The following is a 57,671-nucleotide window of genomic DNA, read 5'->3' as shown; positions in this document are numbered from 1 at the left end:
ACGATAAAACAAACGGATAAATAAATCCGCCCCCCTTACCAGCCCCCTTTACCACCTGACTTAAATTGCCAATGTGGTGACGACTAGATGACGGTGAAGCAGGAAATAAAACCGCAAGAAGATACACAGGACGGATTCAGCTAAAAATGAACCGCCCCGTTTTCTCTATTGCCGCGCACGCAACTTTTAATGTTTTTTATCCTGCAGGCTAAAGTAATTTTTAATGCTCGCCGCGTCTTTATAAGCACAGACCACTTTATTTCCCGTAACCAGATCTGCCCCCTCCATACAATTATCTAAAGCTGGGTCAGGCAAATCGCCAATAAAATAAAGCAAGGATACACCTCCACCATCTCTCCTTATTGGGAACTCCATTACCGAATAAGCAAAACCGTCAAATGCCGAGTTCGACAATTTTCTTTTTGTCAATACAAACATAGACTTTCCGGCTCTCGCAGGGGACTTCCACTCGTAGAAAAATACAGAAGCGATCTGATCCCCCTCAACCTTCCAAACATAGTTTAGAGAGGGTTTACCGGAGCTCAATGATGAGTAATATATCTCAGCATCGGCAACATGCTCTTCTTTAGCTATCGCCTTCAGACTATTTTTCAAAAAAAATACAGCGATCTTTTCTTCGCCCAAAGAGGCTACCACCGTAGGATGGAATTCACCTATTGTGGGTGCGGCGTCCCCAAACACATCGGACGCTACGAAACCAAAAAATACATACGGAATAAAATGTCGCTTAAATAGAGTTAAATATTTTTTCACCTTTATATATCCTTTTGAGGAAAAAATGGAACAGACCACGTTTTTCGGGTAATTACTAAAACCGTGATTTGTCCCCATTTCACCCCCTGTGGGACGGACTAAAAAAATCCGTCCCTTTTCCTTGATAAATAGATCTGTCCCTTTTATTCGTTTCTCTCACTATCCCGCCACGAAATCTCACTTAAAATCTTCAGCACTTTTCGGGAGCGACTCAACACCCTTTAACGCCTTTCGATTTATGAATGAGTAGCTTCCTCTCTCACAAGATTTTCTAGAAATAAGCTGTCCATCTTTTAGAACAGTTAAAAAACCTCTATATGCCCGCGAAACAAGATATGTATACCTTCCATTATAAAATTTTATTATATTCAAACTCACGCTACCTTCAGAGGCATTAACTACATAAAAACGGCCTTTGGGAGGAACTTTACTTTGTGGATATAGAAGCTCTATTTTTCCAGGTACACCATACCTATACTGCACATAACCGGAGTTCGGATTAACATAAGGAAACCGGGGACAGACCACGTTTTTTAACAATTACTGAAAAGTGGTCTGTGCCCATTTCATTTATTAAACCTCTACTCCCCTGACCAATACCAAATCGTATCGCCCCATCGCGAATCATCTACATTCGGCATAATTTCGCCCTGTTTGAAGTATCGCCGAGAGTTAGCTTGCGCGGGAGTAAACCAATAACCCTGTTTACTACATGGTTGCCCCGAGTCAACACGACCAACTTGTGAGATGCTGGAGCCGGTATAGTTTCTAGCATACTCAACCAAGTCCTTCGGATAAACCATATGGTCTATTTTGCTATCATCAATCCCATAAAGAAATGCAATAGCACCTGCTTCAAAGGCCCAGTAACCAACGTAGCTACCATCATCACCATCAATACTTAAATGCGAGTCGTGCCAACTCGCCTGGAGCTCACCAAAAGATTCATACCACTGACCGCAATATTCATTCAGAAGCTTAGATGCTTCGGTTTTGCTAGAGGCATAAATTGATCTGATCAGCTTCGTATATACTGGGTGAAACCACTCATCTATATCAGCCCGCCCCGCCAAGTTTTTACGTAGCAAATCTTCGTACAGCGTATCTTCACTACTAAAGCCTGCTGCATCTGTCAAACTTACAAACCTGGCCAATAGATCATTCCGATGCAACAGGATGCACAGGCTGGCCACCTGAACAAACTCCTCAAAATCTGCTGGAGAATCTTCAAGATCTAATGGCGATATATTCGGCACACCCTCATACTCAGCCAAGGCATTTTGATACACCTCAAAATTTTGCACGACTCTTTCAAGCGGTTCAAACAACTCTGAAATAGGTTCGCCAGCTGTATACCTGATTATCAAAGCGCCGAGTGAATCCTGTTTAACCTCAAAGGCTTTCAAAGATGCTTCCTGGCCTGGAAAATCCTCTTCCAGATTGTGCGTACTCCAATACGATTCCGAAGCATCATAAAAGCCCACAAGGTTTTTATAATATGCCTCTGTAATAAACGGCTGCCTTCTATTCATTTTTATTTAAACCTCAAGCCGCAAAGAATCTAGTGCACCATGTTTTTTCGCCAGCGATTTTTTTCGCCTATTCACAGCTTGCTTTACCTCATCCTCACCATAGTGAAATGCGGCATGCTTTGCATGGCTGGATTCAGGGGATCCACTAAGAAGTGCCACAGCGTGCTCCTCCGGGCTTCCCGAAAGATGATACAACGGAGAAAAAAATAGATGCCTTGAGTAAGAATTAAGAATTTCTCTTGTCATCGTAACTCCCACAGCGTCCCTTAGATTTTTTGATATCCACTCTTTACTCATCTGAATCATCAAGTCGTTTTTTCGGGCTTGAGAGGGTTTCGCGGCCTTCACAGATGCATTATCAGAAGATTTTTTACCAGATACCTTTGTTCGATTTTTCCCCGTAGCTTTTCCAGTAGAACCATTACCATCTTTGACCTCTTCAATAGGTTCCAAAAGATCGCTTAATTGAGGTTCACCGGAAACACCGAGTTTTGAATTAATGCTCGGCTTACGAGTATTATTGGGTCTTCTCAAAAACTTCGGAGCATCCTCATTCTTGCTTGCTTTTGCCTCGACAATGGCAAATTTTCTTCCTGCGTTCGTCGCGGGATCTGCTCTCCATACAGCGTCAATGCCTGTGCCGTTAGCAGGATCCGACAACTTATAAAGAATATTGTGACTTTTCGGGCTCCCTCCTTTAGAGAGCTTACCCAGTTTACTTGCGCTTGGTTTCCCTTCTAACCATTTTCCGTCAGCTCCCTTGTCGTGGCCATCCCAATCTTTACCCCAGCCAAATTCCACTGCACAAATGTAGTCGGCGATATGTTCTCCGCTTACACCCAAACCCTCGTTGGAAATGTGATAACTCTTCTTTTCTGTTTTGTTTCTATCTATAGAGTTAGGTCGAGTTTCACTCGCGCCGCTTTTACCTTGCGTTGCGACTGAAGGATCTTTACCCGCTGGCTTATGACCTTTGGCCGACTTGCTTGAGCCCGATGCCATAGCCGAACTATTGCGCTGCATTCCTTTCCACTTAAGTAGACGCTTCTCAACAATACCTATCATCTCAGGCATGTTGTCGCGCGCAGTAGCAAGCACAGTAACGATAGTAGATTGAGTCCAAGCAGGTAAGCTTTTATAAGTAGAGGATCCTTTCACTCCGCTGATAATATCGTCCAGCTCTGCGCGCAACTTTGATGCATCAAAAATTTGCTTTAGCAATTCTTCTGGACTAGTTTTTACACCACACTCATCTAACACGAAACGCAGGAGATCAAATAGTACTGGCGCGAAACGCTGAGGGTCGCGATTGACTATACGCAAGCTCTTCTTGAGTCCGTCACCCGGACCGGGAATCCAACCGATGACAGCCATCAGCAAATCAAACTTTGCGTCCTCTTTACCCTCTGCAGTTCCAGCATTGTAGAGATCAATGGAGGACTCCACAGTATCGTAAGCATCAATGGCTTGGCCTAGGAATGGCACTGCACCCAAAGCAATGCCTTTTGCCAGTTCAACAGCAGCCTCTTGGTAAGCGGCTTTACGATCTTCATCGCCTGCGGCATTCGTCGCGTTTAAATCCTCACTCATTTCAGCCTCCCTGCGGCTTGCTCAATCAATGCTTGTAAATCAACTTGAGCTGGGTCCAACCCAAGTTTTCGCAGGTCTGAATTGACCTTGTCATCGGTACTCTCAACTACTTTGACTGACTCACGGTCGAAGGGTCGCGGGTCTTCACCGTAATAAACTTCAATTGGACCTGGTGGCACATCTTCCAGTCGAGCGAATCCCTTAGCATCCAGGATACCTTCACGGCTAGACCCATTAGCGAACTCGACACGATAAGAGGCACCTGACACAGGTTCAAGATTGCTTTGGTGCAAATTCAATTCAAGCCACGTTGGATTGGCTTTCCCCGCCTCTAGCACCGCCCCAGCTTTCGCTGCGTCAGCCAGTCCGGGCAAACCTGGAACTTTGATACCAATTCCTGAACCAGTTCCAGCAGCACCTCCAGCATTGATCTTGATCACCGGCCCAACCACCGTAACCCCACCGCCATCGAGCTTGATAAAGCTCCCACCGCCAAGAATGGTCAGCTCCGTCCCCGCCTCAATAACAATCTTGTCCCCAGCCTTAAGGTGAATCTCTTTCCCCACACTGGTCAGTTGCGCAGTCCCGAGCTTCACATGCTGGTTCTGCCCAATCGTCAAATGATCATCCAGCTTCGCTTCAATCTTGCGGTCGGAAATCGTCGTGCGGTGTTCTTCAGCCTTCAGCTCGGTGTAGGTGTTCTTCACCACCGTGTCGTGACGTTCATTGCCGACCCGAATCTTCTGGTCATGCTCAACGTTCTCATCCCAATCGCGCTGCGCATGGATGTAGATCTGCTCGGCACCTTTCTTGTCTTCGATGCGCAGTTCGTTGTACCCACCACCACCCGGCGAGCTAAGCGTTTTGAACACGCTGCGAGTCTTGTTCGCCGGCAGTGCATACGGCACCGGGTTTTCCTTGTGGTACAGGCAGCCGGTCACCAGCGGTTGGTCGGGGTCGCCTTCGAGGAAGGTGACGAGGACTTCCATGCCGATGCGCGGGATGCTGATCGCACCGTAGCGGTCGCCGGCCCAGGAGCTGGAGACGCGTAGCCAGCAGCTGGTTTTGTCGTCGGCGAGGCCTTCGCGGTCCCAGTGGAACTGCACTTTGATGCGGCCGTACTGGTCGCAGTGGATTTCTTCGCCTTTGGGGCCGGTGACCATGGCGGTCTGGCTGCCAAGCACACGCGGTTTCGGGTGTTCGAGGGCCGGGCGGTAGAACACGTCCCACGGGGTGGCGAGGAAGGTGTTGCGGTAGCCTTGGTGGAAGTCGTCTTTGTTGTCGGTGGTGTCGCTGGTCACGCCTTCTTCGAGGACTTGCGGCTGTTTGCCTTCGTGGAAGATTTCCGTGAGCAGCCACAGGTCGTTCCACTCGCTGCGCGGGTGGTCGGACATTTCCATGAAGTGGCCGCTGACCAGTCTGGTCTGGTCGCCGCGACCTTCGGCCTGGCGGTAGTCGGCGCGGTGGCGTTCGAGGGCGCGCTGGCTGAGGAACTTGCCGCGCGCGCGGTCGATGAAGCGGCCCGGGTAGTCGTAATCTTCCAGATCCGGCTCGGTGCTGTCGCCGTCGGGTTTGTACGCCGCTTCCATTCGCAGGCGCGGTTTTTCGAAATCGTAGTCGCGGCGAGTGGTGCGCGTGGTGCGGGTTTCCAGACGCAGTTTGAAGGCTTTGATCACCGGCTCATCGGCGACCATGCCGCTGCCCTGTACGTACGCAGTCGGCTGACCGAGATTCTGGAACACGGTCTGGTCGTCGCCGAAGACCAGCAGGTGGGCTTTTTCGCTGTGCTGGAAGTGGTAGTGAATGCCCTCTTCTTCGCACAGACGCTGGACGAAATGCAGGTCGGTTTCGTCGTACTGCACGCAGTAGTCGCGATCCGGGCACGGCTGGCTAAGCTGGAAGCTGTAGGCGTTGCTCTTGATGCCGTGCTCTTCGAGGATCAGCGCAATGATTTTCGGCGCGGACATCTGCTGGTAGATACGCTGGTTGGTGCGGTGATGCAGGTATTGCAGTTGCGGCACGATCGAGACTTTGTAGCGGGTCAGGCGCTTGCCGGCATCGCCCTGGGCGACGCGGTAGATCTGCCCGTGAATGCCCGAGCCCTGTGGATCGAATGCCAGAAACGCCTGCTTGTGCAGCAGTTGTTCGAGGTCCAGATCGGGGTTTTCGCTGACCAGTTCGAGGTCGAAGCGATACGCCTGGCTGATGCCTTCGGTGCCGGTGAACGACAGCACTTGCAGGTCGCCGACGTAGTCTTCGACCTTGAGGCTGAAGTGGGTTTCGTTAGCTGAGTTGAACATCGTGTGCTCCCTGTTCGAATATCATCCGTTACGCCCGAAGTCGCAGACGTTGCAGCCAGGACGAAGTGGCGCCCAAGGCGTCACGCAATTGTTGGGCAGTGATGGTGCGTTCTGCCGGGTTGAAGCTCAGCGCGGTTCGCAGCGCTTGCCAGCCGTGCTGGGGTAGATTCGCTGGGGCGCGCAGTTCGCGCTCCAGATGCTCGTCGCGGGCCTGGGCCGAGGGCAAGCGGCGGAACGGGTGTTTGCCGCCCGCCAGTTCATAGATCACGCAGGCCACGCCGTACACGTCCGCGCTGGCCGACAACGGTTGGCCCTCAAGCAGTTCGGGGGCGGCGTAGCCCGGGGTCCAGGCGTTGAAGCGCTCGCGGCTCAGGTGCGGCAGGCCGGGCAAGGTGCCCTCCTCTGCCTGCCCCAGACCGAAGTCGAACAGGCGCAGGCCGTCTTCGCTGAGCATGACGTTGCTCGGCTTCAGATCACCGTGCAGCACGCCGCGACGGTGGGCGTAGGCCAGCGTGTCGAGCAGCGGCAGGACGATGTCGCGCAGTTCTTGCCACGGCAGGCCGAGGGGCCGCTCGCAGAGCAATTTGTCCAGGGTGAGGCCACGCATGTATTCCATGGTGATGAAGGCCCGCTGGCAGTCGGTGTCGACTTCAAAGGTGTGTGCACGCACGACGTTGTCGTGGCGCAGGCGTCGGGTCAGGGCGAACTCGCTGTAGAGCAAGGCACTGGCGTCCGGCGATTCGGCAAATTCTTCGCTGAGGATTTTCAGCGCAATGTAAGGGTCGGGATCGCCGAACTGCTCATGCAGCAGATCCCGCGCCCGGTAAACGGCGCCCATGCCACCGGCCCCGAGCAGACGCTCGAGGTGGTAGCGACCGGCGAGTACATCCGGCAGCGCACCGATGCTGGCCTTGGTCGGCGCCAGCAACGGTTCGGCCTTGTTGCCCTTGGCGAAGGCGAAGTAGGTCAGGTTGCTGGCCTGTTCTTCGCTGATCAGCAGGTCATCGATGGGCGATTCGAGTTCACTCATTGGCGGATCACCACGGCAGTCAGGTTGTCGCGCGCGGCGCCCCGCAGAGCGCCGTCGAACAAACGTTCCAGCGCGACATGCGGCGCGCTGAGGCTGAGGGCGTTGCCGAGGGCATCGCTGCTCAGGCCCTGATACAAACCATCGCTGCAGAGCAAAAACACATCGCCCGGATAGACCTCGAGTTCAAGCACATCCAGGGTCAGTGTGTCGGCGGCGCCGACGGCTCGGGTGAGTGCCTGAGCCGCCGGGTGCGCTGCCGCCTGTTCGACGCTCATTTGCTGCTCGTCGATCAGCTGCTGTTGCAGCGAATGGTCCTTGGACAGCTGATACAGCCGCTGCCCGCGCCACATGTAGCAACGACTGTCGCCGGCCCAGATGCAGGCCGCGCGATTGCCTTCCACCAGCAGCGCGACGACGGTGCTGCCCATGATGCTGTCGTGACGTCCGGCAGTGACCGTCAACTCCTGCCCCAAGCGCCGGTTCAGCCAGTGCAGGCACTGGCGGATGGCTTTGAGGCGTTCGTCGAAGTCCTCGTGTTGCGGCAACTCAGCCAGGCTGGCGACGATCAACTGGCTGGCGATGTCGCCACCCTGATGACCGCCCATGCCGTCCGCGACCACCCACAGCCCCTGCTGCGGCGAGTCGAGGAAGGCATCTTCGTTGCGCGCCCGCACCTTGCCCGGGTCGGTACGCGCCGCGCTGCGCCAGGGACTGGCCACCAGCATCAGAGCTGCACCGGCATACGGAAGGTGCGCAGCACGCCCATGTCGAACGGGTTCGGCGTGCGCTGGCTGGTGAGCAGGTAGTTGGCGCGCAGACCGCCCACGTCGGCTTTCAGTACCAGCACGTCACGACCGTTCAGGTACTCGGTCTGCATCAGGTCGAACAAACGGAACAGCGACCATGGGCCGGAATTCTTCTCGATCCCGATCGGGCGTCCGGCCATCTTGTCCATGACCAGGCTGGTGCGACCGTCTTCAGCATCGGTCGGCCACTTGAAGGTCATTGGCAGGATCGGGCCGTGACGGTACTCCATGGTCTTGTCGCCGAACTTGAATTCGGAGCGACTGACCGCCGGATCGAGGGTGTACGGTTCAAGCTTGAACTGCACGGTCGGCTCGGCCGGGTTGATCGAGAAGAAGCTCTGGCGAATCGTCTGCGCCGCCGCCATCTGATCGAGGTAGACCTTCGATACCGGCAGGCTGTGACCGTCGACGCTGCGCATGCGGTAGTTGCCCGGATCGCCGCTGACGAATGGACGCATGTAGCTGTCGAAGAAGCGGTCGACGGTACCTTGCGCACGGAAGAACTCACGGAAGTCGCTGATCGCCACGTCGCTGGTGCTGCTGGCGCTGAACGGATAGCGCTTGCTGATGGTTTTGCCGTACACGCTGTACAGCTCGTTCTGATAACGGCCGTTCAGGTATTGATAGGCATCGTTGAGCACCAGACGCCACGAGTCTTCGGCCAGCACGTTGAACCACACGCTCAGCGGACGCGGCAGACGACCGGAGGCATTGCGCAGGTTGGTCAGCGCATCACGCTGGCCGCTCATGCGCGTCTTGGCCATCTCGAATGCCGCTTGCTCCGGCGTGCTGGAACGGGCCAGACCGGCCAGTTGCAGTTGCAGGTCGTTGAGCGCGCTGAACGCTGGCGTCAGGTCAGCGCCCGGGCCGTTGTTGTCATCGAGCAGACGATGCAGCGGTTCGAAGCGGCGTTGCAGGGATTTCTTCGCGGTGTCCGGCAGGTTTTTCGCCACGTTCAGCGCCGAAGCCTTGTCGGCGGCAGCCGCAGCGAGTTTGCCGACCTTGCCCATTTTGCCTTTCTGTCCGGCCAGCGCATCGGCAGCTTCGCCGGCTTCATCGACCGGATCAGGCGCAGCTTCGAAGCGGGTGTTTTCACGCACTTCGGTGAGCAATGCGAGGACCGGCGAGTTAGCCGAAGTCAGGCCCGCCAGTTGCTCGGCGCCTTCGCCAGCGTCGCTGATCGGTGGCAATGCGACCTGGCCAACGGCTTCGCTCCAGTAGTTGGCGTAGTCGCGGAAGTACAGCTGCTCAAGCTCGACCATCAGGCGACGCAAGTCCATGTCGCTGATGCCCGCGCCTTCGCCCAGCACCCAGTTGTCGCGCAGGATATCGGTGACCAGCGCGGCGCCCTGCACCGAGAAATACTGCTGATAACCCTGTTGGGTGTAGAAACCCGGGATCACGTATTCAGTGCCGATGAACAACGAACCTTGCGGGCCGAGGTGCTGGCTGAAGCGGTAGTCCGGCAGGTTGCGCGCCTGCTCGCGGAGCATGCGGTAAACCACGTTGGCCAGCGATTCGCTGCGCAGGACCTGACGCGCCTGCGTCACCAGTTGATCGTTCAGCGGGTAGATGAACGGCTGCTGGAGCAAGCGCTCGAGGTGCGTGTTCAGACCGTTCTGCACCGCGGTGTTGCCGGTGTAGCGCTGCGACCAGTCAGTGGCGACCCAGTCCTTGAGCCACGCCGCGTCGCGACGATCCTTCATGTTCAGCATCAGGTACGCGCGCAGGCTGTTGAGCAGGCGATCGCGGTCCTTCATGTTGGCGCGGATCTGCCCTTCGAGCATGGTCGCCACCCGTGGCAGCAACTGCGCTTCCAGCTCACGCTCGTAGGCGGTTTTCACCACCGGGTTGATCTCTTCGCCCTGATACAGGCCGCCACGCTCGTGGTACGAGACGTCGCCCTTGCTCGGGAACACCTGAGTCGCGGCGTAGCTGGTGTCGAGGACTTTCAGCACACCCATGGCGTCATCGCGCGGCGTCACGGCCGAGCGTTGCTGGGTCCAGTTCTGCGCCAGCGTGCGCAGGTTTTCCAGACGCTCGTAGTTGGCCGAGAAACCACCGGCCCAGAGCATGCCGAACAGTGCCAGTGCCGCCAGTGCACCGACGTACAGCGCACGCTGGCCCCAATGAATGCGGCTGCGCTCGCGCTTGTCCAGACCGGCCAGATCGGCCTCGGGGAAAATCACTTGGCTGAGCAAGTGGTGGATGAACCGCGAACGGCCGCTGCGCAGAGTCGGCAGCACGCCGGCGTTCATGCCCAGGCTGGCGCCGATGCCGGCGGTGGTCGAATCCATTTCCTGGGTCAGGTGCGGTGCGCTGGTCAGGTAGAAGCCGCGCAGTTGCGTCGCGCGCTGATAACGGTTGCCGGTGAACGCCATGTCGACGAACAGGCACAGACGCTCGCCGATCTGCCCCAACTGATGCGGGAAATCGAGGATGCGCCCACGGCGCTGAGTATCGCGCTCGGAGTGCATGCGCATGATCACTTGGCTGTTCAAGCGGCGCAGCAGCTCTTCGAACTCGTTGCGCAGAACCGTGACGTCGGTGCCGACCTGATCCTTGCGGAAACTGGTGCCGAGCACCTGATCGCTTTCTTCGCGGGTCAGTTGATCGAAGAATTCGTCGAAGCCGAGCAGCTTGTCCGCCTTGCTCAGGACCAGATACACCGGCACATCGACGTGGAGTTTCTGATGCACGTCCTGCAAACGACTGCGCACCTGGCGCGCGAGGGTCTCGATGTCCTGCTCGCTGCCGCCGGTGAGGGTTTCCACCGGAATGGTCACCAGCACGCCGTTCAACGGACGGCCGCGACGACGCTTGCGCAGCAGTTCCAGCAGGGTTGTCCAGGCGTTGCCGTCGACTTCCGCGTCCGGTTGAGTGGTGTAGCGCCCGGCGGTGTCGATCAGGACACCGTGATCGGCGAAATACCAGTCGCAATGACGGGTGCCGAGGGTGTCGCGGGTCAGCTTGCGGTCGATCTTGTTGATCGGGAATTCCAGACCGGAGAAGTCCAGCAGGCTGGTCTTACCCGAGGCCTGCGGACCGATCAGCAGGTACCACGGCAAGTCACTGCGCCAGCGCTCGCTGCGACCGCGATACAGGCTCGACGTCTTCAGGGTTTTCAGTGCGTCCTTGAACCGCGCCTTCAACTCTTTCTGTTCTTCGTCGATCAGCTCTTCGCGGCGAATGCGGTCCTGGCCGTCCTCGCTTTCCTCCTCGGCTTTCTTGCGGATACCCGCGCGCCAGCTGACGAAGACCATGGTCAGGCCCCAGATCAGGAACAGCACGCTGATGGTCAGCAGGCGCGAGGTCGCGCTTTCCCAGAACTTGTAATCATCGACCGCCAACAACGGGCCGACGAACCACACCAGCAGCGCCACGAACAGCACCAGCAGCAAAGTCCAGACCCAGGTCTGGCGCAGGAAGGCGCCGACTTTCTTGAAAAACTTTTTCATCACACGTCCCTGTTTTACGGCTGCGCCTGCGGTTGTACCGCGGCTGGATCAAGCGGCTGATAAGGATGCAGAACGGTGTCGCGTTGTTCGCTCAGGACCCAGGCGAAGCCCGAATACATCACCACCAGGCAGACCAGAGTAAAGAGCACCACCATCCACGCCGGCACGATGCGCACCAGGTTGCGGCGCTGGTCGTTGAGGCCTTCCCAGTGCGGCGACAACTCGCGCGGCACGTCGCCACGCAACTGACGGATCTGCCGGTACAAGGCGTCGCGGATGCCTTCAAGCTCAAGCATGCCGCGCGCCTGGACGCGGTACTTGCCCTCGAAACCGAGGGACAGGCACAGGTACATCAGCTCGAGCATCGGCAGGTGCTTGACCGGGTTTTTCGACAGCCGATCGAGCAGCTGGAAAAACTTCTCGCCGCCGAAGGTTTCGTTGTGGAAGCTGCTCAGCAGGCTCATCTGCGACCATTCGCTTTCGTTGCCCCACGGCGTGGTCACGACAGCTTCGTCGACCACGGTGCAGAGCACGTAACGCGCGGCCATCACCTGGCTGCTTTCCGCACCGTTGTGCAGGGCGCGCACTTCGAACAACTTCAGCCCGGCGGTCAGCCGCTCATTCAGCGCGTACAGGTCTTCGCGGGTCTCGCTGTGCTTGAGACGCACCACTTCCGAGAGCAGATCGGACGAGGCCGCGACCAGCGAGTTGAGGCTGATGTTGAACGCCTCCGCCGGACGCAGGCGCGCGGCGTAGATCATGCGTTCTTCCAGTTGCTCGAAACGCGGCGGCGCGGCGAAGTCGGTCAGCGGACTCGATGCCGGTCCGTGGCCTTGACGATCGAGCAGGACGGTTTTGTCGTCCTGGTTGTAATCCGTTTCCTTGATCATGTCGGTCAGTTCCTGATGGCCCAGAATTTCAGTTCAAGCTCGGCGAATTCGCCGGACACGTGGAACGCGAAACCGCCGGAGCGTTCGAGTTGTGCCAGGTCTTCGGAACTGAGTTCGAGAATGAAATAGGTTTTGTTCGAGTGGAACGCGATCTGCCGTGGGGCCACCGGCAACGGTTTGACCTTGATCCCCGGCAAGTGCAGGTTTACCAGTTGGCGGATGCGCTCCACCGGGCCGACCTTGAGGTGCTGCGGCAAACGCTGACGCAGTTCTTCGGAGTCGCAGTTGGCACTGGCTGCCAGCACGAACGAAGCCGAGCCGAGCAGTTTGTGATCGTGCAACGGCGAAACAATGATGCCGTACTGACGCGCCTGCAGGATCAGTTCGATGGCGTGCTGTTCGAGCACCATCGACAGCACCTGACGGATCGCTTCCATCAGTTTGCGAAAGCTTGCGCCCTGATCGGCGTGGGAATAGCGGCTGTCCAGGCGCGGGCGTTTGCTCTCGCCGGAGAAGGTCGCCAGATCGCCGAGCATGGTCAGCAGCGTGCGGTACAACTCTTCCGGATGCACTTGTTCCAGACCGAGGTAATGGCGCAGCAGCAGTTCGGTGCGGTTGATCAGTTGCAGCATCATGAAGTCGCCGACTTCAGCGCCGCCGACCTTGCCGTTGGAGCGAATCCGCTCGGCGATGGTGTCGCCACGGTGGCTGAGCATGCTGATGACTTCTTTCAGGCACGACAGCAGGTAGCTGGAGGCGTGGGCCTGAATGTAGGTCGGGACGAAATCCGGGTCGAGGCTGATGACGCCGTCGGGCGTGGTGTCGAGCACGTCGCAGATTTTCAGCTTCACGTAGGCCTGATCGCTCTGCTGCTCGCCGAGCAACAGTTTGAAGTCCGGCCGACCGCAGCTGACCTGGCTGGCGGAATCATCGCCGGCGTTGGAGTCGGCGACTTCGGCGTCATACGCGGTGTAGCGCGCGAGCACGTCCGATTGCTCCGGGCGCCGGGCCTCGATGTGGTTGCCGGTGACCAGCGGCAGCGCCAGATAGATCGGCGTGTTGCCGGTGTTCGGCGGCACGTCCAGCGCCAGCGGCTCGGTGTTGCCACCGAGTTCGAACAGGCTGCCGTCCGGCAGAATCCCCGAGGCTTCACTGATCACCAGTTTGCCCATGTTGAGGAACTGCAAGTCGATTTCCAGATTGAGAAAACCCCAGGTGTAGCCACCGAGCAATTGCGTGCGGGTTTTCATCTGGTGATCGTAATAACGATCGTTGTGCTGGAAGTGCTGCGGTCGCAGCAGCATGCCTTCCTGCCAAATGACTTTATGGGTGTTCATGATCAGTCATCCGCCTTGGCGAGCACTTGTTGGGTGTTGCGGATACCGGCCTGATCGAGGGTCAGATCAGCCTCGGTGAGTTCCAGCGGAGTGATCTGCACGGTGTGCCGCCACTGGGTATCCGGCAGGTCGCGATAGGCGGCGAGGATGCCCACGTAACGGCTGCCCTCCTCCACGCTGAGTTTCAGTTCCACGGTTTCGCCCGGGCGCAATTCGAGTTCTTCGCTGGCCACCAGATCCGGGTTGAGGGATTCCTTGGCGCGCTCGTAGAGGCTGAAGAAATCAGCGTTCTCGAAGGTCACCGGGTGCTTGAGTTCGAACAGGCGCACGACGATCGGCGACGGCCGCCCGTTGAGGTCCGGGTTGAGCTGATCGCTGCCGGTCAGTTTGAGGTTGATCTTGGTCACTTTCGAGTATGGCGACAGCGACGAGCAACCGGCGAGCAGCACCAGCACGGTGAGCGCAGTCAGCGTCTTGAAAAAAGCGGTCGAGCGGCGAGACATGCGCATCATCCTTGGTGGTCGGTGTGGAGGGTGGAGATCAGACGAATCTGTTCTTCGTAAGCCTGAGCAAAGTCGCGGGCCAGCAGACGCTCGCTCCAGTCATCGTCCTGACGCAGTGCCTGGTGGTAGCGGCCGAATGCTCTCCAGCGCCCGCCCGAAGTGGCGATCAATGGCTTGCTGTCACGCTCGAAACGCAGGGTCAGCTGCTCCGGCGAGAAGTGCTCCAGCGTGCCACGCACAGCAGCGCGACTGGCGGTCAGCAGTGCCACTTGATGCGCCTGCAGGTCGCGGAATGCGCGGGAGATCGCTTGCTCGGCGGGCAGATGGCCAGGCTTGCTTGGCTGCAACAGAATCTGCAGTGCTTCGCTCGGATCGACGGCGAATTTCAGCGGGTTCTTGTTGGTGCCTTGCACGGTGGTCTGGGCCAGACGCAATTCGTTTTTCAGCTCGGAGCGGGTGCGCAGGCTCTGCTGCAAACCGCCGATGCTCTGGCGCAGCAGGCGCGCAGCGTTGAGCGCCAGCGCTTCGCGTTCGTCGTGGCTGAGGCCTTTGACGTCGACGCCCAGCGCCGCGCCGAAGTGTTCCCAGAAACCTTCGCTCTGACGCTCGACGGCTTTCGGTGCAGGCGCCGGCTCAGGCTCGACCGGGGCGGCGATCAGCTCCGGGACCATCAGGCTTTCCATGTCGATGCGCGCGTAGTCGGCACGTTGACGGGAGTCTTCCGGCTTGGCGGTGGGCGACAGCAGTTCGTCGATTTCCGAGTAGACGCGCTCTTGCTGTTCGAGGGCATTGAGCGGGTCGAGGTCGAGGAACGCGTCATCCGGAATGATGCTGCCAGCGGCACGCGGACGGCCGACTTCGCCGTCGAAGGTCGCCGGGTCACGGACCAGCCGCGCGCGGATCTCGAAGTCGCCGAGAATGTAGGTGCTGCCGTGCTCGATGCGCACCGGCTCGCCCTTGTGCAGGCGCGCGCCGCTGCTGCCGTCCTGGACACCGTTGCTGCTGGTGTCGGTAAGGAAGAACGAGCCCTCGCGGTAGCTGACAATCGCGTGATGATTGGACAGGTGCCGCTTGCGGTCAGGGATGATCCAGTCGCAGTCCTCGCCGCGCCCGATCACACCGCCGGCCTGCTTGAAGGTCCGCTGGCACAGCTCGGTGGGCACGAACTGCTTGGTGTTCAGCATTTCGAAAACCAATTCCATGTTTGATGCTCCTTGCGGTCACTTGCCGCGATTGACCGCTTGCGGATCACCCAACGGGCGATAGTCGTTGTCGTTGAATTTGTAATTGCCGCTACAGCCGCCAAGGCCGCATAGAACGACGAGGGTCAGCAGGACAGCGTGCCAGTGACGAACAGACATCAGAGGGTCTCCAGGTGTAGACAAAGCACAAAGCGCCGACCCTTGCGGGCGGCGCTGAAATAAGTTTTTGAGGTGGGCTCGAAGCCTCTAGATCGAGGCCTTGCGCCATAGCCTGGAGGTACGGCGACCTCCCGCGGCGAGGGGACTTGTCCCCGTTGGGGCGCGCAGCGCCCCCATAACCTGCCAGCGCGATTTCTCAGTGAAACCGTATGTACCGGACTGCGACTGCTGCGCAGCCGGACGGGGATAAATCCCCTCGCCACAGGGTATGTGTTGGGTTCGAAGAAGTGCTGTAGCTCAACCATCAAAGTCACCCAAATTGATATTCAGGCGCCCGAGGCGGTACAGCAGCGTGCGCCGTGGCAGGCCCAGTTCGCGGGCCGCGAGGGTCTGGTTGCCGTCGTTCTTGCGCAGGCAATCGAGCAGCAAAGTGCGCTCGACCTGCTCCAGGCGTTCGCGCAGATTCAGGCCGCTGTTGTCTTCCGGCATCGCTTCCAGGCGCAGGGAAAAATGCTCGGCGAGCAACTCGCCGCCCTCGCAGAGCAACACCGCGCGCTCGACCAGTGCCTTGAGTTCGCGAACGTTGCCGGGGAAGTTGTAGCCGCACAGATGCTCCAGCGCCGAATCCGACCAGCGCACCGGGTCACGCTGCAAAAACGTGCAGGTCTTCTCGGCGAAATGCCGGGCCAGATCGAGGATGTCGCCTTCGCGCTGACGCAGGGCCGGCAGCTCGATCGGGAATTGTGCGAGGCGGTAGTACAAGTCCTCGCGGAACTTGCCTTCGCTGACCAGCGCCGCCAGATCACGGTGCGTCGCGGCGATGATGCGCACGTCGATTTTGTGCGTGTCGTTGGAACCCAGCGGACGGATCTCGCCTTCCTGCAACACGCGCAGAATCTTCGCTTGCAGCGACAACGGCATGTCGCCGATTTCATCGAGCAGCAACGTGCCGCCATTGGCCGCGTCGAACAGCCCCGCACGATCGCGATCGGCACCAGTGAAGGCGCCTTTGCGATAGCCGAACAGCTCGCTTTCCAGCAGGTTTTCCGGGAACGCCGCGCAGTTCTGCACGATGAACGCCTGGGAGCGACGCGGGCCGCAATCGTGAATCGCCCGCGCCACCACTTCCTTGCCGGTGCCGGTCTCGCCACGCAACAGCACGGTGTACGGGCTGTGGAGGATCTTGCTGATCAGCGAGTAGGTCTGGCGCATCGCCGCGCTTTTACCGATCAGGCCGTAGCCGCTGATGCTCGGCACGCTGCGAGTGGCGGTGGCCGATTCGGCGGCTGGCTGACGCAGGCGTTGCAGCAGATGCAGTTGGCCGAGCACGAACGAGCCGAGCTGGCCAAGGGAGTCGGCGAAACCCTGCAAGTCAGTGCGACGACGACTGGCACACAGCAGCAAGCCCTCAACCGACTTGTGCTGATTGACCAGCGGCACGCACAACAGCGACTGCCACGGCGTGCTCGCCGCTGGCAGAAAACTGGTTTCGTGCAGGCTGCCGGTCAGGTCGTCGAGGCACACCACGCGGTTCTGGCACAGGGCGAATTGCAGCAGTTGTTCACCGTTGTAATCCGCCGGCAGGCTCGCCGCCTGACGCGGTTGCAGCGCGCCGTCGAGGCACTCGGCATTCATCCCCAGGCAGGTGTGGGTGGCGTCGAGCAGATACAGCTGCGTCAGTTCGCAGCCACTCAGTTCGGCCAGGCCACGGACGAATTCACTCAGCAGCGCAGCACTGTCCGCCGCGCGCGAAAGACTGGCGAACTGCGCCAGCAACGCTTCGGCATAGACCAGTGGCTGCGGCACTTGAGTGAACATCACGCCCACCTCAGACGAACTCGCAGGTCACGCTGGAGTTGCCGTCGAGCGTGGCATGCACACGCTTGAGGCTTTCGCCGGTCGCCATCGCATCGAGCAGACGATCGGCCACCAACGGCAGCACGTGTTGATCGAGCAGATGATCGATCAGGCGCGCACCGCTTTCGCTTTGCGTGCAACGCTCGGACAGGTGATCGACGAGGTTCTGGCACCAGCTGAACTCCAGCTGACGACGGTTCAGGCGCTCGCCGAGACGGCCGAGTTTGATTTCGATCAGCTCGCGCAGCACCGGGCCGCCCACCGGGTAGTACGGCACCACTTTCATCCGCGCCAGCAGCGCCGGTTTGAAGTGTTTGCTGAGCACCGGGCGAATGGTTTCTTCGAGCACTTCGGCGGTCGGCCGCGCGCCGTCTTCGCAGAGTTCGCTGATCTTGTCGCTGCCAAGGTTCGAGGTCATGAGGATCAACGTGTTGCGGAAGTCGATCTCGCGACCTTCGCCATCGTTGGCCACGCCTTTGTCGAAGATTTGGTAGAACAGGTTGAGCACGTCCGGGTCGGCCTTCTCGACTTCATCGAGCAACACCACCGAATACGGCTTCTGACGCACCGCTTCGGTGAGCATGCCGCCCTCGCCGTAACCGACGTAGCCCGGTGGCGCGCCAATCAGACGCGAGACGGTGTGCTTTTCCTGGAACTCGGACATGTTGATGGTGGTGATGAAGCGGTCGCCGCCGTACAACAGGTCAGCCAGGGCCAGCGCGGTTTCGGTCTTGCCGACGCCGCTCGGCCCGACCAGCAGGAACACACCGACCGGTGCATCAGGCTTGTTCAGGCCGGCAGCGGTGGCGCGCATCGAACGATCCAGCGCGTGCACGGCTTGTTCCTGACCACGGATGCGGGTGCGCAAATCGGTGGCGAAACTGGCGACCTTGGCGTTGTGCTCGCGGGCCAGTTGCGCCAATGGCACGCCGGTCCAGGCGCTGATCACTTCGGCGACCAGACGCGGGCACACTTCGAAGCTGACCAGGCGTTCTTTGACTTGCGCGGCAGTCAACGCGGCGTGGGTTTCATGCAGCTGGGCTTCCAGCGCTTCGACGCTCTGGCCTTCTTCGACTTCGGCGACCACGGTTTCAATCACGGTGCCTTCGGCGTCTTCTTCCACGCTGACGGTCGGCTCGACCGCTGCGGCTTCGCGGGCCTTGGCCAGTTGCTGACGCAGTTCCAGCAGACGCTCAGCCAATTCTTTTTGCTCAGTCCACAAAGTCTCGAGCGCAACCATCTCGCTTTCGGCTTCGTCCAGCCGCGCCTCCAGTGCTTCCAGCGCTTCGTGGTCGATCAGCAGACCGGCTTCGGCATCGCGACGCAGCGCCTGACGCTGACGGCCACCTTCCGCCAGTTCGCCACGCAGGCGCTCGAGGCTTTCCGGGGCCGCAGCGAGGCTGATGCGCACGCGGGCGCACGCGGTGTCGAGGACGTCGACGGCCTTGTCCGGCAGTTGCCGACCGGCCAGGTAACGCGCGGACAATTCAGCAGCGGACACCACCGCGTCATCGCGCAGGTAGATGCCGTGGCTCTTCTCGTAGACCTGAGCCAGACCACGCAGAATGGTCACCGCTTCGCTCACGGTCGGTTCGTGCAATTGCACAGGCTGGAAGCGACGGGCCAGCGCCGGGTCTTTCTCGAAGTATTTCTTGTACTCGGCCCAAGTGGTCGCGGCGATGGTGCGCAGTTCGCCACGGGCCAGCGCCGGCTTCAGCAGGTTGGCCGCATCGGAACCGCCAGCGTTGCCGCCAGCACCGATCAGGGTGTGGGCTTCGTCGATGAACAGGATGATCGGTTTCGGCGAGGCTTTGACTTCATCGATCACGCCTTTCAAACGACGCTCGAATTCACCTTTGACGCTGGCTCCGGCCTGCAACAGGCCCATGTCCAGCGAGAGTAATTCAACGCCTTTGAGTACCTGCGGCACTTCACCGGCAGCGATGCGCGAGGCGAGGCCTTCGACGATGGCGGTCTTACCGACACCGGCCTCACCGACGACGATCGGGTTGTTCTTGCGGCGACGGGCGAGGATGTCGACCATCTGCCGGATCGCGCCGTCACGGCACAGCACCGGGTCGAGTTTGCCGTCGCGAGCCTGCTGGGTCAGGTTGTGGGTGAAACGCTGCAACAGCGATTCGCCCTGCGCCGCCGGTTTGCCGTTAGCCGCCGGTTGCTCTTGTTGCGACAGGGCAAATTCTTTCAGGCGATCGATGTTCAGCTTGGCGAGCAGCGGCTGATAACGGCTGCCGGCATAACGCATCGGGTTGCGCAGCAACGCCAGGATCAGCGCGGCGTCTTCGACCTGGGTCTGGCCCAGCTCGAGGTTGGCCACCAGCAGCGCGTCTTGCAGCCATTGCACCAGTTCCGGGGCGAACACCGGGTTGCGCGAAGCGCTGTGCTCGACCCGCGACTGCAATGCAGCGGTCAGTTCACCGGCGTCGACGTCAGCATCTTGCAGCGCGCGCGACAGCAAGCCGTTCGGGCGCTCGAGCAAGCCCAGCAGCAAGTCTTCAACGAGGATCTTGCTGCCGCCACGGGCGACGCAACGCTCGGCCGAACGTTCCAGATCACGACGGGTTTCGGCGTCCAGCGCCTGGATGAGTTGTTGCAGGTCTACGTTGATCATGGCTCACGTCCTTAATGAATTTTGCTGCCCAGGGTCACCACGCCGTCCGCTTTTTCGCGGCCCAGCCAACTGGTCCAACCGAGGCGACAGGCGTTCTGCTCACCGATGCGCAGTTCGCGGATTTCTTCCTGGCGCAGGACCAGGCGAATGTCATAATCGAGCGGGTCACGCAAGGTGAACCGCACCAGCGCGCAAAGCGGCTGGTAACCGAAACCGATCGGCAGGAATTCATGGAATCGCTGCCAGTCGAGTTCGGTGATGTGAATGCGGAATTTGCCACTGCGATCGCGCACGTGTTCGCCCAGCACCAGGTCTTCGCCGAGTACGCTGTTGGCGCGGCCCAAACGATTGCGCTGCTCGTCGAGAATTTCCACGCGGCGCTCGATGCACTGCTCGATGACCAGGTCTTCGTGCTTGAAGTAGTAACGCAGCACGGCTTCGATCAGCGCCGCCGAGTGCGCCCGCAAGCTGAGCAGACCGAGGTACGGCAGCAGGCGTTTCCAGTTGAGTTCCTTGGCCTTGCGGATCTCGTCGCCACCCAGGCCGATCAGCGCAAAAAGTTGCGCCGAGAACGGGTCAATCGCGCCGCTCTGGAAGCTCGCGCGGTAGCGGTACTTGCGCCAGATCGGCAGCATCAGTCGTTGCAGGCGATGGTGGAACAGGTCGAGGAAATTGCGCGTCGGGTTGCCGTCCTCGCTGTCGCCCAAGGCCTGTTCGCCATAGAACGCCGGCAGCGGCGAACCGGAGCCGACCAGACCGATCAGGTTGAAGCGCATGCGCGCGCGCATCTTGCCGTGCTCTTCGAAAAACTCGACGCGATCGACGTCGCTGCGCGGAAAGCCCAGGCTCGGGTTGGCCTGGAACTCGACCTGGTCGTACAGATCGTCTTCGCTCAGATGCGGGTGTGCCTCGCGCAGCCGGTCGATCACCAGCAGCACGGCCTGAAACAGCGAGTACTCGCGTATTACCTTGGTCAGCCCGCTTAAAGCAGGGGCTGCAGGCCCATACGTGGTGTCCATTGGTACACCTCTCCCTGTGTGCTTTTTACCCGCAGCTCATGGAATGAATTGAGGCTGGCGTAAAGCGCGAAAAACTCGTTGAGAACCGAAGCGAAGACGAACAGGTCGCCTTCGCCGATATAGCCTTCCGGGTCGATGGTCAGTTCGGTGCGCAAACCGCGCACCGGCAGGCCGCGATGCAGGCGGTCGACGTGATGATGCTTGATGTGCTTGAGGCCGCCGAGCAGGCGCTTGCTGACCTTCTCCGCGTGCTGGTCGTAGTAGCGCGGCAGGTCGTAGGTTTCCAGAATCACCTTCAACGCATTGACGTCGGCCAGCGACAGATAGTTGAGCGACATGTTGCTGATCAGCTTCCACAGGAAGTCACGGTTCAGCGGCGGCGCGAAGCTCGACGTGGCCGGGGTGATGTTGCGGAAACTGAGGAATTCCGGGGTCTGCTCGCTGGCCATGCAGATGTCGCCGAGCTTGAGCTTTTTCGGCAGGTTCTGGTTGGTGCACATCAGCTCGATCGACAGGGTTTCGTGGGCTTCGGTGTGGCGGATGCCGAAGCTCAGGTAAGTGTCGAGGCCGTCATGCAGCAAGGACGAACGCTGGCGGATGCTGTAATGCGGACGGCTGTTGGGCACATCGAAACTCGGGTCGTGCTCGAAGGACTCGAACGGCACGTACTCCTGATAACCGAGGCCGCCGGGTTTCCAGCCGGTCACGGTTTCCACCGAGAACACACCGCAGTTTTCCAGGTCGTATTCCGCCGGCAGCAGGAGGTACTCGTCCTGCTTGCCATCGAGACGAATCGGCAGCGCGTCGTGCTCGAACAGATTGACGATCGGCGTGCAGAACAGCTTCACGTTATCGAGCGTCGGGCGCATGCGCATGATGCCGCTCTTGCGGATGTCGAAACGCAATTCGAGGCCGCGCATCTGCTTGAGGGTGTCTTCCGGCAGCGCCTTGAGAATGTCCAGACCGTTGACGTCGACGAACAGGAACTTGTCCTGGAAGGCGAAATATTCCTGCAGGTAGCGATAGCCACGGAAGGTGTTCAGCGGATACGGGATCAACGCTTCTTCTTCGGCAAAACCCACCGGTTTCACCCGGTCGCCGGGAATCTTGAACGCCATCGGCTTGCCGCTGACGCCATCAATCGGCTTGCCGGCGCCGTCGAGCGGGATCAGTTCGATGCCGTCGAGGTTGCGCAGCAGGCTCAGGTAGAGCATCTGGCTGATGTAGCGCTCACCGGCAAAGTGCAGGCGCAACTTGCTCAGCTCCAATTCGCCGAGGTGGCCGTCAGCGCTCATTTCCAGGCGCAGGCTGAGCAGCGAGCCATCGCCCTTCACCGAGTAATTCAGTGCGGCCAGATCCAGCGGCAAGACTTCGGTCGGGTAACAGGTGCGGAAACGGCAGCGCACGTCTTCTATCGGCTTGCTCTCGATCGGCGTATCGCGCTCGACCAGCAGCGCCGGCCCGGAACGCTTGAGCGGATCAAACTGCAAAATGCTGAACGCCGGCAGCGGGCGCATGTAGTTCGGCCACAGCAACTGCATCAGCGAATGGCTGAGCTCCGGCAGTTCGTCATCGAGCTTCTGGCGCAGGCGCCCGGTGAGGAATGCAAAGCCTTCGAGCAACCGCTCTACATCCGGATCCCGCCCGGCCTGCCCCAGATACGGCGCCAGCGCCGGACTACGCTCGGCGAAACGGCGACCGAGCTGGCGCAGTGCGGTGAGTTCGCTTTGGTAGTAGTGGTTAAAGGACACGGGGTACCTGCCTGGTAGTGGAACTCATTTAAAAAAACAGCAGAACAGTTCATGCGGGTAAGAAACTCCCCGCGGGCAATGTCGGCCATAACGCCCAACAGTCATGCTTTAACTTCTCGATTTGAAAAAAAAACGCGATCAATCAATTGGCCAGCAAATATCGCCGCAAAAGTCAGGACACCACCCATCGAGGTGTAAGCCATCGCACGGACGGGGTAGTGAGGCAAAAAATAGTACAAAATAAGTCCCAGCATTAATGAGACAGACAGGACCTTTAATTTCAGCTTGGGGACAAAAAACGCTATAGCGTTCATCACCACAAAATACTGAACCATTAGATCCGGCGTCATACCGATGCCGATACCTCTCGATGTCAACCCGCCATACATATCGATATATACGTCGACACCGTAGTTATGCAAAGGAATATACAGGGCACATACTATCAGGTGTGGAATACAGGCAACTAAGCGACGAGCTTTCATTTATTCCATGCCCCGTACTGATCCATATCGCCTTGCGAAATTGGATTTATTAACTTCGCATTCGATACAGGCACATAAGGTGCGTCAGTAAGTTCAATTGTGTGCGGGATACCTTTATCGTATACCGTGTCTTTTTTCACAACCAACTTGCAGTTTTCTTTTGCCCACAATATCCCTCGCAATATGATGAAGTTATCGTAAACGTCTTTCGGTCCTCGCTCTGCTCCGGTATAGGCTTTGCCGTCGCCCCAGGTCACACCCGTTTCACCAGCCAGCTTTATTGCGAGTTCTACCTGCTTTGTTTCTCGCAGATATTTTCTATAGGTGTTAACCGCAAACGGCACCTGGCCAATGCCATCAGTCCAATACGGTTTATCCTCCATGAACACCATCAAGAACTCAGCACCGCCCACGGCACGGAATTTCCAGTCACCCGGCATTCCAGAGTGAAAAGTGAATGAAAACCGGTCGACGATTGCGAAGTCGATCAGCTCCTGCCAAGTAACATGTTTATAAGCCGCATGCGATTCTGATCCGGCCTGCGTTGTTTCCGGGTTGATCCAGACAAGCTCTCTATAATATCTGGCCAACGGTTCGAACCACTGACCCTTTTCTGCGTATAGTTTCTCCGCAGTGATAATTCTGAATGGAGAGTCATCTTTACCCGGATTCAAGGCGAAGAGCGGCACACCACTTTTTCGCGTAATAATCCAGGCCAACGGAAGGTCAACTTTCTTAGGCTTTGTATCCTTGCTCTCAGTTGTTTCGGTAAGAACTTTAAGTGTAGTCACCTCGTCCTGAGTCACAAACGTGTAAGCGACACCATCGATGTTGATTACGGTCTCCATACCTACTAGTCCGCCGAAATATATATAGTTACAGGCTCTGCCGTCTTTCCAGTTGAAAAACCACCTGACATGCCTGTTGACGTTGAGCCTGTTTTCTCAATCCCGCTATCAGAGCGCATGATGTAGTTTAAATTTTCAACCGTTCTTCCATCTGCGGTTTTGAATTCAAAGACACGATTGAATATTGCAGGAATGATGACCGGCTCCGGCGGCACAAACGGCGCCGGCGTATGCGAATTGCCAATAATCACCGTCCCGGATCCGGCCGTGACCTTATTGCCGTGAGATCCAACCGAACCTACGGTCGCAGCCGGTTTGCCGTTGATCAACACGGTTGTCGCAAGATCGCCGACCATCGCACCACCACACGCCGAGACATCGCCTTGGCGGGCGGCCGCGAGGCCGTCGAAGAACACGTCGCCGGAACCGGCGGCGATCGGGTTGGTGCCGTGGCCGGGGAGCGGGCAAGCGGTGGGGTCGGATACGCGTGCTGCGGGTTTGCCAGACATCGGGGATCTCCTTAGGTGACCTTGACTTGTCCGCTGCCATCCAGGCGCGCGGAGAAACTGACCTGACGCTTGAAACCCTCGACTTCCAGCAGGCCTTCGATACTGAAGGCCAGGCGAAGTTGATCGTGGTCACGCGGCAGGGAAATGACACGCACGTTGCTCAGGCGTGGCTCGTAGGCTTCGATGAAGTTTTCGATGGCCAGGCGGGCCTGACTCAGCGAGTCGTGCAGGCTCAGGCGCATGTCATTGAGATCGGGCAACCCGTAGTCGGCCAGCGTTTGCACGCTGCCGGCCCGGGTGCTGAGCATTTTGGCCAGATGGGCAGCCACTGACGCCATGGCACAAGCCTCAAGGCTGTTGCCCTTGCGTAGTTGTGCGTCGCCGTTGAGGCGTTCGAACAGGCTGCCGTATCCGTCCATGAGTCGCTCTTACTCTTTGTCCAGCTTGCCAACCAGCGACAGGGTGAAATCGGCACCCATGTACTTGAAGTGCGGACGCACATTCAAGCTCACGCGGTACCAGCCCGGCTCGCCTTCAACGTCGCTGACGATCACTTGCGCAGCGCGCAACGGACGACGGCCACGCACTTCGGCGCTCGGGTTTTCCTGGTCGGCAACGTACTGACGGATCCACTTGTTCAGTTCCAGCTCGAGGTCGGTACGCTCTTTCCACGAACCGAGTTGCTCGCGCTGCAGCACTTTCAAGTAGTGAGCCAGACGGTTGACGATCATCATGTACGGCAGTTGGGTGCCGAGCTTGTAGTTCAGCTCTGCCGCCTTGCCTTCTGCGCTGATGCCGAAGAACTTCGGCTTCTGCACCGAGCTTGCGGAGAAGAACGCCGCGTTGTCGGAGCCTTTGCGCATGGTCAGGGAGATGAAGCCTTCCTCGGCCAGTTCGTATTCACGACGGTCGGAAACCAGAACTTCAGTAGGGATCTTGGTTTCGATTTCGCCCATGCTTTCGAAGTGGTGCAACGGCAGGTCTTCAACCGCGCCACCGCTCTGCGGGCCGATGATGTTCGGGCACCAGCGGAATTTGGCGAAGCTGTCGGTCAGCTTGGTACCGAACGCGTAAGCGGTGTTGCCCCACAGATAGTGCTCGTGGCTGTTGGCAACGGTTTCCTTGTAGACGAACGATTTCACCGGGTTTTCTTCCGGATCGTACGGGTTGCGCAGCAGGAAACGCGGCACGGTCAGGCCAACGTAGCGCGAGTCTTCCGAAGTCCGGAAGCTCTGCCATTTGGCGAATTGCGGGCCTTCGAAGTGGTCTTTCAGATCTTTCAGATCCGGCAGGCCGGTGAAGCTTTCCAGGCCGAAGAATTTCGGGCCGGCAGCAGCGATGAACGGCGCGTGGGACATGCACGAAACGCTGGCCACGTACTGCATCAGCTTGACGTCTGGCGAGCTTGGCGACATGTAGTAGTTGGCGATGATCGCGCCCACCGGCTGACCACCGAACTGGCCGTATTCAGCGGTGTAGATATGCTTGTACAGGCCCGACTGCATGACTTCCGGCGAATCTTCGAAATCGTCCAGCAGGTCTTCTTTGGAGACGTTGAGGATTTCGATCTTGATATTTTCGCGGAAGTTGGTGCGGTCGACCAGCAACTGCAGACCACGCCACGACGATTCCAGCGCCTGGAAATCCGGGTGGTGCAGGATCTCGTCCATCTGACGGCTGAGCTTGGCATCGATCTCGGCGATCATGCGGTCAACCATGGCTTTCTTGACCGGCTCACCGTTGTTCTGCGGCTTGAGCAGCTCTTCGATGAACGCCGACACGCCACGCTTGGCGATGTCGTAGGCTTCGTCGTCCGGGGTCAGACGGGTTTCGGCGATGATGCTGTCGAGAATGCTGTATTCGCCGCTGGCGGCGCTCTTCTCTTGTGCTGCGCTAGTGCTCATTGTGTTGGCTTCCTTGGCAAGAGTCTCAGGCGTCCGGGGCTGCGGCGTTCAGGCCCAGCTCACCGAGTACGCGACCGCGGGATTCGTCGTCGGCGAGCACGCCTTCGATCGCTTTACGGAACGCAGGTGCGTTACCCAGCGGGCCTTTGAGGGCCACCAGCGCATCGCGCAGTTCCATCAGTTTTTTCAGCTCAGGCACTTGCTCGACCAGGCTGGCCGGGTTGAAGTCCTTCATCGAATTGACGCGCAATTGCACGGCCAGCTCTTCAGCCTCGCCATCTTCCTGCAGACGGTTCGGCACGCTCAGCGTCAGACCCAGCTCTTGCTTGGCCAACACTTCGTCGAAGGTCATCTTGTCGATGCTGATCGGCTTGCGATCTTCGATTTTGCGATCGTCCTTGCGGTGGGTGTAGTCACCGATTGCCAGCAGCTTCAGCGGCAGTTCAATCTCTTCCTGAGCTCCGCCGGTGGCGGGTTTGAAGGTGACGTTGATGCGTTCCTTGGGGGCTACCGAGCCTTCTTTGGCCATGGCTTTTCTCCTTGCGGTTGTGGCCCTGGGGCCTATTCGAGTACCACTTCGAGGTCGAGGTGGCACAGCCTGCGATAAATCTCTTCCTTGCTTTCACGTACGGCGTGGTTCTGCGGCAACAACTCGCAGCAACTGTGCAGCAGGTGCAGCACTTGCAATGCAAGATCGGGCTCCCAGGCGTGCAGGCCTGAGTCCTGTAATGTCTGATCGAGGGTTTCGAGCTGATTCTTGGCCAGTTCGTATTTCTTGGCCAGGAAACACAGCCGCGCGAGGGTGAACTGCCAGAAGAAGCGTTCGCGGCCACCGTGGGCCGATTGCAGACCCTGCTTGAGAATCTGCACGGCCGGCTTCAAACCTTCCTTGCGCAGGATAGGCTGGACTTCCTCGAGGGCTTTTTCCCACGCCGGCTGGGTTTCGACGTTCTCGCTTTCGACCTTGCGCGGCGCGCTGGCGCTTTGCAGGTGCGGCATGACATTGGCGGCGATCCACGCCCGAGTGGACGGATCGGCAAACGGCGCGCCGTCATGGAAGCGCAACTCGATGATGCCCGGCAGGCGCTGAATCAAAAGCGCGAAGTGGATTTCCACTTCGCGCATTGCCAATTCGGCGTTGAGGTTCTGGAGACATTCCCAGACCATCCTCTGGCCATCGAACCAGAACGGCGCCTTCGCCAGGCTCGCCTCCAGTTCCACCAGCAGGTCGGCGTATTTGCCCTGATCGAAACGGTCCTGATAGAGCTTGAGCTTTTCCAGCGGCAGACCGCGCAGCACGGTGATCTGCTCGGCGTTGCGCTCGGGCACCGCGTCGATGGTCATCCACAACAGCGTGCGATTGAGGCGCAGGGCGCGCAGATCGGTAGCCTTCTGCTTGAGCCACCAGGCACACAGCGGGCGCGCGCTTTCCTGCTGGGCGCGCAGGGCTTTGTGCGCATCCCGCTCGTTGTCGATCGGCGCGCCGGGGGTGAGCAGCTGGGTCGCGGCCTGCTTGACCTGCGCCACCGCCGCGCCCACCACACCGGGTGCCGGCTGGTTGTCGGCGGCGCGCTGAATCATGGTTTTCAGGCGGCGGGAGATCGGCAGCAGCAGCGGCGCGTCATCGCCCAGATGCTCAGTGCACGCGGCCTCAAGGCCGGCCAGGTGCTCGGATAGCTGCCGGAACATCGGCAACTGCTCTTTGATCGCAATGTTTTCGGTGATGACCTGCTCGAGACGCGGCACCAGCCAGCCGATCGCGGCGGCACGGGTGCGGGGTTTGAGCGGGTGGACGTCGGCCCAGTTGTTTTCCGACAGATGGTGCAGCAGACCGAGGCCGGCGAGCAGCCCGGGGAAGGATTCGCGCTGGTACAGCGACCAGGTCAGCCAGGCGCCGACACGCAGATCCTTGGATTGGGTACGCAGCAGATTTTCGCTGTTTTCGCGGATTTTCAGCCAGTCGATCTGCCCGCTTTCGTGCATCGACGAAGCCTTGGCCAGCTCACTTTCCAGCGCCTCGAATTCGCTCGAAAAACGAACGTCTTCGCCCGCGAAATTCTCTTTGGAAACAGAGACTTTTGCGAGTTCGAGGTAATGGGCGGAAAGTTTGCTTGAGTAGGACATCCATGGCCTTTATTAAGGATTACAGTCATGCGCGCGAATGGAGTTTCAGCAACGCGGGACAGTATCGAAGAGCAGTTCAGCGACTCATCCAATTGAGATGTGCTCTTTCAAGTGGGCGCATCGTAATCACTATGATGGCCACTAGCAAGCATCTGATTAAACAACAAGACGAACTGTTCATTGCGGTCTGTAGGAGATCGCCCTATATGTCGCAGGGGTTTCCCTGAGGCCGTTTATTAACTGGCGGATTTTACCAGCCCCCGGCAAACCCTTGACCCAGAGCCCTGCGCCGCAGCCGGGCGAGTTTACCTGACGCTCGTATCCTCGAGCGGCGTGCAGCATGCCAAATTCAAAAAAAAATAGAAGTAGGACACTTCCGAAAATAGCTGGTTTGCCTCAACAAGTTTTCCGCGACAACGATCAACGCAAAAAGTGCCACTATAATGATGGCATTTCATTATTCTGAAACTTTCCCGCGCCAACAAACACTGCCAACTCGATAGTTATCGAAGCCGCGTCCTTCAGATAGTTCTCGCATCACGACCAAGACTTCCACACCGGAATACTCTGACAAATTTCAGGGATACTTCTTACATCAATTAGTTTGCCGCGCCGCTAGCTTGCCCTGGCCACTTTTCATGCGCGGCGATCAGGGAGGACAGCATCGCGCTTTGACTCACTTTGCTTAAGGACAAGCCCATGTTCGGCAAAGGCCACTGCGCGCCATTCTCTCTGCATATCCCCGCCATTCGTCACGACTTCAAGGTGCTCGCGTTCACGGGCACCGAAGCCATCAGTCAGCTGTACGCATTTCGCCTTGAGCTGGTGAGCGAGCACGCGGATTTCGATCTGGAAAGCTTGCTCAGCCAACCTGCGTTTCTGCAGTTCGGATCAGCGGGCGAAGGCATTCACGGGCGGATCGAAAACGTCATGCTCGGCGAATCAGGCCAGCGCCTGACCCGTTATGAACTGACACTGGTACCGGCGCTGCATTATCTGCAACTGAGCCACGACCAGCGGATTTTCCAGCAACTGACCGTGCCGCAGATCATCGCGCAAGTGCTCAAAGGGCATGGCATCCAGGCCGATGACTTCACGTTCAATGTCGCCGCCGGTGAGCCTCGTGAGTACTGCACGCAGTACGGCGAAAGCGACTTTTTGTTCATTCAGCGTCTGTGCGCCGAAGAGGGTATCGCCTGGCACCATCAACATTCGCTCGACGGGCACTTACTGGTATTCAGCGACAGCCCGGTGTTCGCACCCAAATTGGGTACGACAGCCTTTCGGGTTGATAGCGGCATGGTTGCCGAACACCCGGTGGTCAACCACCTGACCATGGGCTTCAACACCCGTACCAGCACCGTCACCCGCCGTGACTATGACCTCAAGCGGCCAAGCCTGCTGCTGGAAAGCCGCTTCACCGCAGAGTTCACGCCGGCTCTGGAGGAGTATCGCTATCCACTGTTGATGAAGTCCGAGAAGCACGGCAAACAGCTGGCGCGTCAGGCCTTGGAGCGCCATCGCAGCGACTATCAATGGATTGAAGGCAAAAGCGATCAGGCGATTTTGCGCAGCGGTCACCTGTTCGAGCTGAGCGAACATCCCAGGGCCGAGTGCAACGAGTTGTGGCTGTTGGTCAGTCTCAGTCACGAAGGCAAGCAACCGGCAGTGCTCGAAGAGGCTTTCAGCAGCGAGGCGAAACCTGCCGATGGTTTTTCCCAGGGCTATCGCAATACCTTCAGGGCCATTCCCGCAGAAGTGGTTTTCCGCCCGCCTTTGCCCGCGCCAAGACCCTTGCTGGTCTGCCAGACCGCGCGCGTTACCGGGCCTCCCGGAGAAGAGATCTTCTGCGATGAGTACGGCAGGGTTCGTGTCGAGTTTCCCTGGGATCGCGCTGAACTCAACAGCGAAAAAAGCAGCTGCTGGTTACGCGTAGCTTCCAGTTGGGCAGGTGACGGATTTGGTGCGGTGACCATTCCCCGGGTCGACATGGAAGTGGTCGTGACCTTCCAGGAAGGCGACCCGGACCAACCGCTGATTACCGGCTGCATCGCCAACAAGGTCAATGCCGTCGCCCATCCCTTGCCGGCGAGTAAAACCCGCACGGTATTACGCAGCCAGAGCTCACCGCGCAATGGCGGCTACAACGAACTGTCGATCGAGGATCGCGCCGGGCAGGAGAAGATCTACCTGCGCGCGCAGCGCGACCTCGAGCAACTGATCCTCAACGACAGCCGCAGCCTGATCACTCGCGACCGCCATGAGCATGTCGGCAATGACAGCACCAGTCTCATCGAGGGCAAGGATTCGCGCACTCATCAAGGACTGCGAAGCACAGTAATCAACGCCGACGACTTGTTGCAGGTCAGCGGCACCAGCAGCCAGACCTTGGGCGCTCTGGTGATCCAGGCCGGCCAGCAGGCGCATGTCACGGCAAGCAACGTGGTGATCGATGCCGGCATGAGCCTGACGCTGTCAGCGGGCGGTCATCACATCGTGATCAATGCCGGCGGGATTTTCAGCAGCGTGCCCATCGTTCAGGGCGGCGCGCCACTGCCGGGTCTCGCACCGCTACAACCGCTGCAAGTTGAGGCCGGCCTGCCAGCTGCGATCAACGCCACGCCGCTGTCGATCGTCAACAGTGCCCGCCAGCAGGCAGCGGATTTTTGCCCGCTGTGCGAAGCCTGCGCAGCGGGTCAGTGTGAGCTGGGAGAAGTCGCATGAGCCCGGTCGAACAATGGTTGCACGCTCAGTCCCGCGCCGGCTGCGAACTGTATCTGATGCTCGACACCGAGGGCCAAAGCGCAGAGCACGCTGCGTTGACCCGCGACCTCGGCACCGAGCGGTTTCGTCCGCTCTACAGCGGCACGCCGGCCGAGTCGCTGGTGCCGACCGGCCCGCTGCTGTTGCAAATCGATACGGCGCAGCATCCCGCCATCCAGACCTTGCTCGCCACGCCCGAGCGCAATTGGGGCTGGCTGGCCAGTGCCCGTCACGCCGAACTTGATCTGCTGGCGGCGCATTGGCGCGAGCGCCTGATAACCGGCGAACGCCCGAATCAGGCGGTGTACCGCATGCATGACAACCGGGTTCTGGGCCGTGCGCTGGCGCACCTGCAACCCCAGCACCGCGCGGCGTTTCTCGGGCCATTCAACAGCGTCTGCTATTGGCACGCAGAGCGATGGAACGCGATCGACAACCCGGACCCCGGCCACCACCCGCTGCCGATGGATCCGCCTTGGCTGCACACGCCGACCCCGGAGCTGATCTACGCCAACGTGCTGTTCGACAACACCCGCCGTTACCTGGTCGGCGAACACACCGAAGCCATGGCCACGCTGGCCGAACAGCTCGACGTCGATGAGTGGCTGTGGGGCCTGATTCAACTGACGCAATTGTGGGGCTGGCAACAACCGGAGCAAGTGCATTTCTTGCTGACCCGCAGTTTGCAGTTACCGGGATATCGGCCAGGCAAATCATGGCTGCCCAAACCCGGTGAAGATCCGGCGATGCATTTTGAGCGGGTATATCAGGAAGCGTTGTATTGGCAGGGAGAGGTAGGTCGATGAGGAACTTGAAACGAGGGTTGCTGCTGAGTGGTTGCCTGGGATTGCTGGTGGGTTGTACGACGGTGAAGACCCCGAACACGTTTACGTTTGTTCCGGATTTTCCACCTGGATTCAAATATGAGCTGAAGGCTATCTACCTGCCCGCAGCGGGTGAAACCTGCCGCGTGCCAGGAAAGCCGGATTTCTGGGTGAGCTTCAATAAACCCACCATGGAATATGTAAGCACTGCGGAAATCGAGTTGTACAAAACCGTCAGCGATTGTCCGTTGGCGCTCAACAAAGTGGAAATCAAGCTCATCGGTTTTTATGGAAAAGGCCGAAGCAACTTCAGCATGGACTACGCCTCGATTTTCGTGCGTCCAGAGTTGCTGGAACGACTAAAGGGCACTTTCAACGAGGACGGTGCAGGGGAGTTTTATGGTGAATGCAGGTGGTCATTCCGCACCGTCGGTCCACATCGTTTCCTGATCAAACTGCTGACCTGCAAAAACATGGATGCTCAGGGCAACGTGCTGCGAACGAGACCTTCCACGGCGTACACATTGACTCAACTTGAGGGCAAAACGGTGACGCTGAAGGTCAGGCTGGCAAGTGAAGAACTTCCAGCCATCGGCGATACCTGGATCAAAGTAACCCGCGGCTGGAAGCGCTGTATGGGTGAGAACTTCGAGGATCAATACGCCTTTTGCTACGGCAACGACACAAATTTCAGCACTTTTAAAATGGTCGATGGGCGGGTTTGCACCATCTATCCGGGATGCACGGAGCAAGGGGCACCATGAACATTGAGACTCCCTCGGCGACCGATTTGCGCTTCATGCAGGGCGACATACATGCCTGCCCTAAACGCGGCCATCGTACCAGCTTCCAGCTAGTGGACGAATTCGGCGACGGTAAGCCATACGCTGGTCTGTCTTACGAAGTGATTGATTACGAAGACACGGTCCATAGCGGAAAACTTGATGCGACTGGATCTGCAAAGATCGACGATCATTATTGCGGTCCGCTAGTACTCAAATTGAAGAGCCGCTATCAAGGCAGCGAAAAATCTTACACATTTTTGCAAAAGCGCCCCCACTATCCCCTTCCCATCACCGAACTCCAAGTCCGCGCCGAAAAAACCCGCTTCTTCCACAAAACAGGCACTCGCACCCAGGCAAACCCCGCCAAGGACCTGCCCGAAACCGACGCGTACTGTCAGGTCGAAGTCAGTGAACTGGTAAAGCACATCGCCCACCTGCCACCACTGGTTGCTCGTCGCGACCCTCCGAAGAGGGCGGCGCACAAGCTCATGCGATCGGCGGCGAAGTCCAGAGACTTCACGCTCGTCGATAAAACTTCTGCGGATGGCGGACTGCACACAATCTTGAGTGCGGCGGAGATGGCCACCGTCGAACTGGGGTTTTCCCCGCCGCCGCCCAAGGGCGTCGCACTGCTGCCGAACAAACACCATGTGCTGGAAGTACGGCCGATGAGAGCGCTACGGCCAATGCTGTCGACAGGCGACGCGTTCTGCGCGCTCAACCTTTATCAGCTGTCGGTGATGGCGACGCTGAGCTACACCGATTTCGGACAGGAACCCAACACTCAACCGGTGCAGACCGACACGGTAAGCTTTCCGGTACAGCCCAGCAGCGGCAACTGGTTCGGCCACGCGCTACCGCAGTTCGACGAGTTGTGGAAGGTCGATGACTCGCAAACGCAGAAATACTACCCACTGTACGAAGACGTGCCGTATTCGAAACGCTTGGAAGTGGTGCCGTTCGACCCGAACCTTTACCCCGAAGTGAATGACCCCGCGTTGGGCGACGAACAAGAACACCCGGCCAAGTTGCACTGTCTCGATGACCGTAACAAAGACAACAGTACTGATACCCAAGCTTTCATCTGCCACCATGACGAGTTGATCCTGATCAGCGTGCGAGGTACCAGTGAGATCTGGCCCGACGGCCGGCGTGACGGCGATGCCTATCAGGTTCCCTTTGCCGAAGGCGAAGGCAAAGTGCACCGCGGTTTCTACGGTGGCGCTTTGGCGGCTTATCCATTCATCGTGACTTATCTGGAAAAATTCTACAGCGGGCAAAAGCTGCTGATCACGGGTCACAGTCTGGGCGGTGCAGTTGCATTGATCCTGTCCGAGATGCTGAGACGCAACCTGGAGTTCTCCCCGCAAATCGTGCTCTACACCTACGGCGCCCCCCGCGCCGGCGACACTACCTTCATCGAAAGCGCCCAGTCGCTGGTTCATCACCGCATCGTCAATCAGAACGATCCGGTACCGAGCGTGCCGGCGACCTGGATGAACACCTTTGCCAAGCCTGGGCCGATGTACGCAACCAACGCCGTGGTGCTGGGCTTCAACCCGGTCGCCGGCCTCGGCCTGCTGATCTGGGGAATCATCAATTTCTTTGGCGACGACTATGGGCATCACGGTGCTTTGCGCCATTTCATGCCCGTTGAGTTCGACAACGACCACCGATCCTCGCTTCTCTGGGAGCCGGGTTGCAGCACGATCGTCGATCACGGCTGCGCCAAGGCCCTGCGCGCTACCAACGGCTTGCCCGAACGCGGATCGTTTTTGCGGCAGTTGTTCTCCGCAGGTCACCACTCAATGGTCGGCAGCTACATCCCCGGCTGCTGGGCCAGCTTGCGCCGTTGGCAGGAAGCACTGCAGCTCAAGCGTTCGCTGGTGACCAATCGCGAATACGAGTGGATCAGCAGCGCCCTGGAGAATATTCAGCAACAGCTGCGGGCCGTTAAGCGCGATCTGCAAAACAACCACCGTTCTTACGTGCGAGAGCAGGAGCGCGTGCACAAGACGCTGATGCTCAATCAGGAAATAGACAAAATCAGCATGACCAAGGCCCACCTGACAGCGCTGCGCAGTCAACGGGTCACTGAGACCGACGTTTACGGCAGCTATGCCGACCAGCCCGAATGGGTCGAGGAAGGTCTGCTGCGCTGGAACGCCCACCCTGAAAACCTGGTTCAGGAGCAACTGGCGATGATCCCGCCAGCCGCTGAAGACCACGACGCCGCTATCGCCGCGATGACCGGTGGAAATGCAGTTGGCGCGCCGTTTCATCTGGATATTGATTCGATTGTGTAGCGCCTGAACAACGGGCGGGCAAAACATGGCTGTGCCAGAATCCAACGCTCGAAAATGCGATCCCTCTACTACAACTGCCAAGGAGCTTCATTTCATGGAACTGAAACCACTGTTTTTCGCCGCGCTCATGTGGCTGCCCATCACCCACGCGTCAGCGGAAACCCCACCATTGGACGGCCATTACTACCTGACCGGCGCAATGGAAATGGGCGCCGAGTTGCTGTTGCGAAAGGACGGCACCTTTGATGCCGGTGTGGCGTATGGCAGCGCCGATGGCTTTGCCAAAGGCACCTGGAAAGTCGAGAACCAGACAGTACTGCTGGAAAGCAAAACCAAGCCTGCCTCCAACAGCGATCTGGGCGAACTGTTCCAGGACCTGCAACTGGCGATCGAGCCAAACTGCCTGGCCGTGGATTTCGGCAACGGCAAGGCCTGCTTCCGACGCCAGTAAGCCAACAGACAGCCACAAAAAATGGGCACCCGACCGCAATCGGTGTGCCCATTTCTCATTTGCGGTTCTCCCCGTCATTCAGGGGAGCACGCTGCCATCAAGGATTGACGCTGTCTTTCAACGATTTGCCTGGCTTGAATGCCACAGTGTTGCTGGCCTTGATCTTGACCGGTTCGCCGGTCTGCGGGTTTTTGCCGGTGCGGGCGCCGCGGTGGCGTTGCAGGAAGGTGCCGAAGCCGACCAGCGTCACGCTGTCCTTGCGGTGCAGGGCGCCGGTGATTTCTTCGAGGACGGCGTTGAGGACGCGGTTGGCCTGTTCTTTGGTCAGGTCTGCCTTTTCGGCGATTGCAGCGGCGAGTTCTGGTTTACGCATTAGTGAAGCCCCTTTGACGGTTTTTTGTTGTTATGTCCGTGCTGTTCTCGTTGGAACAGCGCCCAAGGCGCCGCAGGCTCTACTCTGCGGCAGACGGGAGTGAGAATGGCACGCCGCCAACGGCGGCGCCAGTGTCCCCAAGACCTTTGTCGGGGCAAAAGAGCGGTGTTTGCGACAGAACGACCGGCATTTACGCCAGCAGCGGCGGCAGCTGTTTGTTCAGGGTCAGTTTTTCCATGACCGCCCCGCCGGTCAGGGCGTAACCAAGCAACTGACCGTCGGCACTGTGGCACAGCGCTTTGATGTCGGCGCCCTGCCCTTCGACGCTCCAAATGCCTTCGCTGCCCCGTGGCGGCGGCGAAACCACCAGCGGGCACACCGGGGTTTTCACGGTGATCGGCATCGGCCCGTAGCTGACCGCGGTGGGATTTCCGGCGAGGGTTTGCGCCAATGCGCGCGCGCAGCTCATCAGCGGCATCACGTAAAGCAGATTGAGCCCGTCGACTTCGGCGCAATCGCCCAGGGCGTAGATGTTGGCGTGGGAGGTTTTCAGGTAACGATCGACCATCACGCCGCGATTGACCTGCACGCCGGCAGCCGCCGCCAGATCGATGCGCGGGCGCAGGCCGATCGCCGAGACTACTACATCGCACGGGATGATCTGACCGTCGGACAGGTGCGCTTCCATGCCATCGGCGACTTTCTCCAGCCGGGTCAGCACCGGGCCGAGGTGAAACTTCGCCCCGATACTTTCCAGCCCGGCCTGCACGGCCGCCGCAGCGGCGGGATGCAAGAGCATCGGCATGACCTGTTCGCACGGCGCGACCAGTTGCACTTCGTAGCCGCCGAGAATCAGGTCATTGGCGAATTCGCAGCCGATCAACCCGGCGCCGAGCAACAACACCCGACGCTTGCCCGCCGCTGCGGCACGGAAGCGCGCGTAGTCTTCGAGATCGTTGATCGGGAATACCAGTTCCGCGCTGTCGCCTTCGATCGGCACGCGCACGGTTTCCGCGCCCCAGGCCAGAATCAGGTCGCGATAGGGCACGGCTTCTTCACCGATCCACAAGCGTTTGTGGCCGGCGTCGATACCGCTGATGCGCGTGTGGGTGCGCACCTCGGCTTTCAACTGCTCGGCCATGGCGCCGGGTTCGGCCATGCTCAGGCCGTCGGCGTCCTTGTTCTTGCCGAAACCGTTGGAGAGCATCGGCTTGGAGTAAGAGCGGCCGTCATCGGCGGTGATCAGCAGCAGCGGGGTTTCGCTGTCGAGCTTGCGAAACTCGCGGGCCAGGTTGTAGCCCGCAAGCCCGGTGCCGATGATGACGACTGGTGCGCTCATGCCTTACTCCTCTGATTTGCTTAGTTGATTTCGATCATTTCGAAGTCCATCTTGCCGACGCCGCAGTCGGGGCACAGCCAGTCTGCCGGTACGTCTTCCCAGCGGGTGCCCGGCGCGATGCCGTCATCCGGCCAGCCATCGGCTTCGTTATAGATCAGGCCACAGACGATACATTGCCACTTCTTCATTCAGGTACTTCCTCAGGGTTCAGGCGTAGTGCCGGCGCGGACAGTCGATGGGTGCTGCGTTGCCATCCGGCTCAGGGCGTTTTGTACTGAGGGTGCCGCGCAGATGCAAGCCTGTTCGGCGCAACGGCGGCCGGCGCCGCTCAATCCTGTCGCCCGCCATGGTAAGCTCGCCGCCTCATTTGCGGCCAATAATGACTCATTGTGCAACATTCAAATGCCTGCCCCGCCCCGCTCTGGCTGACCCAAGACCGCCTGACGCCCCGCCCCGATCCGTTGACCCTCGACTGGTTGTTCGACGAAGGCTCGCTGACCCGCCGTTTGACCCGTTTGTCCGAGGACGGCTTCAGCGTGTCGCCGCTGTTCGAAGGCTGGGACACCTTGCGCGCTGATGAATGCGCGGCACTGGAGCTGGCCGAGGGCAGCGAAGGCTGGGTGCGCGAGGTGTATTTGCGCGGCCACGGCGAGGCCTGGGTGTTTGCCCGCAGCGTTGCCTCGCGGGCGGCCCTGCAAGGTGATGGTTTGCACATGGATGAACTGGGCAGCCGCTCGCTGGGCGAATTGCTGTTTTGCGATCAGGCGTTCCAGCGCCGCGCCATTGAAGTCTGCCGCTACCCCGAACAATGGCTCCCGCCAGCGGTGCAAGCCCCTGAATTGTGGGGCCGGCGTTCGCGTTTCGACCGTGGCGCGCTGAGTGTGCTGGTCGCGGAAATCTTCCTGCCGAGCCTGTGGGACGCCGCCCGCGCCCATCCGGAGAACTGCTGATGTATCAGAGCCTGCTCAAGTCCCTCAACCGTCTGAACCCACGCGCCTGGGATTTCGTTCAGTTGACGCGCATGGACAAGCCGATTGGCATTTACCTGCTGCTGTGGCCAACGCTGTGGGCGTTGTGGATTGCCGGCAAGGGTTCGCCGTCGCTGGCCAACGTGGTGATTTTTGTTCTTGGCGTAGTGCTGACCCGCGCCGGTGGTTGCGTGATCAACGACTGGGCTGACCGCAAGGTCGACGGCCACGTCAAACGCACCGCGCAACGGCCGCTCGCTGCTGGCAGGATCAGCTCGAAGGAAGCGCTGGTGTTCTTTGCCGTGCTGATGGGCATCAGTTTTCTGCTGGTGCTGTGCACCAATGCGCCGACGATCTGGCTGTCATTGGGCGGTCTGGCGCTGGCGTTCACTTATCCGTTCATGAAGCGCTACACGTACTACCCGCAAGTGGTGCTGGGTGCGGCGTTTTCCTGGGGCATGCCAATGGCCTTTACCGCCGAGACCGGAGAATTGCCGGCGGCGGCGTGGTTGCTGTGGATCGCCAATCTGCTGTGGACGGTGGGTTATGACACTTATTACGCGATGACCGATCGCGATGACGACCTGAAGATCGGCGTGAAATCCACGGCGATTCTGTTTGGCGAGGCGGATCGGGTGATCATCCTCAGCTTGCAGGCATTGTCGCTGGCCTGCCTGATTCTGGCCGGGTCGAAGTTCGAGCTGGGGATCTGGTTCCACCTCGGTTTGCTGGTGGCTGCGGGATGTTATGCGTGGGAGTTCTGGTACACGCGCAGCAAAGACCGTATGCGTTGCTTCCAGGCCTTCTTGCACAACCATTGGGCAGGGTTGGCGATATTTGTCGGGATCGTGCTGGATTACGCACTGCGCTGATGCATGACACCTGTGGGAGCGAGCCTGCTCGCGAAGGCGTCATGTCAGTCACCTCTGCGACAACTGACACAACGCTTCGCGAGCAGGCTCGCTCCCACAGGGTTTTGGACCGTGGTTATTTGGCCTTGGCGACTTTCCACGCGCCGTCCATTTTGCCGTCGCCGGTCATGTCGCCGGCCTTCTTGTCCATCACAAAGGTGTACAGCGGCATGCCCTGGTAGGCCCACTGCTTGCTGCCATCATCACGAGTGATTACCGTCCAGTCCCCCATCGACTTGTCATTCGCTGTCGCCATTAGCGGCGGCCAGTTTGCCGCGCACTTGTCATTGCACGCGGACTTGCCAGCGGAGTCCTTGGCAAAGGTGTACAGGGTCATGCCCTTTTGATCGGTGTACATGCCGTCCTTTTCCATCGCCGGATCGGCCGCCATGGCCAGCCCCGGCAATGTCAGGGCGGCGGCCAGCAGCAGGGCTTTGAACGAAGCAGTCATCTGAGTCATGGAAACCTTCTTTTGTGGTTGTCAGGATTCGGACTTAGAGCTTAGTCGAGGATGGGTGCAAATGTTGCGCGCCTGAAATACTGTCACACGACTGCAATAATTCCGTTATCTAATGCGGCGCAAGACAGTTAAATGACAAGAGGATTAAGGCATGGTTGGCAGGAGCATTCTGATCGTCGACGACGAAGCGCCTATTCGCGAAATGATCGCCGTGGCGTTGGAAATGGCCGGCTATGACTGCCTCGAGGCAGAGAACTCGCAGCAGGCTCACGCCATCATCGTCGACCGCAAACCGGACCTGATCCTGCTCGACTGGATGCTGCCCGGCACCTCGGGCATCGAACTGGCCCGGCGCCTCAAGCGTGACGAGCTGACCGGGGACATCCCGATCATCATGCTCACCGCCAAGGGAGAAGAGGACAACAAGATCCAGGGCCTCGAAGTCGGCGCCGACGATTACATCACCAAACCGTTTTCCCCGCGTGAACTGGTCGCCCGCCTCAAGGCTGTACTGCGCCGCGCCGGACCGACCGATGGCGAAGCGCCGATCGAAGTCGGCGGCCTGCTGCTCGACCCGATCAGCCACCGCGTGACCATCGACGGCAAACCCGCCGAGATGGGCCCGACCGAATACCGCCTGCTGCAATTCTTCATGACCCATCAGGAACGCGCCTACACCCGTGGCCAGTTGCTCGATCAGGTCTGGGGCGGCAACGTCTACGTCGAAGAGCGCACCGTCGACGTGCACATCCGCCGCCTGCGCAAGGCCCTCGGCGACGCTTACGAAAATCTGGTACAAACCGTGCGCGGCACCGGTTATCGGTTCTCCACAAAAGCGTAAAAGCAGCTGCAAGTTTCCAGCTACAAGCGGCAAGTGAAAGCCGATCCGTTTTAGCTTGAAGCTTGCGGCTTGAAACTTGAAGCTGCGGCTAAGGACGCCCTCGTGAATCAAAACTGGCATGGCACCCTGATTCGCCACATGCTGTTGCTGGTCACCGCCTGCCTGGTGATCGGCCTGATCACCGGCTATTACGGCTGGAGCCTCGCGGCGGGTCTGGGGCTTTATCTGGCCTGGACGCTCAAGCAATTGCTGCGTCTGCACGAATGGCTGCGCCAGCATCAACCCGACGAAGCGCCGCCCGATGGCTATGGCCTGTGGGGCGAGGTGTTCGACAGCATCTACCACCTGCAACGCCGCGACCAACGGGTGCGCGGACGTCTGCAAGCGGTGATCGACCGGGTGCAGGAGTCCACCGCCGCGCTGAAAGACGCGGTCATCATGCTCGACAGCGACGGCAACCTCGAATGGTGGAACCGCGCCGCCGAAACCCTGCTCGGCCTGAAGACTCCGCAGGACAGCGGCCAACCGGTGACCAACCTGGTGCGCCATCCGCGCTTCAAGGAATACTTCGAGCAGGACAGCTTCGCCGAGCCATTGGAAATCCCTTCGCCGACCAATGATCGCGTGCGCATTCAGCTGTACCTGACCCGCTACGGCAACAATGAACACCTGATGCTGGTCCGCGACGTGACGCGCATTCATCAGCTGGAACAGATGCGCAAGGATTTCATCGCCAACGTCTCCCACGAACTGCGTACACCGCTGACGGTGATCTGCGGCTATCTGGAAACCCTGCTGGACAATGTCGAGGAAGTGAACCCGCGCTGGAGCCGTGCCCTGCAGCAGATGCAGCAACAGGGCGGGCGCATGCAGACGCTGCTAAACGACCTGTTGCTGCTGGCCAAGCTGGAAGCCACCGACTATCCGTCGGACAACCAGCCAGTGCAGATCGACACATTGCTGCAATCGATTACCAGCGATGCGCAGCAGTTGTCCGGGGCGAAGAACCAGCGCATCAGCCTCGAGGCCAATGCCGGAGTGCTGCTCAAGGGCAGCGAGGCCGAGCTGCGCAGTGCGTTTTCCAATCTGGTGTTCAACGCGGTCAAGTACACCCCGGCCGAGGGCAACATCCGCATTCGCTGGTGGGGCGACGATCAGGGCGCGCACCTGAGCGTGCAGGATTCCGGCATCGGCATCGACAGCAAACACTTGCCGCGCCTGACTGAACGTTTCTACCGCGTCGATTCCAGCCGCAACTCCAACACCGGCGGCACCGGCCTCGGCCTGGCCATCGTCAAGCACGTGCTGCTGCGCCACCGCGCGCGCATGGAGATCAGCAGCGTGCCCGGCCACGGCAGCACGTTCACCTGCCATTTCGCCCCGGCCCAGGTGGCCAGCGCACGGGCGATCAGCGCCACCGAGTGATGCCGCCCGGCACACGCCACTAGGCAATCGCACGGTCAGCCGCTACATTGGCTGACTTGTGCCTGCCTTTCAGGCGCTGTTTCTCCCCACTTTCGAATCACACGGAACCCGCAAAACTCCATCATGGACCCTTCCCCTGGCTTGTCCCTCGCGACCATTTTTGCCGACTTCGGCATGATCCTTTTTGCTCTGATCCTGGTTTTGCTCAACGGCTTTTTCGTTGCGGCGGAATTCGCCATGGTCAAACTGCGCTCGACCCGGGTCGAGGCCATCGCTGAACAACACGGCTGGCGCGGGCACATCCTGCGCACCGTGCACAGTCAGCTCGATGCCTACCTGTCGGCGTGCCAGCTCGGCATCACCCTCGCCTCTCTCGGTCTGGGCTGGGTCGGTGAGCCGGCGTTCGCGCATATTCTCGAACCGCTGCTGAGCGCGGTCGGCGTCGAATCGCCCGAGATCATCAAAGGCGTGTCGTTCTTCACCGCGTTCTTCATCATTTCGTACCTGCACATCGTGGTCGGCGAGCTGGCGCCCAAGTCGTGGGCGATCCGCAAACCCGAGCTGTTGTCGCTGTGGACAGCGGTGCCGCTGTACCTGTTCTACTGGGCGATGTACCCGGCGATCTACCTGCTCAACGCCAGCGCCAATGCGATTTTGCGTATCGCCGGGCAAGGTGAACCCGGCCCGCACCATGAACACCATTACAGCCGCGAAGAACTGAAATTGATTCTGCACTCCAGCCGTGGCCAGGATCCCAGCGATCAGGGCATGCGCGTATTGGCCTCGGCAGTGGAAATGGGCGAGCTGGAAGTGGTGGACTGGGCCAACTCCCGCGAAGACCTGATCACCCTGGAATTCAACGCGCCGCTGAAGGAAATCCTGGCGATGTTCCGTCGCCACAAGTTCAGCCGTTATCCGGTGTACGACAGCGAGCGCCAGGAGTTCGTCGGCCTGCTGCACATCAAGGATCTGCTGCTGGAACTGGCGGCGCTGGACCACATTCCCGAGTCGTTCAACCTGGCCGAGCTGACCCGCCCGCTGGAGCGCGTATCGCGGCACATGCCGCTGTCGCAGCTGCTGGAGCAGTTCCGCAAGGGTGGCTCGCACTTCGCCGTGGTCGAGGAGGCTGACGGCAACATCATCGGCTACCTGACCATGGAAGACGTGCTGGAAGTGCTGGTCGGCGATATCCAGGACGAACACCGCAAGGCAGAGCGCGGCATCCTCGCCTATCAGCCGGGCAAGTTGCTGGTGCGTGGCGATACGCCGTTGTTCAAGGTCGAGCGCCTGCTCGGCATCGATCTGGATCACATCGAAGCGGAAACCCTCGCCGGGCTGGTCTACGAAACCCTGAAACGGGTGCCGGAAGAGGAAGAAGTGCTCGAAGTCGAAGGCCTGCGCATCATCATCAAGAAGATGAAAGGGCCGAAGATTGTCCTGGCCAAGGTGTTGATGCTGGATTGATGGGAGTTTGGGGGGCTCTTGTGGCGAGGGGATTTATCCCCGTTGGACGGCGCAGCCGTCCCAAAACCATTGAATGCAGTCAGTTAGTACTGAGTTGCAATATTTGGGGCCGCTTCGCGGCCCAACGGGGATAAATCCCCTCGCCACAAAAACCCTCAACACCCTATCGCGCCTACTGTTTGCCCAACGCAAAGTTGGGCAACGCCCCCAGCGGCTGGTTGAACTGATAGGGAATCGACACCAGCCCTTCGCCGGTATTGCGCTGCACCACGAAATGCAGGTGCGGGCCGCTGCTGTTGCCGGTGTTGCCCGACAGCGCCAGCGGGCTGCCGACCTTCACCCGTTGTCCTTCGCGCACGCTCACCGAACCCTGTTTCAAATGCAGGTACACGCCCATGGTGCCGTCGTCGTGCAGCACCCGGACGAAATTGCCGGAGGCATCGGTGCCGCGCCCGCTCTGGGAGTTCTCGGTCTTGACTACCACACCCGCTCGCGCGGCGATGATCGGCGTGCCCACCGGCATGGCAATGTCCATGGCGTAGCGGTTTTTCGGCCCGTAGTGGCTGTATTGGCCGTTGGCGCCCTGGCTCAGGCGAAACGGCCCGCCACGCCAGGGCAGCGGATAGCGATAGCTCTGCGCGGTGCCTGCGGGGTCGCCCAGCGAATACTGGAACTGCGGCGAATACACCAGCGGCTGGTCACGACTGATCGCGGTCAGCAGCGCCAGCCGCGTGTTGCTGCGCGGTGGCAGCACACGACGGATCGCTCGCGACGGCGCGCCACGCACATTGCTCGTGCCGATGAAGGCCAGGGCAACCTCAACCGGCGCGTACAGATCGTTGCGCGCAAACACTACGTCGACGCCCTTCTGCTTCTTGATGTCCAGGTACACCTGGCGGTCGAGGCGCTCGACCATGCGGTCCTGAAACACGAACACTTTCGCGCCTTTGCTCGGGCGGTCACTGTACGAGACCACGCCGTTGGCGTCGGTGGATTTGTAGATGGTCATGGCCATCGCCAGCTGGGAGGCCAGGCAGAGACCGCAGAAAAACAGCAGGCGCGCGAGCATGGGCAAAAGTCTGTCGAAGGAAGGCCTGGGAATCAGCCTAGCAGCTGAGACAGACCAGGCTAGTCGACAGATGTTTCAAAATGGCCAGCGCGGGAGATGGGTGGTGCTTTTGATGGCCCCTTCGCGAGCAAGCTCGCTCCCACAGGTTCGGTGTGATCTCTGTGGGAGCGAGCCTGCTCGCGAAGGCGGCCTATCGGGCGACGAAGCTTACGCGCCGGGTACGAAGTGCTTCTGCGCCGTGCCCCGGGCGATCAGGCGCGAGATGTAGTCGAGCTTCTGCGCATCCTGGTCGACAAAGCGGAAGGTCAGTTGCAGCCAGTCGCTGTCAGCTTTCTGCTCGTGGGCGACGATGGCGTGCAGGTAACCGTTGAGGCGCGCGATCTCGGCGTTGTCACCCTGCTCCAGATCGAGCACGGCGCTGTCGAGGATCTGCGGCAGGGTTTCGGTGCGCTTCACTACCAGCAGGGCTTCCTTGATGCTCAAGGCCTTGATCACGCATTGCTGAGTACCGCTCGGCAGGCGCAACTGGCCCTGACCACGACCGCCCACCGGCGCCTTGGATGCACCGGGCGCCTGAACTGGCGGGCTGTTGAGCAAGCCGCGCGACGGTGCAGCGGCTGGAGCGGGTGCAGCAGCGGCAGGCCTGGCCGCAGCGCCGCCGACCACGGCAGGCTTGCCGCCGGTCAGTGCGCTCAGGGAATCGTTGCCGAATGCCGAATTCATCTTGGTCGGCGCGCTGTTCATCAAGGTGTCGAGCTTGCCGACCTTGTTCAGTGCCTGCTTGACCTTGGTCAGCAGCTGCTCGTTGGTGAACGGCTTGCTGACGTAGCCGGAAACGCCGGCCTGAATCGCCTGCACGACGTTTTCCTTGTCGCCACGGCTGGTGACCATGACAAACGGCATGGTCTTGAGGTTGTCCTGCTCGCGGCACCAGGTCAGCAGTTCGAGGCCGGACATTTCCGGCATTTCCCAGTCGCACAGCACCAGGTCGAAAGCCTCTTTGGCCAGCATGGCCTGGGCCTTTTTGCCGTTGATGGCGTCCTCGGTGCGGATCCCCGGGAAGTAATTACGCAGGCACTTTTTCACCAGGTCACGAATGAACGAAGCATCGTCCACGACCAACACACTGATCTTGCTCATCCAACACCCCTATTAAAATCCCGGCAAGCATAACGCTGGCTGATGGCACATTGCCAAAACTCTTCAGTCACGCCGGGACTTTTCGTTCGCGGGTGCTGCTTTTTAATGCGCTTTCCGATCCGTATCTGCCTCCGAAAAGCAGAAACAAAAACGCCCGGCCAGAGGGCCGGGCGCTTTTCTCAGGCAATCTTACTTATCGTCAGCTTCGCCCGGAACATTAGCGGTTTCAGCGCTTGTGCCTTCAACTTCTTCTTTCATGCGCTTGAGGCCCATGTGGCGCACGTCGGTGCCGCGCACCAGGTAGATCACCAGTTCGGAGATGTTGCGCGCATGATCGCCGATGCGCTCCAGCGAACGCAGGACCCAGATGATGCTCAACACCCGCGAGATAGAGCGCGGGTCTTCCATCATGTAGGTGGCCAGCTCACGCAAGGCGGTTTTGTATTCGCGGTCGATGATCTTGTCGTACTGCGCCACCGACAAGGCCAGATCGGCGTCGAAACGGGCGAAGGCGTCCAGCGCATCGCGCACCATGTTGCGTACCTGGTCGCCAATGTGACGAACCTCGACGTAACCGCGCGGCGCTTCGCCTTCTTCGCACAACTGGATGGCACGACGGGCGATCTTGGTGGCTTCGTCGCCGATACGCTCAAGGTCGATCACCGACTTGGAAATGCTGATGATCAAACGCAGGTCGGAGGCTGCCGGCTGACGACGGGCGAGAATGCGCAGGCATTCTTCGTCGATGTTGCGTTCCATCTGGTTGATCTGGTCATCGATCTCACGGACCTGCTGAGCCAGGCCGGAGTCGGCCTCGATCAGCGCCGTGACCGCGTCGTTGACCTGCTTCTCGACCAGCCCGCCCATGGCAAGGAGGTGGCTGCGCACTTCTTCCAGTTCGGCGTTGAACTGCGCGGAAATGTGATGGGTTAAACCTTCCTTCGAAATCATGATTTGCTCCGCAAAAGCCATGAGCTGCAAGCTACAAGCCGCAAGCTGATTTGTGTCGTACTCGAACCGCTCTTACTTGCCGCTTGAAGCTTGCGGCTTGCAGCTGCACGGTTAGCCATAGCGACCGGTGATGTAGTCTTCGGTCTGCTTCTTCGCCGGATTGGTGAACAGGGTATCGGTGTCGCCGAATTCCACCAGTTTGCCCATGTACATGAACGCGGTGTAGTCGGACACCCGTGCCGCCTGTTGCATGTTGTGGGTAACAATGACGATGGTGAACTTGGACTTCAGCTCGTAGATCAGCTCTTCGACTTTCAGCGTCGAGATCGGGTCGAGAGCCGAGCACGGTTCGTCGAGCAGCAGCACTTCCGGCTCAACCGCGATGGTGCGCGCGATCACCAGACGCTGTTGCTGACCACCGGACAGGCCGAGGGCCGAGTCGTGCAGACGGTCTTTGACCTCGTCCCACAATGCCGCGCCTTTCAACGCCCACTCAACGGCTTCGTCGAGGATGCGCTTCTTGTTGATGCCCTGGATGCGCAGGCCATAGACCACGTTTTCGTAAATGGTCTTCGGGAACGGGTTGGGCTTCTGGAACACCATGCCGACGCGTCGACGCAGCTCGGCCACGTCTTCGCCCTTGCGATAGATGTTGTTGCCGTACAGGTTGATCGCGCCTTCGACACGGCAGCCGTCGACCAGATCGTTCATCCGGTTGAAGGTACGCAGCAGCGTCGACTTACCGCAGCCCGACGGGCCGATGAACGCGGTCACGCGCTGTTTCGGGATGTTCATGCTGACGTCGAACAGTGCCTGTTTCTCGCCGTAGTACAGGCTCAGGCCCGGTACTTCGATGGCAACGGTTTCCTGCGCCAGGTCCAGGCTCTGCTTGTCGCGGCCCAGGGCAGACATGTTGATGCCGTGGCTGTGTGTTTCGTGCTGCATGGGTCTCACTCCGTTCGTAGCTGCAAGCTTCTGGCTGCAAGCTGCAAGTTTGAGCAAAAGCGGCTTGTAGCTTGCCGCTTGTGGCTAATGGCTTTAGCTATCCAGTGCTTTGTATTTTTCGCGCAGGTGGTTGCGGATATACACCGCCGACAGGTTCAGCGTCGCGATCACCAGCACCAGCAGCAGCGCGGTGGCGTACACCAGCGGGCGGGCTGCTTCGACGTTGGGGCTCTGGAAGCCGACGTCATAGATGTGGAAGCCCAGGTGCATGATCTTCTGGTCCAGGTGCAGGTACGGGTAGTTGCCGTCCACCGGCAGCGACGGCGCCAGTTTCACCACACCCACCAGCATCAGCGGCGCCACTTCACCGGCGGCGCGGGCCACGGCGAGGATCATCCCGGTCATCATGGCCGGGCTGGCCATCGGGATAACGATTTTCCACAGCGTTTCCGCTTTGGTCGCGCCCAGAGCCAGCGAACCTTCACGCACGGTACGCGGAATCCGCGCCAGACCTTCTTCGGTCGCCACGATCACCACCGGCACGGCCAGCAGCGCGAGGGTCAGCGAAGCCCAGAGCAGGCCCGGCGTACCGAACGTCGGCGCCGGTAATGCTTCAGGGAAGAACAAGCGGTCGACCGAACCACCCAGCACGTAGACGAAGAAACCCAGACCGAACACGCCGTAAACGATCGCCGGTACGCCGGCGAGGTTGTTCACCGCGATGCGAATAACGCGAGTCAGGGTGTTCTGCTTGGCATATTCACGCAGGTACACCGCCGCCAGCACGCCGAACGGGGTCACGATCATCGCCATGATCAGGGTCATCATCACGGTGCCGAAAATCGCCGGGAAGATCCCGCCTTCGGTGTTCGCTTCACGCGGGTCGTCGGAGAGGAATTCCCAGATCTTGCTGAAGTAGAAACCAACCTTGGTCAAGGTGCTCATGCCGTTTGGCTGGTAGGCATGCACGACTTTGCCCAGACCGATTTCGATTTCCTTGCCGTTGGCGTCTCGGGCGGTCAAGGCGTCGCGGTTGAACTGAGCATGCAAATCAGACAGACGTGCTTCGATGTCTTTGTAGCGCGCGTCCAGCTCGGCGCGCTCGGATTCCATGTCCGCTTGTGCGGTGGCGTCGAGTTTGCCTTCCAGCTCGAGCTTGCGCCCATGCAGTCGGATGCGTTCAAGACCGGCGTTGATTGCGCCGATGTCGGTTTTTTCCAGCGTCTTCAGTTGAGCCGCGAGATCGTTCACCCGATCGATGCGCGCTTGCAGTTCAGGCCATGCGGCCTCGCCCTCGGCGATGACCTTGCCATCCTGTTTGACGTTGACCAGGTAGCCGTAGAAGTTGCCCCACTCGCGACGCTCGATCGCCATCAGCTCGGGCGGTGTGGTCTGCTTGGTCAGCCACTCGCCGACGATCCAGGTGAAATCGTTGCCGTTCAGGTCACGGTTGCCGACCTTGATCAGCTCGCGGGTCATGAATTCCGGACCTTCGTCCGGTACCGGCAGGCCGGCGCTCTTCAGACGTGCGCGCGGCACTTCCTCTTTCTGCACCACTTCGCCGATCACCAGGTGATTGGCCTGGCCCGGTACGTCGTAATGGGCGTGGATCAGGTCCGCCGGCCAGAAGTGACCGAGACCGCGCACGGCAATCACCGCCAACAGGCCAATGGTCATGATGACCGCAATGGACACCGCGCCACCGCTGATCCAGACGCCCGGGGCGCCGCTCTTGAACCATCCTTTCAGGGAGTTCTGTTTCACAGACTTCTACCTTTGCTTAAAGCGACGAGTATTTCTTGCGCAGACGCTGACGAATCAGTTCTGCCAGGGTGTTCATGACGAAGGTGAACAACAGCAGCACCAGCGCCGAGAGGAACAGCACGCGGTAGTGGCTGCCGCCGACTTCCGACTCGGGCATTTCCACCGCGACGTTGGCGGCCAGGGTGCGCAGGCCTTCGAACAGGTTCATCTCCATCACCGGGGTGTTGCCGGTGGCCATCAGCACGATCATGGTTTCGCCGACCGCACGGCCCATGCCGATCATCAGCGCCGAAAAAATCCCCGGGCTGGCGGTCAGGATCACCACGCGGGTCATGGTCTGCCATGGCGTCGCACCCAAGGCCAGCGAACCCAGGGTCAGGCCGCGCGGCACACTGAACACGGCGTCTTCGGCGATCGAGTAAATGTTCGGGATCACCGCGAAACCCATGGCCAGACCGACCACCAGAGCGTTGCGCTGGTCGTAGGTGATGCCCAGGTCGTGGGAGATCCACATGCGCATGTCGCCGCCGAAGAACCAGTTCTCCATGAACGGGCTCATGTACAGCGACAGCCAACCCACAAACAGGATCACCGGAATCAGCAGCGCACTTTCCCAACCGTCCGGGACTTTCAGGCGGATCGATTCGGGCAGGCGGCTGAAGGTGAAACCGGCGACCAGAATGCCGATCGGCAGCAACATCAGCAGGCTGAAGATGCCCGGCAGATGGCCTTCTACGTACGGCGCGAGGAACAGGCCGGCGAAGAAACCGAGGATCACCGTCGGCATCGCTTCCATCAGTTCGATCACCGGTTTGACCTTGCGGCGCATGCCCGGGGCCATGAAGTACGCGGTGTAGATCGCCGCAGCGACGGCCAATGGTGCGGCCAGCAGCATGGCGTAGAACGCGGCCTTCAGAGTGCCGAAGGTCAGCGGCGAGAGGCTCAGTTTCGGTTCGAAATCGGTGTTGGCGGCGGTCGACTGCCAGACGTACTTAGGCTCGTCGTAGTTCTCATACCAGACCTTGCTCCACAGCGCGCTCCACGATACTTCCGGGTGCGGGTTGTCGAGCAGCAACGGCTGCAGCTTGCCGCCGGCTTCGACGATCACTCGGTTGGCGCGTGGCGACAGACCGAACAGGCCCTGGCCTTCAACCACCTGATCGACCAGCAACGTGCGGTGTGCGGTGCTGTGGAACACGCCGAGCTTGCCGCTGGCATCGAGGGCGAGGAAGCCTTTGCGGCGCTCTTCGGCAGCGATTTCAACGATCGGCGTGGTGCCCATCTGGAAGGTGCGGATCTGTTTCAGACGCTGCTCGCCATCGGTATCGCGGGCCATGAACCACTGGGCCAGACCGCCCTTGGAATCGCCGACGATCAGCGAGATACCGCCGACCAGCTGCGCGGTGGCGGTGACTTGGGCGTCAGCGTTTTCCAGCAGTTTGTAGCGCCCGTTGAGGCTCTTGTCGCGCAGGCTGAACACGTCGGCCTGGGCACGCCCGTTGACCACGTACAGCCACTGCTGGCGCGGGTCGACGAAGATGTTTTTCACCGGCTCGGTCATCTGCGGCAGATCGATACGCGTCTGCTCGTTGGTGACTTCGCCGGTCATCATGTTTTCTTCGCTGGTCAGCGACAGCACATTGAGTTGCGAGCCGGTGGAGCCGACCAGCATCAGCGTCGAGTCGGTGGCGTTGAGGCTGACGTGCTCCAGCGCACCACCGCTTTCGTTCAGCGCGATCGGTGCCTCGCCATAGGGATATTCGATGGCCGGGCTGATGGTTTTCTTGCCATCGGGGTAGCTGACTTTATAGGTATGACGGAACACCAGCGCCTGACCGTTGGACAGCCCCACGGCCACCAGCGGATGACCCGGCTGGTCTTCGCCGATAGATGTCACGGTGGCGCCCGCAGGCAGCGGCAGATCGACACGCCTCAATTCAGCGCCACTGTCGAGATCGAAGAACAGCGCCTGGCCCTTGTCGGACACACGCATGGCTACCTGATTCTGCTCTTCGAGCGAGATCATCAGCGGCTTGCCGGCGTCCTGCATCCAGGCCGGGGTGATCGAGTCTTTCGCGGTCAGGTCGGCACCTTGAAACAACGGCGCTACAACGTAAGCGAGGAAGAAGAAGATCAGGGTGATGGCCGCCAGCACCGCCAGGCCGCCAACGAGGACGTACCAACGGGTGAAGCGATCCTTGAGCGCGCGGATGCGGCGCTTGCGTTGCAGCTCAGGCGTATTGAAATCAATGCGCTTGGGAGGGGAAGACGTAGTCATTGGGGAATTGGCCAGATCATTCATGCGCACACCCTAGCGATCCTGTATGACAGAAAGATGACAGTGCAGTGACGCAGCAAATCCGCCAGCCGGAAGTCCGGCAGCGGAGTCGAGAATTTGGTGGTTGCAGGAGCGCTTCTGCTCGCCAAGGCGTCGGGTCAGTCACATCGATGCTGCATGTGACCACCCCTTCGCGAGCAGGCTCGCTCCCACAGGAGTCCGGCTTCAGGCCGGCCTCAGGGTGTTACTTCTTGGCGACCGCGCCGCCTTCCTGCAGACCGAGGTCAGCCAGTGCCTTGGCGGCAACCTTGGCTGGCAGCGGGATGTAGCCGTCTTTCACTACCACTTCCTGGCCCTGCTTCGACAGCACCAGCTTCACGAACTCGGCTTCCAGCGGGGCCAGAGGCTTGTTCGGGGCTTTGTTGACGTAAACGTAGAGGAAGCGCGACAGCGGATACTTGCCGTTCAGGGCGTTTTCTTCGGTGTCTTCGATGAACTCGCCGCCTTCTTTCTTGGCCAGGGCGACGGTTTTCACGCTGGCGGTCTTGTAGCCGATGCCCGAGTAGCCGACACCGTTAAGCGAGCTGCTGATCGACTGCACCACCGACGCCGAACCTGGTTGTTCGTTGACGTTCGGCTTGTAGTCGCCTTTGCACAGGGCTTCTTCCTTGAAGTAGCCGTAGGTGCCGGACACCGAGTTACGGCCGAACAGCTGGACTGGCTTGTTGGCCAGGTCACCGGTCACGCCCAGGTCGCCCCAGGTCTTGACGTCAGCTTTGGCACCGCACAGGCGCGTCGAGGAGAAGATCGCATCGACTTGAGCCATGGTCAGGTGCTTGATCGGGTTGTCCTTGTGCACGAACACCGCCAGGGCATCCACGGCAACCGGGATTGCCGTCGGCTTGTAGCCGTACTTCTGTTCGAAAGCCTGCAGCTCGTTGTCTTTCATCTTGCGGCTCATCGGGCCCAGGTTGGCGGTGCCTTCGGTGAGTGCAGGTGGCGCGGTGGAAGAACCGGCAGCCTGAATCTGGATGTTGACGTTCGGGTATTCTTTTTTGTAGTTCTCGGCCCACAGGGTCATGAGGTTGGCCAGGGTATCGGAACCGACGCTGGACAGGTTGCCCGACACACCAGTGGTCTTGGTGTAGCTCGGGATAGCAGGGTCAACAGCGGCGAACGCGTTGGCAGTCGCAACGCCAGCAGCGACAAAAGTCATTGCCGCCATCAAACGCTTCAGTTTCATGCCTTACTCCTAGCAGATAGGGTGTGTTAAGTCGGGGCCAAGTATCAGCAGGCCATGTGAACACTCTATGGCTGAAATATGACAATTGGATGAAAGGCCAGCATCGGGTTTTGCTGGATGAACAGATCGTTCCCACGCTCTGCGTGGGAACGCCGCCATGGACGCTCTGCGTCCGCATTTGAGACGTGACGCGGAGCGTCACAGGATGCATTCCCACGCGGAGCGTGGGAACGATCAGGCGGGAGAGAAAATCAACGCCCCTTCTTCCAGAGCCACGCCCCGACCAGAATCCCCATCCCGCAGAGCACCGCAACATAGTAGGCAGGGCCCATAGCGCTTTCTTTCAGCAGCAGACTGACCACCATGGGCGTCAAGCCACCGAAGATCGCGTACGCGACGTTGTACGAGAACGACAAGCCACTGAAGCGAACCACCGGCGGGAACGCTTTGACCATCACGTACGGCACCGCGCCGATGGTACCGACCAGCAAACCGGTCAATGCGTACAGCGGGAACAGCCAGTCCGGGTGGTCGGCGAGGCTGTGGTAGAAGGTCCAGGAGCTGATCAGCAGACCGAGGCAGCCAAAGACGAAGACGCGACCGGCGCCGAAGCGATCGGCCAGCGCGCCGGCGCCAATGCAGCCAAGGCTGAGGAACACGATGGCCAGGCTGTTGGCTTGCAGCGCCGTGGTCGCCGAGAAGTGGTAGACCGTTTGCAGCACGGTCGGGGTCATCAGAATCACCACGACGACGCCAGCCGAGAGCAGCCAGGTCAGCAGCATCGAAATGGCGATGGCGCCGCGATGATCACGCAGCACCGCGCGCAACGGCACTTCTTCGGCCAGTGCCTTGCGCAATTGCAGTTCGGCGAACACCGGAGTTTCGTGCAGCCAGCGGCGCAGGTACACAGAGAACAGGCCGAACACGCCGCCGAGCAGGAACGGGATCCGCCAGGCGTAATCCGACACTTCGGCTGGCGTATAAATGCTGTTGATCGCCGTGGCGACCAGCGAGCCGAGGAGGATGCCGGCAGTCAGGCCACTGGTGAGCGTGCCGCAGGCATAACCGATGTGCTTTTGCGGTACGTGTTCGGAAACGAAGACCCACGCTCCCGGCACCTCGCCGCCAATCGCCGCACCCTGGATCACCCGCATCAGCAGCAACAGGATCGGCGCCCAGATGCCGATCTGCGCGTAGGTCGGCAGCAGGCCCATGATCAGCGTCGGCACGGCCATCATGAAAATGCTCAGGGTAAACATCTTCTTGCGCCCCAGCAGGTCACCGAAGTGCGCCATGACGATGCCGCCCAAAGGACGCGCCAGATAGCCGGCAGCAAAGATGCCGAACGTCTGCATCAAGCGCAGCCACTCGGGCATGTCGGCCGGGAAGAACAGCTTGCCGACGACGGTGGCGAAGAAGACGAAGATGATGAAATCGTAGAACTCCAGCGCCCCGCCGAGGGCGGACAGCGACAGAGTCTTGTAGTCATTGCGGGTCAACGGTCGTGCGGGTTGCTCGGGCTGCGCGAGGCTCGAAGGCGCTGTGGTCATGGCAAGGGCTTCTCTTATAGTCGAATCTGTCGCCACAACAACGCTGGCGGTGGCTCGGACAGGTTCGGCACCATAGCAAATTGTTCGAAAAAGCACATAGAGGCGCGTAATTGACGTTCGAAATCAGAACCGGGTGGTCGTCGCGGGGTCTATCGACCGATATACTCGCCACCTGCGCAGGATTTGTAAGAGGTTGCTGTGCGAAAACGTTGTTGGCCCGTCCTTTGCTCGGGATTTAGCCTTTTTCGCAGAGTTTCCCTTTAGGCGCCTGATGGAAAACGTGACGAACGCAGTGTGTTCGGTGTTGAATCGTTTTTCTTGACGACGGCTACCACCCGCAATACCCACGAAGAGTCACGGGTCAGAGGCCCCTCGGCATGATAGAGCTCGAACAAGAAGATCCGATCCCACAGGGCGACCTGGCCCTGCAAATCACCGCACTCCCGCGCGAAACCAACGGCTTTGGCGATATTTTCGGCGGCTGGCTGGTCGCGCAGATGGATCTGGCCGGCACCGCCATGGCCAGCCGGGTGGCCGGTGGCCGCGTTGCCACTGTCGCCATCGACCGCATGGCGTTTCTCGTCCCGGTCGCGGTCGGCGCGCAGTTGTCCTTTTATACCCAGACCCTGGAAATCGGCCGCAGCTCGATCCAGATGATGGTCGAAGTGTGGAGCGATGACCCACTGTCCAGCGAATGGCGCAAGGTCACCGAAGCGGTTTTCGTTTTCGTCGCCATCGACGGCAGCGGTCGCACCCGTTCGGTGCCGCCACGCGCGCGTTAAACCTCGCGGCCGTTTTGCGGTCGATAGTCGTCCCCAGTGTCTGATCGAGAGTTGCCCATGAACACGCCCAACGTTGAAGCCGTGAAACAGGATGAACTGAACTGCTGGCGCATCCGCCACGGCAAGGCCGAAGTGCTGGTGGCCCAGCAAGGCGCGCACATCCTCAGTTATCAGATCGACGGCCAGCCGCCGATCATCTGGCTCAACGACAAGGCCGAGTTCAAGACCGGCAAGAGCATCCGCGCCGGCGTGCCAGTGTGCTGGCCGTGGTTCGGCAAATTCGAACGCAATCCGAGCAGCGTGCAGGCCATGTACACCGGCGAGCAACCGGCCCCCGCGCACGGTCTGGTGCGGGCGATGGATTGGCAGTTGGGCAACATCGAATCAGAGGCTGACGGCATCAAGGTCGAATTCAAGCTGCCCTACCCGGAAGGTGGCCTGCCGGGCTGGCCCCACGAGGTCGATCTGACCCTGACCCTGCATCTGGCGGATCAACTGCACTACAGCCTGACCAGCCATAACCGTGGTAATGACACCGTCACGCTGAGTCAGGCGCTGCACACCTATTTCGCCGTGAGTGACGTGCGCAATGTGCATGTCGACGGCGTGGCCGGGCTGAATTATATCGAGACCCTGGATGACTGGAACACGGCCAGCCAGAGCGGCGATCTGCATTTCGCCGGCGAGACCGACCGCATCTACCTCGACGTTCCGCCGCAATTGAGCATCATTGATCCGACCTGGGAACGACGCATCGTGCTGACCTCCACCGGCTCGCGCACGGCGGTGATCTGGAACCCATGGATCGACCGCGCCGCCGCCCTGCCGGACATGGACAACGATGGCTGGCAGCGCATGCTGTGCATCGAAACGGCGAATGTGATGGATGATCTGGTGACCCTGGCGCCGGGGGCGAGCCATACGATGGGTGTCAGCGTAGCTGCTACGCCGCTCTAAGCTCTAGCGCCATACAAAAGGGCAAAGAGCCCTGTGGCGAGGGGATTTATCCCCGCTGGGTCGCGCAGCGGCCCCGCTTTTTTTAAATCAGAAGCTGGGGCCTGCTGCGCAGTCCAGCGGGGATAAATCCCCTCGCCACAGATAAATCCCTTCACCAAAAAGACTCACTCCTACATTTATCTGTGGCGCGCTTTAGAGGTCAGCCTCCTGCACCACCCGCACCTTCTCCGCCTCCAGCGCATACGCCGCATCAGCGAGGTCATTGCTGACCTTCTCGATTTTCAGCGTGCCGGTCACCCACAGCGGTGTGTAGATATCGTCCAGCTTCAAACCCTTCGGATATCGCACCAGCACCAATTGATTGGGCGGCGGTGGCGGAACATGGATGCAGGCGCCCGGATACGGCACGAGGAAGAACAACGTGCTGCGGCCCTTGGCATCGGACTCCAGCGGCACCGGGTAACCACCGATGCGGATGTGTTTGTCATTCATCGACGCCACGGTTTTCGTCGAATACATCACCGCCGGCAGACCTTTGGCCTGCTTCATCCCGCCCTTCTCGGTGAAGGTGCCGGTGGCTTCGGGGGAGTTGTGGTCGATTTCCGGCATGGCCTCGAGGGCCTTTTGATCCGACTTGGGCATCAGTTCCAGCCAGTCGGTTTCCGGCAGTTCGCCGGCGTGGGCGAGACTGCTGCCCAGCAAGAGGAGAGTCAACAGAAGACGGCGCATGAAGGTGCTCGGCAGGCAAAGGAATGGACGGTGAGTCGCCGCGCATTCTAGCCCTCCCGGCCGCGCGGGCCGAGAGGGCTTTGTCGCTTTCGATCAGTTCTTTTTGATCAGACCGTAGATCACCAGCAACACGACAGCGCCGACCAGTGCGCCGAGGAAACCAGCGCCCTCGCCCGCCTGATAGATGCCCAGAGCCTGGCCGCCGTAGGTGGCTGCCAGCGAACCGCCGATACCGAGCAGGATGGTCATGATCCAGCCCATGCTGTCATCGCCCGGTTTCAGGAACCGAGCCAGCAGGCCGACGATCAAGCCGATAAAGATGGTTCCGATAATTCCCATGGCATTTCCCTCTGATTTGGTAGATATGCCAAAGCCTAGACAGACTTTGGCATCCTGCCATGAGAGAACGGCGGCCCCTGAATGGTTCCGCCGCGGCCACATGAAACTGGTTTACTCGGCGATCAGCGCTTGGACCTTGATGATCTGCGCTTGCAGCGTGGCCATGTCGGCGCAGCGCAGGTTGGCATGGCCGACCTTGCGTCCGGCCTTGAAAGCTTTGCCGTAGTGATGCAGATGGCAGTCTTCGATGGCGATGACTTTTTCCACCGGCGGCACTACACCGATGAAGTTGAGCATCGCGCTCTCG

General features: G+C 59.6%; 50 protein-coding genes (1 of these 50 only partly in view). 12 read left to right on the top strand and 38 right to left on the bottom strand.

The window, feature by feature from the left end:
* Positions 1 to 186: 186 nt before the first annotated feature.
* The 23 genes from JWU58_RS01275 to tssA form a co-directional block, all read right to left on the bottom strand.
* On the bottom strand, positions 187 to 774 hold the full coding sequence (locus JWU58_RS01275; RefSeq protein ID WP_206421371.1) for a hypothetical protein: 588 nt from the start codon (positions 772 to 774) through the stop codon (positions 187 to 189).
* Between the two features lie 581 nt (positions 775 to 1,355).
* Positions 1,356 to 2,306 carry a PoNe immunity protein domain-containing protein gene (locus JWU58_RS01270; RefSeq protein ID WP_206421370.1) on the bottom strand — a complete coding sequence of 317 codons (951 nt, stop codon included), beginning with the start codon at positions 2,304 to 2,306 and terminating at the stop codon, positions 1,356 to 1,358.
* Positions 2,307 to 2,312: 6 nt separating this feature from the next.
* Complete coding sequence (locus tag JWU58_RS01265; protein ID WP_206421369.1) at positions 2,313 to 3,896, bottom strand: hypothetical protein; 1,584 nt, start codon at positions 3,894 to 3,896, stop codon at positions 2,313 to 2,315.
* Positions 3,893 to 6,196, bottom strand: a complete 2,304-nt coding sequence (locus JWU58_RS01260; protein ID WP_206421368.1) for a type VI secretion system Vgr family protein — start codon at positions 6,194 to 6,196, stop codon at positions 3,893 to 3,895. The genes JWU58_RS01265 and JWU58_RS01260 overlap by 4 nt, the downstream gene beginning before the upstream one ends.
* A 28-nt stretch (positions 6,197 to 6,224) precedes the next feature.
* Entirely contained in the window at positions 6,225 to 7,226 is a 1,002-nt protein-coding gene (locus JWU58_RS01255) for a serine/threonine-protein kinase (protein WP_110599810.1), read from the bottom strand.
* Positions 7,223 to 7,951, bottom strand: a complete 729-nt coding sequence (locus tag JWU58_RS01250) for a PP2C family protein-serine/threonine phosphatase (protein WP_071172094.1) — start codon at positions 7,949 to 7,951, stop codon at positions 7,223 to 7,225. Before JWU58_RS01250 ends, JWU58_RS01255 begins: the two co-directional genes overlap by 4 nt.
* The gene (gene tssM / locus JWU58_RS01245; protein ID WP_206421367.1) at positions 7,951 to 11,490 is read right to left on the bottom strand and encodes a type VI secretion system membrane subunit TssM; all 3,540 of its coding nucleotides are present in this window, start codon (positions 11,488 to 11,490) and stop codon (positions 7,951 to 7,953) included. Before tssM ends, JWU58_RS01250 begins: the two co-directional genes overlap by 1 nt.
* Positions 11,491 to 11,504: 14 nt before the next feature.
* Positions 11,505 to 12,380, bottom strand: coding sequence for a type IVB secretion system protein IcmH/DotU (icmH, locus tag JWU58_RS01240; protein WP_016772511.1), 876 nt, complete (start codon positions 12,378 to 12,380; stop codon positions 11,505 to 11,507).
* 5 nt (positions 12,381 to 12,385) lie between these two features.
* On the bottom strand, positions 12,386 to 13,717 hold the full coding sequence (tssK, locus tag JWU58_RS01235) for a type VI secretion system baseplate subunit TssK (RefSeq protein ID WP_016772510.1): 1,332 nt from the start codon (positions 13,715 to 13,717) through the stop codon (positions 12,386 to 12,388).
* A 2-nt stretch (positions 13,718 to 13,719) separates the two neighbouring features.
* A complete protein-coding gene (gene tssJ / locus JWU58_RS01230; protein WP_016772509.1) occupies positions 13,720 to 14,220 on the bottom strand; it encodes a type VI secretion system lipoprotein TssJ in 501 nt (166 codons plus the stop codon).
* 5 nt (positions 14,221 to 14,225) lie between these two features.
* Entirely contained in the window at positions 14,226 to 15,422 is a 1,197-nt protein-coding gene (gene tagH, locus JWU58_RS01225; protein ID WP_016772508.1) for a type VI secretion system-associated FHA domain protein TagH, read from the bottom strand.
* 18 nt (positions 15,423 to 15,440) lie between these two features.
* Complete coding sequence (locus JWU58_RS01220) at positions 15,441 to 15,581, bottom strand: hypothetical protein (protein ID WP_003229566.1); 141 nt, start codon at positions 15,579 to 15,581, stop codon at positions 15,441 to 15,443.
* 297 nt (positions 15,582 to 15,878) lie between these two features.
* Positions 15,879 to 17,399: a sigma-54 interaction domain-containing protein gene (locus JWU58_RS01215; RefSeq protein WP_206421366.1), complete on the bottom strand. Its 1,521-nt coding sequence runs from the start codon at positions 17,397 to 17,399 to the stop codon at positions 15,879 to 15,881.
* 10 nt (positions 17,400 to 17,409) lie between these two features.
* Positions 17,410 to 20,067 (bottom strand): type VI secretion system ATPase TssH, encoded by a 2,658-nt coding sequence (gene tssH, locus JWU58_RS01210; RefSeq protein WP_024014823.1) that lies wholly within the window; start codon positions 20,065 to 20,067, stop codon positions 17,410 to 17,412.
* An 11-nt stretch (positions 20,068 to 20,078) separates the two neighbouring features.
* Entirely contained in the window at positions 20,079 to 21,086 is a 1,008-nt protein-coding gene (gene tssG, locus JWU58_RS01205) for a type VI secretion system baseplate subunit TssG (protein WP_056790879.1), read from the bottom strand.
* A complete protein-coding gene (gene tssF / locus JWU58_RS01200; protein WP_039757337.1) occupies positions 21,050 to 22,837 on the bottom strand; it encodes a type VI secretion system baseplate subunit TssF in 1,788 nt (595 codons plus the stop codon). Before tssF ends, tssG begins: the two co-directional genes overlap by 37 nt.
* Positions 22,838 to 22,938: 101 nt before the next feature.
* Positions 22,939 to 23,322 carry a hypothetical protein gene (locus JWU58_RS01195; RefSeq protein ID WP_110599800.1) on the bottom strand — a complete coding sequence of 128 codons (384 nt, stop codon included), beginning with the start codon at positions 23,320 to 23,322 and terminating at the stop codon, positions 22,939 to 22,941.
* Entirely contained in the window at positions 23,319 to 24,170 is an 852-nt protein-coding gene (locus JWU58_RS01190; RefSeq protein ID WP_206421365.1) for a hypothetical protein, read from the bottom strand. Before JWU58_RS01190 ends, JWU58_RS01195 begins: the two co-directional genes overlap by 4 nt.
* 5 nt (positions 24,171 to 24,175) lie before the next feature.
* Complete coding sequence (locus tag JWU58_RS01185; RefSeq protein ID WP_206421364.1) at positions 24,176 to 24,679, bottom strand: PAAR domain-containing protein; 504 nt, start codon at positions 24,677 to 24,679, stop codon at positions 24,176 to 24,178.
* Between the two features lie 11 nt (positions 24,680 to 24,690).
* On the bottom strand, positions 24,691 to 25,098 hold the full coding sequence (tssE, locus tag JWU58_RS01180; RefSeq protein WP_007920274.1) for a type VI secretion system baseplate subunit TssE: 408 nt from the start codon (positions 25,096 to 25,098) through the stop codon (positions 24,691 to 24,693).
* 9 nt (positions 25,099 to 25,107) lie between these two features.
* Positions 25,108 to 26,583 carry a type VI secretion system contractile sheath large subunit gene (gene tssC, locus JWU58_RS01175; RefSeq protein WP_016772499.1) on the bottom strand — a complete coding sequence of 492 codons (1,476 nt, stop codon included), beginning with the start codon at positions 26,581 to 26,583 and terminating at the stop codon, positions 25,108 to 25,110.
* 25 nt (positions 26,584 to 26,608) lie between these two features.
* Positions 26,609 to 27,112: a type VI secretion system contractile sheath small subunit gene (tssB, locus tag JWU58_RS01170; protein ID WP_016772498.1), complete on the bottom strand. Its 504-nt coding sequence runs from the start codon at positions 27,110 to 27,112 to the stop codon at positions 26,609 to 26,611.
* A gap of 32 nt (positions 27,113 to 27,144) precedes the next feature.
* Positions 27,145 to 28,707, bottom strand: coding sequence for a type VI secretion system protein TssA (gene tssA, locus JWU58_RS01165; RefSeq protein WP_024014827.1), 1,563 nt, complete (start codon positions 28,705 to 28,707; stop codon positions 27,145 to 27,147).
* A gap of 699 nt (positions 28,708 to 29,406) precedes the next feature.
* Here tssA and tssI point away from each other — a divergent pair.
* From tssI to JWU58_RS01140, 5 genes are all read left to right on the top strand, one after another.
* Complete coding sequence (gene tssI, locus JWU58_RS01160) at positions 29,407 to 31,431, top strand: type VI secretion system tip protein TssI/VgrG (protein WP_123441862.1); 2,025 nt, start codon at positions 29,407 to 29,409, stop codon at positions 31,429 to 31,431.
* Positions 31,428 to 32,276 (top strand): DUF4123 domain-containing protein, encoded by an 849-nt coding sequence (locus JWU58_RS01155; RefSeq protein WP_123441863.1) that lies wholly within the window; start codon positions 31,428 to 31,430, stop codon positions 32,274 to 32,276. Before tssI ends, JWU58_RS01155 begins: the two co-directional genes overlap by 4 nt.
* Entirely contained in the window at positions 32,273 to 33,058 is a 786-nt protein-coding gene (locus JWU58_RS01150; protein WP_016772495.1) for a hypothetical protein, read from the top strand. Before JWU58_RS01155 ends, JWU58_RS01150 begins: the two co-directional genes overlap by 4 nt.
* On the top strand, positions 33,055 to 35,385 hold the full coding sequence (locus JWU58_RS01145) for a lipase family protein (RefSeq protein WP_123441864.1): 2,331 nt from the start codon (positions 33,055 to 33,057) through the stop codon (positions 35,383 to 35,385). Before JWU58_RS01150 ends, JWU58_RS01145 begins: the two co-directional genes overlap by 4 nt.
* Positions 35,386 to 35,479: 94 nt before the next feature.
* Positions 35,480 to 35,836 carry a hypothetical protein gene (locus tag JWU58_RS01140; RefSeq protein WP_206421363.1) on the top strand — a complete coding sequence of 119 codons (357 nt, stop codon included), beginning with the start codon at positions 35,480 to 35,482 and terminating at the stop codon, positions 35,834 to 35,836.
* Between the two features lie 97 nt (positions 35,837 to 35,933).
* On the opposite strand, the gene JWU58_RS01135 is transcribed toward JWU58_RS01140, so the two are convergent.
* The 3 genes from JWU58_RS01135 to JWU58_RS01125 form a co-directional block, all read right to left on the bottom strand.
* On the bottom strand, positions 35,934 to 36,209 hold the full coding sequence (locus JWU58_RS01135) for an HU family DNA-binding protein (protein ID WP_003213368.1): 276 nt from the start codon (positions 36,207 to 36,209) through the stop codon (positions 35,934 to 35,936).
* Between the two features lie 190 nt (positions 36,210 to 36,399).
* Positions 36,400 to 37,548 (bottom strand): NAD(P)/FAD-dependent oxidoreductase, encoded by a 1,149-nt coding sequence (locus tag JWU58_RS01130; RefSeq protein WP_206421362.1) that lies wholly within the window; start codon positions 37,546 to 37,548, stop codon positions 36,400 to 36,402.
* A 20-nt stretch (positions 37,549 to 37,568) separates the two neighbouring features.
* Positions 37,569 to 37,736 (bottom strand): rubredoxin, encoded by a 168-nt coding sequence (locus tag JWU58_RS01125; protein ID WP_003177199.1) that lies wholly within the window; start codon positions 37,734 to 37,736, stop codon positions 37,569 to 37,571.
* A 201-nt stretch (positions 37,737 to 37,937) separates the two neighbouring features.
* On the opposite strand from JWU58_RS01125, the gene JWU58_RS01120 reads away from it, so the two are divergent.
* Both JWU58_RS01120 and ubiA read left to right on the top strand, forming a co-directional pair.
* Positions 37,938 to 38,498: a chorismate--pyruvate lyase family protein gene (locus JWU58_RS01120; protein ID WP_024014830.1), complete on the top strand. Its 561-nt coding sequence runs from the start codon at positions 37,938 to 37,940 to the stop codon at positions 38,496 to 38,498.
* On the top strand, positions 38,498 to 39,388 hold the full coding sequence (ubiA, locus tag JWU58_RS01115) for a 4-hydroxybenzoate octaprenyltransferase (protein ID WP_024014831.1): 891 nt from the start codon (positions 38,498 to 38,500) through the stop codon (positions 39,386 to 39,388). The genes JWU58_RS01120 and ubiA overlap by 1 nt, the downstream gene beginning before the upstream one ends.
* 115 nt (positions 39,389 to 39,503) lie before the next feature.
* On the opposite strand, the gene JWU58_RS01110 is transcribed toward ubiA, so the two are convergent.
* A complete protein-coding gene (locus JWU58_RS01110) occupies positions 39,504 to 39,887 on the bottom strand; it encodes a COG4315 family predicted lipoprotein (protein ID WP_016772488.1) in 384 nt (127 codons plus the stop codon).
* A 151-nt stretch (positions 39,888 to 40,038) separates the two neighbouring features.
* On the opposite strand from JWU58_RS01110, the gene phoB reads away from it, so the two are divergent.
* The 3 genes from phoB to JWU58_RS01095 all read left to right on the top strand — a co-directional run bounded on the left by phoB (position 40,039) and on the right by JWU58_RS01095 (position 43,617).
* Complete coding sequence (gene phoB / locus JWU58_RS01105; RefSeq protein WP_007896474.1) at positions 40,039 to 40,728, top strand: phosphate regulon transcriptional regulator PhoB; 690 nt, start codon at positions 40,039 to 40,041, stop codon at positions 40,726 to 40,728.
* Between the two features lie 138 nt (positions 40,729 to 40,866).
* Positions 40,867 to 42,153, top strand: a complete 1,287-nt coding sequence (gene phoR / locus JWU58_RS01100) for a phosphate regulon sensor histidine kinase PhoR (protein WP_221264854.1) — start codon at positions 40,867 to 40,869, stop codon at positions 42,151 to 42,153.
* 123 nt (positions 42,154 to 42,276) lie between these two features.
* Entirely contained in the window at positions 42,277 to 43,617 is a 1,341-nt protein-coding gene (locus tag JWU58_RS01095) for a hemolysin family protein (RefSeq protein ID WP_110644534.1), read from the top strand.
* Between the two features lie 172 nt (positions 43,618 to 43,789).
* On the opposite strand, the gene JWU58_RS01090 is transcribed toward JWU58_RS01095, so the two are convergent.
* From JWU58_RS01090 to JWU58_RS01055, 8 genes are all read right to left on the bottom strand, one after another.
* Positions 43,790 to 44,686: a peptidoglycan DD-metalloendopeptidase family protein gene (locus tag JWU58_RS01090; protein ID WP_016772485.1), complete on the bottom strand. Its 897-nt coding sequence runs from the start codon at positions 44,684 to 44,686 to the stop codon at positions 43,790 to 43,792.
* Between the two features lie 207 nt (positions 44,687 to 44,893).
* On the bottom strand, positions 44,894 to 45,826 hold the full coding sequence (locus JWU58_RS01085; protein WP_041476598.1) for a response regulator: 933 nt from the start codon (positions 45,824 to 45,826) through the stop codon (positions 44,894 to 44,896).
* Positions 45,827 to 46,015: 189 nt separating this feature from the next.
* Positions 46,016 to 46,777, bottom strand: coding sequence for a phosphate signaling complex protein PhoU (gene phoU / locus JWU58_RS01080; protein ID WP_016772483.1), 762 nt, complete (start codon positions 46,775 to 46,777; stop codon positions 46,016 to 46,018).
* 111 nt (positions 46,778 to 46,888) lie between these two features.
* The gene (gene pstB, locus JWU58_RS01075) at positions 46,889 to 47,722 is read right to left on the bottom strand and encodes a phosphate ABC transporter ATP-binding protein PstB (protein ID WP_016772482.1); all 834 of its coding nucleotides are present in this window, start codon (positions 47,720 to 47,722) and stop codon (positions 46,889 to 46,891) included.
* Positions 47,723 to 47,815: 93 nt separating this feature from the next.
* Entirely contained in the window at positions 47,816 to 49,486 is a 1,671-nt protein-coding gene (pstA, locus tag JWU58_RS01070; protein WP_016772481.1) for a phosphate ABC transporter permease PstA, read from the bottom strand.
* A 16-nt stretch (positions 49,487 to 49,502) separates the two neighbouring features.
* Positions 49,503 to 51,788 (bottom strand): ABC transporter permease subunit, encoded by a 2,286-nt coding sequence (locus JWU58_RS01065; RefSeq protein WP_024014834.1) that lies wholly within the window; start codon positions 51,786 to 51,788, stop codon positions 49,503 to 49,505.
* Between the two features lie 220 nt (positions 51,789 to 52,008).
* Positions 52,009 to 53,007, bottom strand: coding sequence for a phosphate ABC transporter substrate-binding protein PstS (locus JWU58_RS01060; RefSeq protein ID WP_016772480.1), 999 nt, complete (start codon positions 53,005 to 53,007; stop codon positions 52,009 to 52,011).
* A 251-nt stretch (positions 53,008 to 53,258) separates the two neighbouring features.
* The gene (locus JWU58_RS01055) at positions 53,259 to 54,557 is read right to left on the bottom strand and encodes an MFS transporter (RefSeq protein ID WP_110599782.1); all 1,299 of its coding nucleotides are present in this window, start codon (positions 54,555 to 54,557) and stop codon (positions 53,259 to 53,261) included.
* Between the two features lie 377 nt (positions 54,558 to 54,934).
* Here JWU58_RS01055 and JWU58_RS01050 point away from each other — a divergent pair, with 377 nt between their 5' ends.
* On the top strand, positions 54,935 to 55,339 hold the full coding sequence (locus JWU58_RS01050) for an acyl-CoA thioesterase (protein WP_003229628.1): 405 nt from the start codon (positions 54,935 to 54,937) through the stop codon (positions 55,337 to 55,339).
* Between the two features lie 57 nt (positions 55,340 to 55,396).
* Positions 55,397 to 56,296, top strand: coding sequence for a D-hexose-6-phosphate mutarotase (locus tag JWU58_RS01045; RefSeq protein ID WP_206421361.1), 900 nt, complete (start codon positions 55,397 to 55,399; stop codon positions 56,294 to 56,296).
* 192 nt (positions 56,297 to 56,488) lie between these two features.
* On the opposite strand, the gene JWU58_RS01040 is transcribed toward JWU58_RS01045, so the two are convergent.
* The 3 genes from JWU58_RS01040 to JWU58_RS01030 form a co-directional block, all read right to left on the bottom strand.
* The gene (locus JWU58_RS01040; protein ID WP_130888951.1) at positions 56,489 to 57,025 is read right to left on the bottom strand and encodes a DUF3299 domain-containing protein; all 537 of its coding nucleotides are present in this window, start codon (positions 57,023 to 57,025) and stop codon (positions 56,489 to 56,491) included.
* A gap of 93 nt (positions 57,026 to 57,118) precedes the next feature.
* Complete coding sequence (locus tag JWU58_RS01035; RefSeq protein WP_016772475.1) at positions 57,119 to 57,364, bottom strand: GlsB/YeaQ/YmgE family stress response membrane protein; 246 nt, start codon at positions 57,362 to 57,364, stop codon at positions 57,119 to 57,121.
* A 111-nt stretch (positions 57,365 to 57,475) separates the two neighbouring features.
* On the bottom strand, positions 57,476 to 57,671 hold the 3' portion of the coding sequence (locus JWU58_RS01030; protein ID WP_073470876.1) for a 5-(carboxyamino)imidazole ribonucleotide synthase. Its footprint extends 887 nt past the window's final position; 196 of the gene's 1,083 nt are visible here — the last part of the coding sequence; its start codon lies off the right edge, out of view; the stop codon is at positions 57,476 to 57,478.

The organism is Pseudomonas atacamensis, assembly GCF_017167965.1.
In the GTDB taxonomy this organism is placed as follows: Bacteria; Pseudomonadota; Gammaproteobacteria; order Pseudomonadales; family Pseudomonadaceae; genus Aquipseudomonas; species Aquipseudomonas atacamensis.
The sequence above is the reverse complement of the archived record's forward strand: the minus strand, read 5'-3'. Positions and strand labels throughout refer to the sequence as shown.

Bases quoted from the DNA above. Each gene is read 5' to 3' on its own strand.
- tssE (WP_007920274.1), bottom strand. From the start codon at position 25,098: ATGGACGGATACGGCAGCCTGTTCGAACGCCTCAACGGCGACGCACAA.
- JWU58_RS01220 (WP_003229566.1), bottom strand. From the start codon at position 15,581: ATGTCTGTTCGTCACTGGCACGCTGTCCTGCTGACCCTCGTCGTTCTA.
- tssK (WP_016772510.1), bottom strand. From the start codon at position 13,717: ATGAACACCCATAAAGTCATTTGGCAGGAAGGCATGCTGCTGCGACCG.
- tssC (WP_016772499.1), bottom strand. From the start codon at position 26,583: ATGAGCACTAGCGCAGCACAAGAGAAGAGCGCCGCCAGCGGCGAATAC.
- pstB (WP_016772482.1), bottom strand. From the start codon at position 47,722: ATGCAGCACGAAACACACAGCCACGGCATCAACATGTCTGCCCTGGGC.
- JWU58_RS01090 (WP_016772485.1), bottom strand. From the start codon at position 44,686: ATGCTCGCGCGCCTGCTGTTTTTCTGCGGTCTCTGCCTGGCCTCCCAG.
- JWU58_RS01140 (WP_206421363.1), top strand. From the start codon at position 35,480: ATGGAACTGAAACCACTGTTTTTCGCCGCGCTCATGTGGCTGCCCATC.
- JWU58_RS01055 (WP_110599782.1), bottom strand. From the start codon at position 54,557: ATGACCACAGCGCCTTCGAGCCTCGCGCAGCCCGAGCAACCCGCACGA.
- tagH (WP_016772508.1), bottom strand. From the start codon at position 15,422: ATGGAATTGGTTTTCGAAATGCTGAACACCAAGCAGTTCGTGCCCACC.
- JWU58_RS01130 (WP_206421362.1), bottom strand. From the start codon at position 37,548: ATGAGCGCACCAGTCGTCATCATCGGCACCGGGCTTGCGGGCTACAAC.
- tssA (WP_024014827.1), bottom strand. From the start codon at position 28,707: ATGTCCTACTCAAGCAAACTTTCCGCCCATTACCTCGAACTCGCAAAA.
- tssJ (WP_016772509.1), bottom strand. From the start codon at position 14,220: ATGTCTCGCCGCTCGACCGCTTTTTTCAAGACGCTGACTGCGCTCACC.
- phoB (WP_007896474.1), top strand. From the start codon at position 40,039: ATGGTTGGCAGGAGCATTCTGATCGTCGACGACGAAGCGCCTATTCGC.
- JWU58_RS01185 (WP_206421364.1), bottom strand. From the start codon at position 24,679: ATGTCTGGCAAACCCGCAGCACGCGTATCCGACCCCACCGCTTGCCCG.
- JWU58_RS01125 (WP_003177199.1), bottom strand. From the start codon at position 37,736: ATGAAGAAGTGGCAATGTATCGTCTGTGGCCTGATCTATAACGAAGCC.
- JWU58_RS01035 (WP_016772475.1), bottom strand. From the start codon at position 57,364: ATGGGAATTATCGGAACCATCTTTATCGGCTTGATCGTCGGCCTGCTG.
- JWU58_RS01150 (WP_016772495.1), top strand. From the start codon at position 32,273: ATGAGGAACTTGAAACGAGGGTTGCTGCTGAGTGGTTGCCTGGGATTG.
- JWU58_RS01050 (WP_003229628.1), top strand. From the start codon at position 54,935: ATGATAGAGCTCGAACAAGAAGATCCGATCCCACAGGGCGACCTGGCC.
- JWU58_RS01135 (WP_003213368.1), bottom strand. From the start codon at position 36,209: ATGCGTAAACCAGAACTCGCCGCTGCAATCGCCGAAAAGGCAGACCTG.
- JWU58_RS01190 (WP_206421365.1), bottom strand. From the start codon at position 24,170: ATGGAGACCGTAATCAACATCGATGGTGTCGCTTACACGTTTGTGACT.
- tssB (WP_016772498.1), bottom strand. From the start codon at position 27,112: ATGGCCAAAGAAGGCTCGGTAGCCCCCAAGGAACGCATCAACGTCACC.
- JWU58_RS01065 (WP_024014834.1), bottom strand. From the start codon at position 51,788: ATGAATGATCTGGCCAATTCCCCAATGACTACGTCTTCCCCTCCCAAG.
- JWU58_RS01255 (WP_110599810.1), bottom strand. From the start codon at position 7,226: ATGAGTGAACTCGAATCGCCCATCGATGACCTGCTGATCAGCGAAGAA.
- JWU58_RS01060 (WP_016772480.1), bottom strand. From the start codon at position 53,007: ATGAAACTGAAGCGTTTGATGGCGGCAATGACTTTTGTCGCTGCTGGC.
- JWU58_RS01215 (WP_206421366.1), bottom strand. From the start codon at position 17,399: ATGTTCACTCAAGTGCCGCAGCCACTGGTCTATGCCGAAGCGTTGCTG.
- JWU58_RS01155 (WP_123441863.1), top strand. From the start codon at position 31,428: ATGAGCCCGGTCGAACAATGGTTGCACGCTCAGTCCCGCGCCGGCTGC.
- JWU58_RS01095 (WP_110644534.1), top strand. From the start codon at position 42,277: ATGGACCCTTCCCCTGGCTTGTCCCTCGCGACCATTTTTGCCGACTTC.
- phoU (WP_016772483.1), bottom strand. From the start codon at position 46,777: ATGATTTCGAAGGAAGGTTTAACCCATCACATTTCCGCGCAGTTCAAC.
- JWU58_RS01145 (WP_123441864.1), top strand. From the start codon at position 33,055: ATGAACATTGAGACTCCCTCGGCGACCGATTTGCGCTTCATGCAGGGC.
- JWU58_RS01040 (WP_130888951.1), bottom strand. From the start codon at position 57,025: ATGCGCCGTCTTCTGTTGACTCTCCTCTTGCTGGGCAGCAGTCTCGCC.
- tssI (WP_123441862.1), top strand. From the start codon at position 29,407: ATGTTCGGCAAAGGCCACTGCGCGCCATTCTCTCTGCATATCCCCGCC.
- JWU58_RS01250 (WP_071172094.1), bottom strand. From the start codon at position 7,951: ATGCTGGTGGCCAGTCCCTGGCGCAGCGCGGCGCGTACCGACCCGGGC.
- JWU58_RS01195 (WP_110599800.1), bottom strand. From the start codon at position 23,322: ATGAAAGCTCGTCGCTTAGTTGCCTGTATTCCACACCTGATAGTATGT.
- JWU58_RS01260 (WP_206421368.1), bottom strand. From the start codon at position 6,196: ATGTTCAACTCAGCTAACGAAACCCACTTCAGCCTCAAGGTCGAAGAC.
- phoR (WP_221264854.1), top strand. From the start codon at position 40,867: ATGCTGTTGCTGGTCACCGCCTGCCTGGTGATCGGCCTGATCACCGGC.
- tssG (WP_056790879.1), bottom strand. From the start codon at position 21,086: ATGGACACCACGTATGGGCCTGCAGCCCCTGCTTTAAGCGGGCTGACC.
- ubiA (WP_024014831.1), top strand. From the start codon at position 38,498: ATGTATCAGAGCCTGCTCAAGTCCCTCAACCGTCTGAACCCACGCGCC.
- tssH (WP_024014823.1), bottom strand. From the start codon at position 20,067: ATGATCAACGTAGACCTGCAACAACTCATCCAGGCGCTGGACGCCGAA.
- JWU58_RS01045 (WP_206421361.1), top strand. From the start codon at position 55,397: ATGAACACGCCCAACGTTGAAGCCGTGAAACAGGATGAACTGAACTGC.
- tssM (WP_206421367.1), bottom strand. From the start codon at position 11,490: ATGAAAAAGTTTTTCAAGAAAGTCGGCGCCTTCCTGCGCCAGACCTGG.
- JWU58_RS01110 (WP_016772488.1), bottom strand. From the start codon at position 39,887: ATGACTCAGATGACTGCTTCGTTCAAAGCCCTGCTGCTGGCCGCCGCC.
- icmH (WP_016772511.1), bottom strand. From the start codon at position 12,380: ATGATCAAGGAAACGGATTACAACCAGGACGACAAAACCGTCCTGCTC.
- JWU58_RS01265 (WP_206421369.1), bottom strand. From the start codon at position 3,896: ATGAGTGAGGATTTAAACGCGACGAATGCCGCAGGCGATGAAGATCGT.
- JWU58_RS01085 (WP_041476598.1), bottom strand. From the start codon at position 45,826: ATGAGCAAGATCAGTGTGTTGGTCGTGGACGATGCTTCGTTCATTCGT.
- JWU58_RS01270 (WP_206421370.1), bottom strand. From the start codon at position 2,306: ATGAATAGAAGGCAGCCGTTTATTACAGAGGCATATTATAAAAACCTT.